This window comes from Bacillus sp. B4EP4a, from assembly GCF_006680105.1.
In the GTDB taxonomy this organism is placed as follows: domain Bacteria; phylum Bacillota; class Bacilli; order Bacillales; family DSM-1321; genus Peribacillus; species Peribacillus simplex_E.
The window spans coordinates 230686-272155 of record NZ_VHIK01000005.1; the positions used below are offsets into that span (position 1 = coordinate 230686).

The window sequence follows — 41470 nt, forward strand, 5'->3', positions numbered from 1 at the left end:
CTTACGTACCCTGTATCGGTTATGACCACAAGTTTCTTATCCTCATGATGAAAGACGTAAAACATCGGCTCTGCCGCATCATGTGAAACGCCAAAAGATTCTATATCAAGACTGCCGAACGTTTTGACCTGTTCCATTTCAAATGTAAATTTTTGATCGGTTGCAATTTCACCGATTGATCGATCCATGGCATTCCATGTTTTTGCATTCGCATATATCGGGAGTTTATGTTTTCTGGCAACCACGCCAAGACCTTTAATATGGTCGCTGTGTTCATGGGTAACAAGGATACCGGATAGCTTCGACATATCACGGCCTATATCCTGAAACAATGCTTCCAGGGCTTTACCGCTTAAGCCGGCATCGACAAGGAATGATTGATCCTCCGTTTCCACGAAAAAGGCATTTCCTGTACTCCCGCTTGCGAGAACACTAAAATGCATTGTCATCTTTACTCACTCCAGTATTTTTTCTTCTGTATTCAATTCAATGACCTCACCATCAAAAGCATTCACGAAGAGATCCGTTTCGTCATCAATGACCACCCACCATGTTGGCACAAGTAAATGTGACACAGATGTCGTCTGCAGCGAATTGTAAAAGCCCAGTTTCACATTCGTGACTTTGCTTTTGGGATCAATATCACCATTATCATACAATGCTCCAATAGCATTTAAAGCAGATACCAATTCTTTTGGTTTATTGAATTTTTTGATTCCCTCTAAATACATCTGTTCATAGGAAACGATTTCACCCTTCTTGTTCAGATATAAAGTGACCTTCCCTTTACTATTATTAAAAAACATCTTTTTATCTGCCACTTGATAGCAGATGATGGTCTGGTTGATTTCATCATAGCTCCAAAAATGATACTCACTTCCATTGAAAATATACTCCTTCAGGAATATATCAAGGTCTGCAGCATGAACTTCCGCTTTCATGCCAACCGGTGTTTTAAATGTACCCACAAGCTTCTTATCATCGATGATTTTTGCTTTTTGGTTTTTCAGGTGCTCAATATCCTTCTTCTCGAAAGTCTTGCTTTGGGCAATCAGGAATTGATCCTTCAACTTTTGTTTCGGAAGTGGGGTTTCTATTGAAATCTCATCTTCTTTCAAAAGTTCTTCCGTTGAGGACTCCGTGAAACTTTCATATTGGGAGTCATTAATCTTTTCCAGGAATTGATAAAGTAGAAAAATATTCAAAATGAAGAAAACCATGATGAAAATCGACTTTGTATTATTCCAATCCACTTTGATCGCCTCCCGTATCTTCTTCAAAGGGCACCATAAACCATTTATCGCCGATACGATAATACCAAGTAGGCTCAAGTGTAACTAGTGTTACAAGTTTGGAATCGAGGGATTTATTCAGTTTATAGCCAATCGAGATGTCCTCCACGCTTTTGAAATCGATATTATCTTTCGATTTCAGCTTATTCAATACTTCTTTACCGCTTGGTAAAATTACTACCGCTCCTTCTGACGGGAGGACTGAGTCAAGTGAAAAGTATGGGCGGTCATAGCTATAAATTTCTTCTTTCCCCCAAATTTGCTCGATTTCTGTCATTCCAGATTCATTGAAGGTCGGATAACCATTTACGAATAAGCGGAATACCACTCGTTGTTCATTCTCCGACATATAGGCAAAGCGGTAATTGTTATTTTCCCAACCTGCATGGTCATTGATGAAATCGATGCTTTTTTGCAAAAGGTCACTGGAACTGCCAAATAGCTTGCTCTTTTGTGCCGGATTGATATAAGAAATTAGGTAATTCTCTTTATTGACCGTCATAAGTCTTGTTCCATCCGTGTATTCCTCACCGACCGAAACGGATTCCTGGCGTACGAACTTCGGATAATTAAATAATGCATTTTTCAAGTTTCCAATATCCAAATCGTCAATATAATATTCAAGTCTGTTGATCTCAACTGGGTTTTCCGGGACGAAGAGCGTCCTTTTGCTGTTTATGATTTCGGCCGTGTATTCAGGGTGCTTATCGTAAGAACCCCTATAAAATGAATCCATGAAATTCCTTAGTTTTTTAGAGTCGACCATACCTTGATAAATCTTCTCTTGATCGTAGGAAACAAAATAAACGGCAGATTTATTACCACTGATATCCTTTTGTTTAATGATGATTCGATCAAACGAAAATTCAGGCACTTCCTTATCCGTTATATTCAATACCGTTTTATAAAGGGCAATGGGAATATCATCGGAAAATTCGATTTCAATCGATCCATCTTCATGGACAAAATCGTCAAATTTCCTTTGCAGCCTTTTTACGGATACCTCTTTTATGCCGCTGAAACGCCATTGCGAAAATTCTTTTTCCATTTCATTTATTTCTACCGGATTGGAAGTCTGGAAATGCTGCCCATTGCCATGGAAAAGGATACTGACTGGTTTAATGACATCACTGACAATCTGGACATCGCTTTTAATCTTTATAAATTCCGACGATTGTTCAAATGGATCATATTCAGGCTCGTACGTCCAAATGCTCCATGTCAAAAAAATGCTTGTCCCAACCAAAATAATCAGTATGATGCTTTTTGCACGTTCAAAATTCATGACCAATCATCCTCTTCTTCCTGTTCGTAAGGAAGTGTAAAGAACACCGTAGTTCCTTTTCCATCCACACTTTCCGCCCATATTTTCCCGCCATGCGCCACGACCATCTCTTTTGCAATCGCTAAACCAAGCCCTGTCCCGCCTAAGTTACGGGCCCTTGCTTTATCCACACGATAGAAGCGGTCGAATATTTTATCAATGACGTTTTTCGGGATACCCACTCCTTGATCTGTAATGCTCACAATGATAAAGCCATCAGATGCCCTGACGCGGAAAGTCACTTGACCCCCTTCAGGTGAGTACTTTAATGAGTTGGAGATTACATTATAGAGAACCTGGGTGATTTTATCTTCATCAATATCCACAAAATAAGCTTCCTTCGGCAAATCACGCTTAAACGTGATGTCATCATTTTTCGTCATTTCAAAACGATCGATAATGTGGTCATAGAATTTATTGAAATTCACCCAGCCCGTTTTAAGCCTGTAATCTTTACTGTCCATTTTCGAAAGCTGTAACAGATCATTAACAAGCCTGATCATTCGCTCCGTTTCATTTTGGGTCACGCTTAAAAAGGATGGAGCGATTTCCTCGTCCTTCCATGCACCTTCAGCCAATGCTTCCAGGTAACTTCTCATCGTCGTTAACGGAGTTCGCAGTTCATGTGATACATTGGCAACAAACTCCCTACGTTCGCTCTCGATTTTTTCCTGCTCTGTTATATCATGCAAAACAGTAATCAAACCATTGACGAATCCCGTTTCCTTTTGAATGACTGAAAAGTTCCCCCTCAAAATGAAAGGCCGATTTTTTTTGCTGTAATCAAGGATAATGGAATCTCGCTCTTCCAGTAAATCCTCAAATTTATATTCTTCTTCAAGACCCAAAACCTCAATGATCGGTTGGTTCATGACGGTTTCACTCGAGACATCCAATAATTGTGCCGCCGGTTCATTAATCAAGTTCACCCGACCTCGCCTGTCCGTTGAAATTACGCCATCCGTCATATTGGAAAGGACAGATGAAAGCTTACGCCGCTCTCCTTCTGTGCTTGATTGCGATTCTTGAAGCTTTTTGGTCAAATTATTGAAAGTGACGGCAAGCTGGCCAATTTCATCATCGCCATATACCCTAACTTTTCTGGAGAAATTCCCTTTCGCCATCACCAGGGCCTGTTTTCTCATATCGGACATTGGCCTTGTGATCGTTCGTGCGAGCAGGATCCCCAAGATGGCCGTAATGACTAGGGCGATGGCCGTACCCGTCATGAAGATACTATTGATCTCATCCATCTGCTCAAAGACATTTTCCATCTCTGCTATTACATAGACGGCGCCAATGACCTCCCCATTTGCTTCAATGGGTGTCGAAAGGACCCAGAGCCGCCTGCCTGTTTTCTGATCCCGAAACACATCATAATCTTCTTTTCCATAAATGAGTGTATTTTTAATAAGGACCTCTGTTGTCTTCTTCCCTACAATATCCTGGTTACTTGGGTCAGAAGTTCCGATCACGCGTCTGCTGCGGGTGTCGATGACACGTACTTCCGAAATATCATTCGATGAATTATCCCGGTCTTTCAATATCGTATCAATCGCTTCTTCGAGGGTCGGATCTTCCTCTCCCCTCTCTTTTTCCATTTCTTCACCAATGCTGTAGGTAAGCAGGTTAACGTGACCTTTTATTGATTTCGTAAAGTTCCCGACAAGATTTTCTTCCAATTCCCCAACAAAATATACCCCGATTATTTGCATAGCTACGAAAATGAGCAATACATAAATCAGAACAAATTTAAAATGAATTGAGCGAAAAAAACCAACCTTTTTCATAGAAACTACTCCTGTTCAGGGTTACGCAGGTAATAACCGACCCCTCTTCTAGTTACAATCCAGCCAGGATGGCTTGGATTGTCTTCAATCTTCTCACGAAGACGTCTGACTGTTACATCGACCGTCCGCACATCACCAAAATAATCATAGCCCCACACGGTTTGTAATAAGTGCTCCCTTGTCATGACCTGACCGATGTGCTTCGCTAAGTAATGAAGCAACTCAAATTCGCGATGCGTTAATTCAATCGTATCGCCGCGCTTGGATACCACATAGGCATCCGGATGGATAGTGAGCGTTCCTATCGTAATTTCCTTCGGTTCATTTTCTTGATCGGGAACAGGAACAGCTTGCTGACGTCTTAGGTTCGCCTTAACGCGGGCAATTATTTCCCGGGTACTAAATGGCTTTGTAACATAGTCGTCTGCACCAAGCTCTAATCCTAAGACCTTATCAATCTCTGAATCTTTTGCCGTTAACATGATGATCGGCGTTTCATACTTCTTCCTTACTTCCCTGCAAACTTCCATGCCATCGCGCTGCGGTAGCATGATATCAAGTAAAATCAAATCGGGTTGCCGTTCTTCTACCATTTTGAGGGCTTCATTGCCATCATAAGCACAAAAAACTTCATAGCCTTCTTTTTTCAGATTGAATTGTAATATATCAGCAATTGGCTTTTCGTCATCCACTACCAGAATCTTTTTATCCATGTACTTATCTCCTTTTTAATAACTGAACTGAATCTATTAAAAACCGTGTCCTTATCCGGGACCTTATTCACTTTTCCTTCTGCTTGCACAACCCGGCAACCTAGTTTTAGCAAAGTTACGTATATATACCCAATAAAAGGGGCTGAACACCGGAATGAAAGCAAATTGTCTCTATTCTACTTTATCATTTTATAGGCATTAAATCACCTTTTTCCTATTATTCTCATCTATGTATGTAGCAAAGAAGTCTTCGAATAATTTTCGAAGACTTCCATCGATTATTGGCTTATATAGTTTAGCGGATTAACGAGAGACCCGTTTTTATATATTTCAAAATGGAGGTGGACACCGGTCGAGTTCCCCGTTGAACCCATCATGCCAATTTTCATGCCTTTTTCAATCTTTTGTCCTGCTTGTACATCTATTGAATCCAAATGGGCATACACTGTCTTATACCCGTTATTATGATTGATCGTTATCTTATTTCCATATCCTCCGGAGTTTCCGGCAGTTTCGATTATCCCATGATCTGCTGCCGTTATCGTCCTGGTGGCTGGCCGGGCAATATCTATACCTTTATGCAGTTTCCCCCAGCGCTGACCCTGCTTACTGGAAATATAGCCCCCATCTGCAGGCCATGAATATGTACCGCTGCCCTGTGAAGGAATGACCTTGGTGCCTTTTCTCGTGATTTCTGTTTTGGCCTTTTCCGTGACTTCTTTTTTTGCGATTGTTTCACTGATTTTCTTTCCGTTTGTTTCGGATACATTATAGGTGAACGCAAGAATCCCCTCATTCCCTATTTGTTCAGTAATGAGCTCGCCCTTTGGAAGTTCGTCATCCTCCTTCACTTTCTTTTCAAAAGGAATCCTCTCTTCCTTAAATACTTCTCTTTCTACCATTACGTTCACATAGGGGATACGTTGGGTCACATAAAGACGCTCGCCCTCTTTAACACCTTTGTTCTCATCCTGTCCCGGATTTAGTTCCAGCAGTTGATCCAGGTCCATATCATGGCTAGTGGCAATGGCTTTAAGATCCTCATCTTCCTTAGCCTCATAGCTCGTCGTTCCTTCCTTTCCTTCTTCTATCATGGAAAGGGTTTCATCGACGCTCTTGATTTCGTCTGGATATACCATTGTCTCTTTAAACTTGACGGGAAGTGAAAATTCGATGTCCAGAATTCTACTTCCTGGCTCTTTTAACGGATCCGCATCTTTTTCACTTTCCTTTTTACCTGATTCATATTCAGCGTATTCCTTTTCATTCACATATAATAAAGTGATTTTCTCCAAAACGTCCTCGGCATCTTCCTTTGACGCAACATAAGCGACAGCCTGATTATCTATGTCGATTTCATAAGCCTCTGCCTTCACATTCAACTGATCTTGAATTTCCTTAACAGCCTGATCCTCTTTTACCTCTTCATCGAATACCTCTTCAGGTACAAACGTCAGCTGTGTCTCCTTATCGAATGTTAAGTCCGGATAATCTTCCTGTGCTTCTTCTACCTTATCGGCTACAATCTTTTCGATTTCCGTTTCGTCCGTCACACTTCCGACGAACTCATCGTTAAGATAAACATGCTGTATGGTTTCAGTTTCCGATATTCCAGCAGCAGTTGCCCGATTTCCTGCAAGCATTAAAATGACGGAAACCATCAACAGGATGATCCCCTTCCCTTTTGAGCTAAACATATATTGTCCTCCTTAACGGCTCAGTCACCAATTAAGAAACTAATCAATTTTATTTTGAGATTTATTAGTCCAATTTAAATATCCACATGCTTATGACTGATTTCTATAATGATTTTTATCACTCATAACTCTACCATATTGAGAAAAAAAACAAGAAACAGACTTCATAATGTAATGGAACTGTATAAATCGTGACAACATGTACCAATAAATATAGGAATGGGGAAAGTTCAATAAACTGCAGAAAAAGGAGTGGGCCTAGGCCCAGTAAGGTTAAAAGCGAGTAATAAGCCGAATTGGTCTAAATTGGTATGTTACAAATCGTTAACAATCTATTAACAAGATTTCATTCAAAATACATCTGGACGCAAAACAAAAAAAACGCCCTAAAGGAAAGGCGTTTATAAAAGGATGGCTCAGGACGGAATCGAACCGCCGACACAAGGATTTTCAGTCCTTTGCTCTACCGACTGAGCTACTGAGCCAAATATTCTATTTTAGAAAAAAATAAAATGGCGGTCCCGACGGGAATCGAACCCGCGATCTCCTGCGTGACAGGCAGGCATGTTAACCGCTACACCACGGGACCAGTAAAGCATTTATATAAAGAAGTGACCCATACGGGATTCGAACCCGTGTTACCGCCGTGAAAGGGCGGTGTCTTAACCGCTTGACCAATGGGCCGGAAAAAATGGTGAGCCATGAAGGATTCGAACCTTCGACCCTCTGATTAAAAGTCAGATGCTCTACCAACTGAGCTAATGGCTCGTACTAAGGAAATGTTTTTTTTCAGGATGTTAACTTAACATCCGTATCTTGTTAATGGCTTGTTCTATTGTGACGACGCTTTTGATAATATCATGGTTTATATAGTTTAGGCAATAGTTTTTTGAAATAAAATTATTTTTTTCTTATATTTTTTCATTTTCCAACAGTTTAATCCATTCATTCGGTATCCCGGACCTCCTGAACGTGACATATAATAGCATGGATGTTAATAACGAAAGAAAAGAGCCGGCAAAAAAGCCAGCTCCTTTTTCAAGAATTACGCTAGACGCCAAGGGCTTCTCACGACATTTGTTTGGTTACGGTCAGGACCGACAGAGAAAGTGGTCAAAGGAATGCCTACCAATTGAGATACGCGCTCTACATAGTGACGAGCGTTCTCTGGAAGCTCATCCAATGATTTGCAACCTGTGATGTCTTCTGACCAGCCTGGTAGTTCTTCATAGACTGGTTTACATTCGCCAATCGCTTTCAAAGTCGCTGGAACTTCATGAATGATCTCGCCTTTGTAATCATAAGCCACACAAATTTTGACAGTATCAAGACCTGATAATACGTCAATCGAGTTCAATGATAAATCAGTAATCCCGCTGACACGGCGAGCATGGCGAACGACAACAGCGTCAAACCAGCCTACACGGCGCGGTCTGCCTGTAGTTGTACCATATTCACGGCCAATTTCCCGGATTTGGTTACCGACTTCATCATGCAATTCTGTAGGGAAAGGACCATCGCCCACACGGCTTGTATATGCTTTACATACTCCAACCACATGGTTGATTTTCGTAGGACCTACACCAGAACCGATTGTAACTCCACCTGCAACCGGGTTAGATGAAGTGACGAATGGGTATGTTCCTTGATCGATATCAAGCATGACACCTTGTGCCCCTTCGAATAATACCCGTTTTCCTTCATCAAGTGCATCATTCAATACAACGGATGTATCACAAACATATTTCTGCACTTGTTGTCCGTACTCATAGTATTCTTCCAAGATATCCTCGATTTTGAAACCTTCCGTTTCGTAGAAACGTTCAAACATACGATTTTTTTCGACAAGATTTTGAGACAATTTTTCCTCGAAAATTTCACGGTCCAAAAGGTCTGCCATGCGGATTCCGTTACGAGCAGCTTTGTCCATATATGCAGGGCCGATTCCTTTTTTAGTCGTTCCAATTTTGTTGGCGCCTTTACGGTCTTCTTCGACTTCATCCAATTTGATATGGTAAGGAAGAATGACATGTGCACGGTTCGAGATACGAAGATTATCCGTACTCACCCCATGGCTATGTAAATAAGCAAGCTCCTCTACAAGAGCTTTAGGATCAACCACCATACCATTCCCAATGACACAAATCTTATCACTATAAAAAATCCCTGACGGAATTAAATGCAGTTTATAGGTAACACCGTTAAATTTTATTGTATGCCCTGCATTATTCCCACCTTGATAACGAGCGATGGCTTCCGCATTCTGGGATAGAAAATCTGTTATTTTACCTTTACCTTCGTCTCCCCATTGTGTACCGACTACTACAACTGATGACATCTGAATAAAGCACCTCCAAAGGTTCACGTAATACCGATCATTTTAACCGGTTCTTATCAAACAAACCTATTTTATCAATAATCCAAACTGGAAGTCAATACAAAATCCGAACAATACACTTTTCAATAAATACTTTGTTCGTAAATATGAGAAAATTCTTTCGGTTTTACATTGGGTTTTGGATTGTCAATCATTATTGTACCCTTTGATTTCTTTTTCTATTATCATAAGGCCCTTTCCTTTTCCAAAAACAGAGAAAGCCCGCCATTGCAAAAATGGCAGGCAGTTCCCTATGCGCCGGGAGACATCGAATCATCATCGAAGCGGCGTTCGAGGTTAACGAATTTATTATATTCTTTTACGAATGCAAGCGAAACCGTGCCTACTGGACCATTACGCTGTTTCGCTATAATGATTTCGATGATATTTTTATTCTCGGATTCTTTATCATAATAATCATCACGGTATAAGAATGCGACGATATCGGCATCTTGCTCGATACTCCCGGATTCCCTGATATCAGACATCATCGGACGCTTATCCTGACGCTGCTCCACTCCCCGCGATAGCTGGGAAAGGGCGATGACGGGCACTTTAAGTTCACGAGCGAGCGCTTTGAGTGAACGTGAAATCTCGGATACCTCTTGCTGACGGTTGTCGCCTGAACGACCATCGCCTTGAATTAACTGCAGGTAATCGATCAATATCATGCCAAGGCCATGTTCCTGCTTCAAACGACGGCATTTTGAACGGATTTCACCAATCCTCACACCAGGCGTATCATCGATATAAATGCCGGCATTCGACAAGCTTCCCATCGCCATCGTCAGTTTACGCCAATCCTCATCAGTTAAGGAACCTGTCCGTAAATTCTGAGCGTTGATATTTCCTTCAGCACAGAGCATACGCATAACGAGCTGCTCTGCACCCATTTCAAGACTGAAAATCGCTACATTCTCCTCCGTTTTGGTCGCAACGTTTTGAGCGATATTCAATGCAAAAGCGGTTTTACCAACCGAAGGACGGGCACCCACTATGATGAGGTCATTACGTTGGAACCCTGCTGTCATTCGATCCAGTTCAGCAAACCCTGTCGGTATTCCTGTGACATCCCCTTTACGGGTAGTCAAAATTTCTATGTTATCGTACGTCGCAACCAATACATCCTTAATATTTTGAAAAGACCCGGAATTCTTACGCTGGGCCACTTCCATGATCGTTTTTTCTGCTTCCCCGAGCAGCTCCTCGACCTCGTCCTCGCGACTGTAGCCTTCCTGAGCGATGTTGGTCGCTGTCCTGATCAAACGACGCAGCAATGACTTCTCCTCGACGATGCGGGCATAATATTCAATATTGGCCGCGGTAGGCACCGATCCGGCCAATTCACTTAAATAAGAAACTCCGCCAACTTCTTCAAGGTTTTTTGTCGCAGCCAATTCCTCTGTCACCGTAATCAAATCGACAGCTTTTCCTTCGTCATTCAATTTAAGCATTACATTAAAGATTTTTTGATGAGAGCTTCTGTAAAAATCCTCCGGAATCAAAACTTCCGATGTAACGGTCAATGAAGAGGGCTCAAGAAAAATGGCTCCTAGCACTGCCTGTTCGGCTTCTATATTTTGAGGGGGAATCCTATCCTGAAATTGTTCTATCATATCTTAAAACCTCCCATTCTAAGAGGATACCTTTTATATGTTTCTAGTAAAAAAGAAAAAAGTGAAAGGACAACATGCCCAATCACATTTTTCGTCTATCTCTATTTTATCAATTTTTCACAGATATGAAACAGCTAAAATTAGTTAATTTCTTTCACATGCACAGTCAGTGTCGCAGTGACTTCAGGATGAAGCTTGACTGGAAGCTTTGTATGCCCTAAAGTGCGGATGCCTTCAGCAAGCTCCATTTTACGTTTATCAACCTTGACACCGTGTTTTTTCTGAAGCTCCGATGCAATTTGTTTAGTCGTGATGGAACCGAATAAACGCCCGCCCTCACCGGCTTTGGCAGATAGTTCAACCGTTAATTTCTCCAGCTGCACTTTCAATTCTTCAGCATGCTGCAGCTCTTCTGCTGCAAGTGATTCTTCTTTATTTTTCTGGGCTTCCAAAGTTTTTACATTTGAATTATTTGCTTCAACAGCCAATCCTTGTTTTAACAGGAAATTATGTGCATAACCATCTGCTACATTTTTAACTTCCCCTTTTTTCCCTTTACCTTTTACGTCTTTCAGAAATATTACTTTCATTCTTTTTGTCCCCCTTCTAAATATTCATCAATAGCTACTTTCAATCGACTTTCAGCTTCATCAATGGAGCAAACCTGTTGAGTGGCGGCATTTGTTAAATGTCCGCCTCCATTCAACATTTCCATGATCACCTGTACATTGATATCACCTAGAGAACGCGCACTTATGCCAACTGTATCATCAGATCGCTTAGCCATTACGAAAGAAGCCGCAACGCCATCCATGGTCAATAGGGTGTCCGCAGCTTGAGCGATGAGCACCTGATTATGAACTTGATCGGTTTTTGCAGAGGCAATGGCAATTCCCTTTTTATAAAAGATGACTTCCTCAATGAGCTTCGAACGTTTGATATAGGTGTCCACGTCTTCTTTTAAGAATTTCTGGACAAGTACCGTATCAGCTCCATGCGCCCTTAGATAAGAGGCTGCATCGAAAGTGCGTGAACCTGTTCTTAAGGTGAAGCTTTTCGTATCGACGATGATACCTGCAAGAAGCGCCGTCGACTCCAGCATATCAATCTTTGAGCGTTTCGGTTGATATTCAAGCAGTTCGGTTACAAGTTCTGCTGTTGAAGATGCATATGGCTCCATATAGACGAGCAATGAATTCTTGATGAACTCCTCACCGCGGCGATGATGGTCGATGACTACAACCTTATCGATCCTATTCAATAACCGCTCTTCAATCACCATGGAAGGTTTATGTGTATCGACCACAACCAGCAAGGTCTCATCCGTAATCATTTCAAATGCATCATCAGGTGTTATGAACCGGGAATACAGCTCTTCTTTATTTTTGATTTCTTCCATTAAACGAAGGACACTGCTATCGAGCTGCTGGGTGTCGATGACAATATAGCCTTCACGTTCATTCATCTGGGCAACTTTCAAGATGCCGATCCCTGAACCGATTGCGTCCATATCCGGGTTTTTATGGCCCATGACAATGACTTTATCGCTATCAAGGACTATATCCTTCAATGCATGAGAAATGACACGTGCACGGACTCTCGTGCGTTTTTCCATCGGATTGGTTTTGCCGCCATAAAATTTCACTTTTCCATTCGCTTGCTTTATCGCTACTTGGTCACCGCCCCGTCCAAGGGCGAGATCCAAGCTGGACTGTGCAAGCGTACCTAGTTCCGGTAAGGATGGCACGGCCGAGCCGACCCCGATGCTCAGGGTCAAGGGTACATTTTGCTTGGCCGTCGTTTCCCTGATTTCATCCAAAATCGAGAATTTGCCCTTCTCAAGCTGATGAAGGATATGCTCATTGAAGACAGCGATGAATCGTTCCGAGGAAACCCGTTTAAAGAAAACGCCATTATCCCTTGCCCATTTATCAAGAAGTGAGGTAACCAAGCTATTAATGCTGCTTTTACGCTGATCATCCATACCCTGTGTCAAATCATCATAATTATCAAGAAGAATGATCGCAATTGCCGTCCGCTCATCTTCATATAATTTCTCAATTTCCACTTGCTCCGTCACATCAAAAAAGTAAAGAAGCCTTTCATCACGCTTATGGACCACCTTGAATTTCCGATCGTGGAGCGTAAGCGTCTCTGTCTCGATCTCTTGCTTGATCAACGGCACTATCGAGTCCGCAACATCGTATAGCGATCTTCCTGCCAAGGAGTCTTCACTAAAACAAGAAGCCAGGAATGGATTGGTCCATTCAATGTAATAATCCTCATTAAAGAGCATGATCCCAATCGGCATTTCCAATAACGCTTCCTCGCCCACCTTCTTTAAACGATAGGATAAAGTCGTTATATACTCTTCTGTCTTTCGTTGCTTTTTTTCTACCATTCTTAATGTTAAATAAAATAAACCAGCAAGAATCAATAGTCCAACAAGTGCAATAACCCAATTATAATAAGCCAGTACGCCCAAAAGTAAAACGACTGCGGCCAGCACCCCATACAATGGGGACTTAATCGAGTATTCTTTCAAATAAGATGGCATAGTTTCAGCTCCTAAAAGCATCTGTTTTACAAAAAAGTCTTCTATTCCTTTTTCTTGATTGTCTCCCTAAAAGGAAAGCCTAAATCTATTATACCTAAAAATCGCACGGCCGTCGTAATAATCGGAATCGGCAGCAGCAAAGAAAAAACCACGATTAAAACAGGTATGGCCTTAGCCCAAGACTTAACATGAGCGATATAGAATATCAGGGAATATCCTTGTAATAAAATGAAGAACTGCAGTATGAAAAATAGGTTCGTTATGGCCATATATACAAAACTGTTCTTGTCCGTATTCACAAAAAGAGCAAAAAGCATCGTAATTAAATAATACCATAAAAGGCTTTTCGGGAGTCGCAGATCTCGAAAATGGGGCCATTTTAACGCCTTATCACTGAATCTCTTCACAATGGGATGCGCCGCAAAGAAAATCAATAAAACCATGATGACTGACATCAAGACGAACAAACTTGGCATCAGCGTGTTCATCATATCGAGTGATTCATACAACCGCTTTTTGACTTGTTCCGTCGGTGCCTGTCCAAAAGAATCCATTATGCCGATAGTATTTTCGAGGGACCCCTCAGCCATGTTCATCGATTCTTCTATGTAATTAACATCCGTTATCAATACTGAAGCTGCATATATTAATAAAATGCCTCCCAGGAAGACAAGGACTGCGCTTATGAACATAGGTGCCATCGGTTTGTCCTTTTTCAAAAAATAGCCGATCGCGATTCCCGTTGCCCCCATGAGCAAGGTCAGCGGAACAGACAATATCGTCCCAATGAGGATCGACAATAACGAGGCTACAAATAAGTAACCAAGGCTCCACGATAACTTTTGTTTGATTGTGACAAGTATGAATGGAATGGGTAAAAAGAATGTAGTGAAAATACCCAATAGTGGGATTTGAATGGTGATGAACAATAAAATGCAATATAGTGCCAGAAGGGCTCCGCCCTCAGCAATCCGTCTCCCGCTATTCATCTTTATTTCACCCCCTGTTATTATTGATGTCTTATCTCCATCTTTATATTGTATCCGTTACGGCCAGGATATTTCAAACATCACATTCTTTTTTAGAATATGATTATTTTTTCTGAGGAAAACGTCCGGATAACTTCCTTTTGAAATAAAAAAACCGCAATTCAGCGGTTTTCAGGCATAAGTGACAACTTATAAAAAAGGCACATTAAGGATAACTCCTCAATGTGCCAATTTATTATTCACCAGATACATATGGTAGTAATGCCATAGTACGTGAGCGTTTAATAGCAATCGTTAATTTACGTTGATATTTAGCGCTTGTACCAGTTACACGACGTGGTAAAATTTTACCGCGTTCTGAGACGAATTTTTTAAGAAGATCTACATCTTTGTAATCAATTTTAGTGATTCCGTTAGATGTGAAATAACAAACCTTTTTACGCTTACCGCGTCCTTTACGTCCACCCATTGCCATGATAAATTTCCCTCCCTGCTTTTTGAATTTTCATTTTAAACGGCTGTTTAAAACGGAAGATCGTCATCTGAAATGTCGATTGTCTTACCGTCATTTGCAAACGGATCATCATCTACACGAGTGTAGTTGTTATTGCTCCGTTGATTCTGATTAGGATTTTGTCCATACGAATTGTTGTCATTTCCGTTATTATTGCCATAACTTCTTTGACCTCCACCGTAAGAACCGCCTTCATTTCTTTCACCCGCTGAACTGCTTCGTGGTTCAAGGAATTGAACACTCTCAGCCAGAATCTCCGTCACATATACGCGTTTGCCGTCTTGTCCTTCATAATTACGTGTTTGGACACGTCCATCCACGCCAGCTAAACTGCCCTTTTTCAAGAAGTTAGCTACATTTTCTGCCGGTTTACGCCAAACTACACAGTTAATGAAATCCGCTTCACGTTCACCCTGCTGATTCGTAAAACCACGGTTCACAGCTAAAGTAAAGGTAGCTACGGGAACTCCATTAGGTGTATATCGTAATTCAGGATCTTTAGTTAAGCGTCCTACCAAAACTACGCGATTCATCATCAGAATCAACCCCTAGGTTTCAATCTTGTTTCTATGAAACAAGATTAGAATTTATATTAAATATCGAATTATACTTCTTCTCTAGTAGCCATGTGGCGAATAATGTCTTCACTGATTTTAGCAAGACGATCGAATTCTTGAATCGCAGCACTTTCAGCGTTAACTTTAAGAAGCATGTAGTAACCATCACGGAAATCATTGATTTCGTATGCAAGACGGCGTTTACCCCATTCTTTTGCTTCTACTTCCGCACCATTATCAGAAAGGATTGTGTTGAAACGTTCAACTAAAGCTTTTTTAGCTTCTTCCTCAATGTTTGGACGGATGATATACATAATTTCGTATTTTCTCATCACTGTCACCTCCTTTTGGTCTAAGCGGCCCAATTGGGCAAGGAGCAATTATTTATAATTACTCACAAGATAAAATTATAGCATAGTTAAAGAGGCTTTGCAACGAACTGATCGACTTATTACAATTAATTGTAATCTAATGATTTAAGTCTCAAAAAAGACCCCACATGGAATGGTAGGGTCTTTGAATCTTAAACGTTAAAACGGAAATGGATAACATCGCCATCGTTAACGATGTATTCTTTTCCTTCCAAACGGACTTTACCCGCTTCTTTTGCAGCACCATGGCTGCCCGCTTCAAGTAAATCGGTATAAGAAACCGTTTCGGCACGAATGAAACCGCGTTCGAAATCCGTGTGAATGACGCCGGCACATTGAGGGGCTTTCATTCCTTTGCGGAATGTCCAAGCACGCACTTCCTGTACACCAGCTGTAAAGTATGTTGCCAATCCAAGCAGATTATAAGAAGCACGGATCAACTGATCAAGACCTGACTCCTCGATTCCAAGTTCAGATAGGAACATTTCCTTTTCTTCACCTTCAAGCTCTGCAATTTCTTCTTCGATTTTGGCACAAATCACGATTACTTCGGCATTTTCATTAGCAGCATATTCACGAACTTGCTGTACATATTCATTATCATCAGCATTCGCCACTTCATCTTCGCTCACGTTCGCCACGTAAAGCGTCGGCTTCGCTGTAAGTAAATGCATGCCCTTCACGATTTTTTGCTGCTCTTCAGTAAACTCGACGGAACGTGCAGGCTTTTCATCTTCCAATGCTTCTTTTAAAGCCACAAGGATTTCATGTTCTGCCACAGCGGCTTTATCTTTTTGCTTGGCCATTTTTCCGACACGGTCGATGCGTTTGGCAACAGATTCCAAATCGGCAAGGATCAATTCAAGGTTGATGACTTCGATATCATCGATTGGATTCACTTTTCCGGAAACATGGGTGATGTTATCGTCTGCAAAACAACGGACGACTTGACAAATTGCATCCACTTGACGGATATGGGAAAGGAATTTATTACCCAATCCTTCTCCTTTACTTGCTCCTTTTACAATCCCGGCGATATCCGTGAACTCAAATGCTGTCGGAACCGTCTTTTTCGGTTTTACCAATTCAGTCAATTTTTGCAGACGGTGATCTGGCACTTCCACAATCCCGACATTGGGGTCGATCGTACAGAAAGGATAGTTGGCAGATTCCGCACCTGCCTGAGTAATTGCATTAAATAAAGTGGATTTACCTACGTTAGGCAAACCGACTATACCAGCTGTTAAAGCCATTTATATTTCACTCCTTCAAGATGATTCGTACATATGGGAAAAGAACTGATCTTCTATAAAGACCATCCAATTACCTAAACCTTTCCCAATTATAGATTTCGCTTCCTAAAAAGACAAGTAAATCATTGAGATGACAGGACTACTTTCACTCAAAAAAAAAGCATGATCATTCCTCATGCTTTTGCAGAACTTTTTTCATTTTCTTCGCGAATTCACGTCGAGGCAGCATCACGCTATGGCCGCACCCTTCACATTTTATCCGGATATCCATACCGAGCCGTATAATTCTCCACTTATTCACTCCACAGGGATGTGGTTTCTTCATTTCCACAATATCCTTAAGTGCAAATTCCTTTTCTTCCATAACCATGAGCCCCCTAATTCCTATGACTCGCTGCCATTGTACGTAGATTTAATCCCACTTGAATCAAGCGCAGCACTTATTTCCTTTTTTAATATCCTACTGATTTCAATGTGATGCATCGGCTTTGTTTCCGCTTTAATCCGAAAGACGATTTCTTCAGGACTGATCTTTTCAATTCCCAAAAATTCAGGTGCTTTGATCAAGGCTTCATATTTGCCTTCCATACTGTTTAATAGATCAATCAGCACCTTCTCAGCAAGCTCGACCGATCCATCATTAGGTATGGTCACATCAACCACAGCCATACTGTTTAAAATGGAGTAATTCGTGACCTGGATGATGCTGCCGTTGGGTATGAAGTGCAATTCCCCTGCACCGCTTTTAATTTTCGTAGTACGAAGCCCGATTTCAATGACTTCCCCTTCAAAATTATTGATTTTAATATAATCCCCAACCGAAAAATGATCTTCAAAAATAACGAAAAATCCTGTAATTATATCCTTGACCAAACTTTGAGCACCAAACCCAACTGCCAAACCAAGAATACCAGCTCCAGCCAGTAAGGCCTTTACATCGAATGAGAAAATTTCAAGAATCATTATCAAGGCAATGAAATTGATAACGTAAGTTAAAATATTTTCCAGCAGCTTAATGAGTGTCGTTTCTCTACGCTCTGAAACACGAATAGGACTTCTTAAGCGAACCGCGAAAAATTTACTTATAACCGTCTTTCCTATTCTAATAATAATACGCGATAACAACAGAACAAGGAAGATTTTAATAATCCCCTCGCCCAACAGCAGCCATATCTTTTCATCCAATATCTCTTTTGTAACGTTATCATAAATGCGATCCATATTTTCCTCCTGCCTAATGCAATTAACTGCAAATCTTTTATATCGTCTATATGATTTTTTCCCATATAGACGTATTCCTCTCCCCTTCATGCATTGAGATAACCATGAAGTAGAGCGATTTTCTCTATTTTATCAATAAATAATGGTTTCTGTACAAAAAAATTATGGGTATATAGGTAAAAGAATTAGAAGTTTTTACCCAAATATTAAAGTAATTATTTACTAGAAAGTATAAATGAAAGCAATTGGTAGAGGATAACGTCGATTCATATCCCCTTCACCTGTTTGCATGTTCTACAAAAAATTCCCTCATCCATGATGTTAAATACCGTATATTTTCCCCTTTTTATCCGTATACTGTAATACCAAATAAAGTAAAGGAGTTGAGCCGATGAATCTGAATTCTAGTCTATTTAATAATAATAAAAATAGATTGAGTCGCATCCTGCATGAAGATACGGATGCATCCAAGCAAATTTCCCAGGAATTAATCAACCTCCTACCAACCGGAAAGCTCCAACCAATCGTCATCGTCTGCATAGGCACGGACCGTTCCACAGGCGATTCACTCGGACCACTTGTCGGCACTCTGCTTAGTGAAAAAGCTGAAAACGGTTCTTCTTCATTCCATGTTTATGGTACTCTGGATGACCCTATACATGCGATGAATTTACAGGAAAAATTAAATGAAATCAAAAAGATGCATGCCAATTCCTTTATCGTCGGAATCGATGCTTGCTTAGGGAAAATGAAAAGCGTCGGCATCGTTCAAATCGGCCAGGGACCAGTAAAGCCAGGAGCTGGGGTCAATAAAGATCTTCCTTCCGTCGGAAATGCCCATATTACAGGAATCGTGAATGTAAGTGGATTCATGGAGTTCATGGTCTTGCAGAACACGCGTCTTAATCTTGTGCTAAAAATGGCCAAAACCATTGCCGAGGGGATTTATGAAGCACAAAATCATTATCCAATAAAACCTTCCATCACTCCTTTCACATGGTCATTCAAGCAAGAAAAAACCCTATGATCGGTTTTTTCTTATCATAAAAAAGAAGGAAGGGGATGGCCCCTTCCTTCTTTTTTTTATACATAATACATGAAAGTAACCAGAATCGCGGTGATCATTATGCCCGGAAGCAGATTTGCCACCCTTATTTTGGTCAGACCGATAATATTCAAACCAATTGCCAAAATCATGACTCCCCCAGTTGCTGTCATTTCCAGTATGAAGGAATCCATTAAAGCAGTTGGGATCATCGTATTGATTTGCCTTGAAAAAATCGCTATGAACCCCTCATAAAGAATGACCGGAAATGCTGAAAAAAGTACACCTATGCCAAGCGTACTGGCGAGGACCAATGCCGTAAATCCATCGATGATCGCTTTTGTTATCAAAACGTCATGATCATTCCGGATACCGCTATCCAGGGCACCGATGATGGCCATCGCCCCAATGCCAAATATGAGCGTAGCCGTTACAAATCCCTGAGATATCGAAATTCCTTCCTTCGCTTTCATCCTGCGTTCAAGCCAATTGCCTAAAGAATTCAGCCTGGCCTCAAGATTCATCCATTCACCGAGGACAGCCCCTCCGACAATACTTAAAATGACAACAAGGAAATTATCACTTTTAAAGCCCATCTGCAAACCTAGGACCATGACGGCCAAACCGATACCGCTCATGACCGTTTCTTTTATCTTTTCAGGTATATGTTGCAAAAACCTTCCTAAAATCGAACCGATTAAAATGCAGGCACCATTCACCAAAGCCCCTAATAATACCATCTCATCCACCTAATTTTCTGCATATGTCGTCACGATCTTTTCATAAGGTGATCTAAGAGGATAGGTTCTCTTGATCGATCAAGTTCAAAATTCTCTCTAAATCTTCTTTTGAAAAGAATTCTATTTCTATTTTTCCTTTTTTCTTGCTTTGTTTTATCGTTACGCTCGTTCCTAGTCTTTCACGCAGACTTGTCTCCCGTTGCTTTATGAAGATATCTTTTTTTTCTTGTTTCTTATGTTTAGTTTCACGTGAAACGGTATCATTCAATTGATGTATATATTGCTCTAGCTGTCTGACATTCATTCCTTCTTTGAGGATTTTATCCGCTACTGGCTTAAGCATCTCTTTTTTCTTTAAACCTAGCAATGCCCGGCCATGCCCCATGGAAATTTCCCCGTCGGAGATATATCTCCTAATCCCTTCAGGCAAAGATAGCAATCTAACATGGTTTGCTATATGGGGACGGCTTTTACCCAGCCGGTTGGCCAACTGCTCCTGGGTGAATTCCATTTTTTCAAGAAGCGTTTGATAAGCGACAGCCTCCTCGATCGGATTCAAATCTTCCCGTTGCAGGTTTTCCAAAATCGCCAGTTCCATCATCTGCTGTTCGCTCAATTTCCTCACAACGACCGGAACTGTCTTTAAACCAGCTTCCTTGGCAGCACGATAACGCCTTTCCCCAGCCACGATTTCATATCCCTTAATGCTTTCCCGGGCAATAATCGGCTGTAATATCCCATGTTCCATGATGGATTGCTTTAATTCCTCTATAGCTTCAAGCCGAAAGCTCTTTCGGGGCTGATAAGGATTTGGCCTTAATTCCCTTAATTTGATTTCTCGCACGATTTCATCTTTACTGATCTCCCCACTGTTGAAAAGTGCGTTAAGTCCTTTGCCAAGTCCTTTAGCCATTTGATACCACTTCCTTTGCCAGTTCTAGATAGACCTCCGCCCCTCGAGACTTTGGATCATATATAATTATCGGTTCTCCATGGCTCGGTGCTTCACTCAAACGGACATTGCGGGGAATGATGGTTTGATAGACTTTATCCTGAAAGTATTTTTTGACTTCTTCTATGACCTGGAGACCTAGATTCGTTCTTGCATCCAACATCGTCAATAGCACACCCTCGATTTTCAAATCATGGTTCAAATGCTTTTGGACGAGGCGGACCGTATTCAATAGTTGACTCAAACCCTCCAATGCATAATATTCACATTGTACCGGAATCAAAACTGCATCGGCGGCCGTTAAGGCATTAAGCGTAAGCAAACCCAATGATGGAGGGCAGTCAATCACAATGTAATCATATTGGCCCTGCACCTCTTCTAACGCCCTTTTTAATCGGACTTCCCTTGAGATGGTTGGAACAAGTTCAATTTCTGCACCTGCTAGTTGAATTGTCGCAGGTATGGCATATAGGTTTTCTACCTTTGTTTCCATGATGACGGTACTGGCCTCGACATCATCAACCAATACATCATAAATACATTGTTCCACATCGGCTTTGTCAATACCTGCACCGCTTGTCGCATTTCCCTGCGGGTCAATATCGACCATTAAGACTTTCTGTCCTATGTATGCAAGACAAGCACTTAGACTGACAGAAGTTGTCGTTTTTCCAACACCGCCCTTTTGATTGGCAATGGCGAGAATCTTACCCACGAATTCACCCGCTTTCAACTATCTTCATCACGCTTATATCTATTGATTTTTACCGTAAATCCATTTATTTCTTTCTATTTTATCATGAATGTTACTGGAAGAAATCGTTTTCTGAAATTCCTCTTAAAATTTGAAATATATCTAAAAGCATTAAAAATCCGGGAAAAGTTGAATGTTTTTTAAGGTGGAAATACCAGTTTTGGCGCGAAAATAAAAAAAGCTTGGTAATCGGAGACTACCAAGCGGGTAAGGATAGGGACTCAAGTTTTTTTCTTGGGTATTTTAATCGTGAACTGATAATACTCCTCGAATTCTTCTTCCTCTGCATCCAAATTTATTCCATTGTCTGTAACCATATTGAGTGATTGGCGTATGGTATTCACGGCAATCCTCATGTCTTTACTAAACGCTTTTCGCTTAGGTTTCGGCTTCTGCACAGTACCCTTCAAGAGCTTGACGACCTGCTCTTCGGTCTGTTTGACGTTTAACCCTTTTTCGATGATTTCCAAAAGCAGTTTAAGCTGCTTTTCAGGACTCTTCAACGGTATCAACGAGCGGGCATGGCGTTCCGTAATTTGCTTTTGAAGAAGTGCATCCTGAACCTCCTGGGGCAGCTTAAGCAGCCGAAGCTTATTCGCCACGGTAGATTGTCCTATTCCCAGTCTTTGTGCCAAAGCTTCTTGTGTTAAACTATGCAGCTCCAATAGTTTTCCATAAGCCAAAGCTTCTTCAATCGGTGTCAGTTCTTCACGCTGAAGGTTTTCTATCAGCGCAACGGAAGCCGTTTCTGTATCGGTGAAATCTTTGATTATAGCGGGTGCCAATTCCCAGCCAAGCTTTTGCATGGCTCGAAAACGACGCTCACCTGCAATGATTTCATACTTTCCCTGACCATAAGCCCTTACTACAATTGGTTGAATGATCCCATGTGTATGGATCGTTTGAGCCAATTCGGCAATTTTATCGTCATTAAAAACGGTCCTTGGTTGAAATCGATTAGGCACAATATCAGAAATGGAAATTTTTCTTATCTCTTCATTATTATTGCTAGGTGTCTCTATCTCTAGTTGCTCTTCTTCCTTTTCGCCAAACCCAAAGAACCGCGAAAAAGGATGCTTCATCTTCCTACACCACCTTTTAAAACTCCCAAATAACATATTCTCTATTTATAGGACAAGTCCTGCATACATTTCCCGACATGGTTATACATATGGCCCTTCGCTGTAAAAAACATGTCGACTGGCGCCATCAAGGTAATAATGAGGAATGGAGGGCCAGTTATTATAACTATCGGCCGGCTTGCCCAAAATTATTTCCCTGAATCAGCCAGCACAGGGCACATGTTTTGACATGTACCGAAAATGCCTTCTTGTTGGCAAATGCAGTATTGAGTGAAAATAATAAGGTCATACATTTATAGTAAAAGAAAATAAGGGCAAGTACCAGCCATATATCTGAATCATCTACGCTTACTATGAAAACTTACTCATCGTACAGGGTTATTCAATAGGCTGCTTATTCGGTGTCCCTGGTTTTCTTGGGTATTTTTTAGGAGTCTTCTTCACTTTTTTTACAGTAATGATGTTTCTTTCACTATTTTCCTCTGGCAATGTGAAAGGATGAATTTCTTCAATTTTTCCGCCTAATGTAAAAATGGCCTTCTTCCCTGTGTCCATTTCATCTTGTGCACTAGCCGCTTTCATGGCAATGAACGTCCCATCCAGTTTAACGAGCGGCAAACATAGTTCACTTAAAACGGACATCCTGGCTACTGCCCTTGCCATGACAATATCATAGGATTCGCGATGCTCCTGTTTTTGGGCGAAGGTTTCCGCCCGGTCATGATAGAAGGAAACTCCCTTTAATTGCAAGGAATCCGCAAGGTGATTCAAAAAAGAAATTCGCTTATTCAAGGAATCCACAATCGAGACGTGGATATCAGGGAAACAAATCTTCAATGGAATACTCGGAAATCCAGCTCCAGCCCCAACATCGCAAATTCGATATGATTTGTTAAAGTCAAAATAGAAGGCTGCACTGATTGAATCATAAAAATGCTTAAGATAAACTTCTTCTTTATCAGTGATGGCTGTTAAGTTCATCTTTTCGTTCCATTCCACCAATAATCGATAATAAGTGTCAAACTGATCAAGCTGTTGAGGAGAAAGCTCGATCCCTTTCTCCAGCAGTGCTTGTTGGAACTGTTCAATATTCATGTCTTTTCAATCCTTTTCGGGTATTTCCATTACTGAGATACTCTGGCAATCTTTCCTTGTTCCAAATAAACAAGCAAAATGGAAACATCAGCGGGATTCACACCGGAAATTCTTGAAGCCTGAGCTACTGATAGCGGGTGGACCTGCTTTAATTTTTGACGTGCTTCCGTTGCAAGTCCAGAAATTGCATCATAATCGATATTCTCTGGAATCTTTTTATTCTCCATTTTTTTCAGGCGATCGACTTGCTGCAAGGATTTTTCGATATATCCTTCATACTTGATCTGGATTTCGACCTGTTCCGTCACTTCATCGCTCAGTTCGACATCACTTGGCGCCAACTTCTGGATATGGGAATAATCCATTTCAGGCCGTTTCAATAAATCGGAGGCCCGGATTCCATCCTTTAACTCACTGCCGCCACTTGCAGTAATGACTTCTTGTACCTCTTTGGTCGGTTTGATGAAGTTTGATTTCAGTCGTTCCTTTTCCATTTCAACCGCTTCTTTTTTCATAAGGAATCGATTGTAGCGTTCTTCTTTGATCATTCCGATATTGAATCCAATTTCCGTTAAGCGTAAATCGGCATTATCATGACGCAATAATAAACGATATTCTGCACGTGAAGTCAGCAATCGGTATGGTTCATTCGTGCCTTTCGTTACAAGGTCATCAATGAGAACACCAATATAGGCATCCGAACGGCTTAATATCAGTTCTTCTTTACCCATTGCATTCAATCCTGCATTAATACCGGCCATCAATCCTTGTCCTGCTGCTTCCTCGTAGCCGGATGTCCCGTTAATTTGGCCAGCAGTATAAAGATTTTTGATTTTCTTCGTTTCAAGTGTAGGCCATAGCTGTGTAGGAACGATAGCATCATATTCAATTGCATATCCAGCGCGCATCATTTCCGCCTTTTCAAGTCCTGGAATTGTTTGCAGGATTTTCACTTGCACATCTTCAGGCAGACTTGTAGATAAACCTTGCACATAAACTTCCTTTGTATTGCGACCTTCAGGCTCCAGGAATATTTGATGCCTTGGTTTATCATTAAAACGGACGACTTTATCTTCAATCGATGGACAATAACGCGGCCCAGTTCCTTTAATCATTCCCGAATACATTGGTGAACGGTGTAGATTCTCATCAATGAGCTGGTGTGTCCCCTCATTCGTGTACGTTAACCAGCATGGCAATTGATCCGTTATGAACTTTGTCGTTTCATAAGAAAATGCACGCGGCATTTCATCGCCAGGCTGAATTTCCGTCTTGCTGTAATCTATGGAAGAGCTATTCACGCGTGGCGGCGTTCCTGTTTTAAAACGGACCAAATCAAATCCTAACTGCTCTAAATGTTCAGAAAGCCTGATGGAAGGCTGCTGATTATTAGGGCCGCTTGAATATTTCAGTTCCCCTAAAATGATTTCACCGCGTAAATATGTTCCAGTCGTGATTACGACAGTCTTCGCACGGTACACCGCGCCTGTTTTAGTGATGACACCCGTGCATACGTTGTTTTCAACAATTAATTCCTCTACCATTCCTTGAATCAATGTTAGATTTTCTTGGTCTTCTATCGTCTTTTTCATTTCTTGTTGATAGAGAAATTTATCTGCCTGCGCCCGCAATGCACGAACAGCCGGACCTTTAGCCGTATTGAGCATCCTCATTTGAATATGGGTCTTGTCGATATTTTTTCCCATTTCTCCGCCTAAAGCGTCAATTTCCCTAACGACTATCCCTTTTGCCGGCCCACCAACGGAGGGATTGCATGGCATGAAGGCGACCATATCCAAGTTAATGGTGATCATCAACGTTTTAGCTCCGACTCTTGCCGCTGCAAGGCCTGCCTCACTTCCAGCATGACCGGCACCAATAACAATAACATCATAGCTACCTGCTTCGTACTGCATATCCTTTTCCTCCTTTTACGCTTATTTTCCTAAACAAAATTGAGAGAACAATTGGTTGATCAAATTATCTTGAACGCTTTCGCCAATGATTTCTCCAAGTAGCTCCCATGCTTTCGTGAAATCGATTTGAACCAAATCAACCGGTGTACCCATTTCAATAGCATCGATTGCATCTTCAATTGACTGTAATGCCTGTCCCAGCAAAGCTATATGCCTGGCATTGGAAACATAAGTCAGGTCTCCCGTTTCTAAAGAACCCTCGAAAAATAAAGAAGCGATGGCTTCCTCCAATTCATCGACCCCTCGATCCTCCAGTAATGAAGTCGTAACAACTTTATGGGATGCCGCCTTTTCCTTGACCTTGGCCATATCGATTTTTTGTGGAAGGTCGGTTTTATTGATGATAACGATGACATCCATACCCTCAACCGCTTGAAATAGTTTCTCATCTTCAGTAGTGAAATCATCTGAATAATTCAATACAAGCAATATTAAATCAGCCTCTTTTAATACTGCACGGGACCGTTCAACTCCAATTCGTTCGACGATATCCTCCGTTTCGCGAATTCCTGCCGTATCGACAAGTTTAAGCGGTACACCGCGAACATTGACATATTCTTCGATTACGTCACGTGTTGTCCCTGGAATATCAGTGACGATCGCTTTATTTTCATGAACTAAGCTGTTAAGCAAAGAAGATTTTCCGACATTAGGGCGCCCTATGATAACGGTCGCAAGCCCGTCCCGAAGTATTTTCCCCTGTTGGGCCGTGTGAAGCAGTTTCTCTATTTCATTCTTCACAAAACTGCCCTTTTCCAAAAATAAACGATGCGTCATTTCTTCGACATCATCATATTCCGGATAATCTATATTTACCTCGACTTGAGCGAGGGTTTGTAAAATTTCCTGACGCAGGTTTTGGATTAATTTCGAAAGACGGCCTTCCATTTGACCTAATGCAACATTCATGGCTTTATCCGTTTTAGCCCGGATTAAATCCATAACGGCCTCAGCTTGAGAGAGATCGATCCTGCCATTCAAAAAAGCCCGTTTCGTAAATTCACCAGGTTCCGCTAAACGAGCACCTTGTGAGAGAATAAGCTGCAATACCCGATTGACCGAAACGATTCCACCGTGACAATTTATTTCAACTACATCTTCTCTTGTAAATGTCTTTGGACCCATCATGACCGAAACCATGACTTCCTCTATGATTTCACCTGTTTTAGGCTGTATAAGGTGGCCATAATGAATCGTATGTGATTTCACTTCAAGCAATCCTTTTCCACCTGGTCCTTTAAAGATCCTATCGGCTATTTCTATGGCCTCATCACCGCTGATTCTAACGATGGCGATTGCCCCTTCCCCTAAGGGAGTAGAGATAGCGGTGATTGTATCGAATTCCATGCTTTCACCTCTTATATAATGATGGTTCTATTTTTTTCTGTTAATAAAATCGTCGAATCCCTAAATTACTACAATACCACAGTATATTCATGAAAAAAAGTAGATACTCCTGCTCTCCAAGAGTTATCCACATGCAATTAATCCATATTCTGTAATATTCATTTTAACTTATCCACATGTGAATAACAAATATCGCCCGCTTCCCTTTCTCCCATTCCCTTTACGAATCAAGAGATTATAAAAAGAATTTTGTCAGTTATTGTTGAATTAATACTTGAAAAAAACATTAAACACACAACGATTTCATGGCCTAAAAAAAGAACCCCTGCTTAAAAGCAGAAGGTTCATTTAAGTGGAGTAATGACCAAGTGGCGATATGGCTCAGTCCCACTTGAAGTTGTTTTTATTTTTGGATAATCCAAGAGGGCATTATGGATGACCTTACGTTCATAGGATGGCATCGGCTCGAGTGAAACAGCTTTACCTGTTTTCATGGCTTTATTTGCCATTCTTTCAGCCAATTGGACTAAAGTGTCATTGCGGCGATTTCGATAATCTTCTGCATCTACAGTAATATTCAAAAACTGCTTCGAATATCGATTTGCAACAAGCTGCGCTAAATACTGAAGAGAATTTAGTGTTTGACCTCTTTTACCAATCAATAATGCAATTTTATCACCTGATAAATGGAATGTTACGTTCTTCCCTTTACGAGTGACATCAATTTGTGCATCGACTCCCATTTCCACGCTGACATTCTTCAAAAACCCAAGTGTCTCTTCAATGGGATCTGTAGGCAATGTCACATGGACAATGGCCTTCCTAGCACCAAATAAACCAAAAAATCCTTTTTTGCCCTCATCTTCTATTTCAATCTCCACGCGATCTTTAGTGCTGTTCAGTTGAGCTAAAGCTAAATTTACTGCTTCTTCGACAGATTGTCCTGTAGCAGTTACCTTTTTCACTTTTTCTTTGCCCCTCCCGCGTTTTCCGCAGCTGCTTTTCTAAGATCCGGACCTTTGATGAAATATGTTTGAACGATACCAAAAAGGTTACCAACTACCCAGTAAAGAGAAAGAGCAGCGGGGAAATTAATAGCAAAAACAACAATCATGATTGGCATGATGTAAAGCATCATCGTCATTTGTGCCGCCATTTGTGGATTGGAGTTCATTCCAGCCATGGACATCTTTTGCTGAATAAAAGTCGTGATACCTGCAACGACCGGTAAAATATAATAAGGATCCGGGGAACCTAAATCAAACCAAAGAAAACTATGTAAAGCAATTTCTTCCGTCCGGCTGATTGCATGGTAAAATCCGATCAAAATCGGCATTTGCACCAATATCGGCAAACATCCCGCCAATGGATTCACATTATATTTTGAAAATAGAGCCATTGTTTCTTGTTGTAGTTTTTGTTGTGTGGCAGCATCTTTTGAGCTGTATTTTGCTTGAAGTTCTTTCATTTCAGGCTGAATGGCCTGCATTGCTTTCGAGCTTTTCACCTGTTTGATCATTAATGGAAGTAATGCTAAGCGAATGATAAGTGTAACACCGATGATTCCCAAACCATAGTTCTCACCAAATGCTTCAGAAAGCCAAATGATCAGGGCTGATAATGGATAGACAATGTATGAATTCCAAAAACCTTCACTCTCTGCAGTAATAGGTTCTTTGATTTCCGTACACCCTGCTAACAACATCATTATCGAGGCTAGTCCAATAATGAGTAATATTCGTTTTTTCAACCGTAATTTCCTCCTAACTGCAATCAATCTTTTTTGAAACAATTGTGAACTGATTATTAGAAGATTTCAAGGAAAAGTAATCCACTTTTTCCACAGTTTACAATCGGAATTTTCTATGTCATTTTTCTCAAGTAACCACATGATCCGAGGAGTGCTTATTCGATATAAGGGGACTTTATTGTTTTTTCTTTTTAAAGTTTAATGATTTAGAACGTTTCAGGACATGGATCAAGCTGCTTTTCACCTGGAAAAAGTCCATCTCCGCCGCTGGTTTTCGAGCAATCACAATATAATCCTTACCCTCTTCTATATCTTCTTTCAATTCCAAAAACGCTTGCCGTATGTATCTTTTGATTTGGTTCCTAACAACGGCGTTCCCGATTTTTTTACTGACTGAAAGGCCGATCCGAAAATAATCCTGACCCGGCTTTTCAAGGACATAGACAACGAATTGCCGATTAGCAGAAGATTCACCTTTTTTAAACACAAGCTGAAATTCGTCCTCTTTCTTAATCCTTAACTTTTTTTTCATTTTTACACCTTCATTACATGAATTGAGTCTCAGTAAATCCCTTATTTTGCGAAAAAAGACCACTGAGACTTTTCAGTGGTCTATGCAGATAATACTTTTCTGCCCTTACGGCGACGTGCAGCGATTACTCTACGTCCGTTTTTCGTGCTCATACGTGCACGGAAACCGTGAACTTTACTATGTTTGCGGTTATTCGGTTGATAAGTTCTTTTCATTATATGACACCTCCCTGAGGAATAACAGTTAAAGACAGTCTTTACAATTATATAGATGGAGGTTTCTACTTGTCAACCTCATCCATAAAAATATTTCATTTTTAATGCTCAATGTCCAGTAGGCCTTTTTTTACTACCTAGCCTATTGTAAATGATTTTGCTCCGAACTGATATAGAAATTTTTGGGGAAAGGGAAATTTCCATCATTTTATCGATGGGCACAAATATGAGATTCGCAATGAATCCTCTCTTGATCGACACAACATTCGACAAATAATATGAATGAACCTGAATCACTTTCTATCTGTCACATGCACGTCTTCCGGCTTGAACAACTTGGTTCAAGTTAAATTAATTCGAGGCTATAATCACGGTCTGTGGATAAAATTCGACATGTTTTTTTCTATCCACAAACCATTTTATAGACTTTTGCACATAACAATGGCCTGTGGAAAAGTTTTTCCCACAAGCTCGGTAAGTTGTGGATAAAGTTTTCTAACCCATTGCAAGACGCCTGAATTTCTGATATTATATTTGTGTTTTCACTCTGAATAACTTTATCAACAGGGAACGTTTATCCACAGACTGTGTATAACTTGTGGATAGTTTATTCGACCTGTGTATATTAATCTGTCCACAGATGGTGGATATTGTCGAAAACCCTTTTTTCTTCTTTATTATATAATTCTTAAAATACCTGTTGATGAATAAACATTCAAATCTGCACTGGCTTACCAGATGTAGTCTGTACAAAAGTTGTACAGCGCAAGATATAGTTTTTAGGCACTTCACATTACACAACACAAAATTCCTTTATACAGCTCACCGAACCATTGCTGTCAAAATTAATATAAAGACGGCAATCGATGAGTTTATTTGTGCCTATACATTTAGATACAATCATTAAAAATTTTTTGCAAAGGAGGGATAAGTTTGGATAACATCGATAGCCTCTGGAACCAGGCGCTCGGAAAAATCGAAAAAAAAATCAGTAAACCAAGCTTTGAAACTTGGCTTAAATCAACCAAGGCTTATTTACTGCAAGGTGATACCTTAACAGTCACCGCTCCCAATGAATTTGCCAGGGATTGGCTTGAAGAACGCTATTCCCATCTTATTTCCGATGTATTGTTTGAACTTACCGGTGAGGAATTGGAAGCAAAATTCATCATTCCCCCCAATCAAGAAGATGATGATTTTACCGTTCCTGTTCAGCCTAAAAAGATAAAAAAACAGGACAAAGAGCATGCTGCATTTCCGCAGCATATGCTGAATGCGAAAAATACCTTCGATACATTTGTCATCGGCTCCGGCAATCGTTTTGCCCATGCCGCGTCTCTCGCTGTCGCAGAAGCTCCGGCCAAAGCCTATAATCCCTTATTCATATACGGGGGCGTAGGTCTTGGAAAAACTCATTTAATGCATGCAATCGGGCATTATGTTCTTGAGCATAATCCGAATGCAAAGGTCGTTTATTTATCGTCTGAAAAGTTCACGAATGAATTCATCAACTCGATCCGGGACAATAAAGCTGGGGAATTCCGTGATAGATACCGAAGCGTGGATGTTTTATTAATTGATGATATTCAATTTCTTGCGGGAAAAGAACAAACTCAAGAAGAGTTTTTCCATACATTCAATGCGTTGCATGAAGAAAGCAAGCAGATTGTCATCTCGAGTGACCGCCCGCCAAAAGAGATACCTACACTCGAGGATCGCCTCCGTTCAAGGTTTGAGTGGGGCTTGATCACGGATATCACACCTCCTGACCTAGAAACGCGGATTGCCATATTGCGTAAAAAGGCAAAAGCTGAGGGCCTTGATATCCCGAATGAAGTCATGCTCTATATTGCCAACCAAATCGATTCCAATATTCGTGAGCTGGAGGGTGCACTTATTCGTGTCGTCGCCTATTCTTCATTGATTAATAAAGATATAAATGCCGATTTGGCAGCTGAAGCATTAAAAGACATCATCCCTAGCTCCAAACCTAAAATAATCACCATCTTGGAAATCCAGAAGACAGTCGGTGAACATTATAGTGTCAAACTTGAGGATTTCAAGGCGAAAAAACGGACAAAATCCGTAGCCTTTCCAAGACAGATTGCCATGTATCTTTCCAGGGAGTTAACGGACTCATCCCTGCCTAAGATAGGTGATGAATTTGGAGGTCGCGATCATACGACCGTTATCCATGCGCATGAAAAAATCTCCAAACTCATGCAAACGGACACACAGCTTCAACGTCAGGTTAAAGAAATCCAGGACCAGTTGAGGGTATAATAGATTCTGGATAATGTGAATAACTGATGACTACTTACACACAGTCTGTCCACATGTGGATAGACTGTTTTTCCTTAGGTTGAGTGGACTTATCCACATATCAACAGGCCCTACTACTATTACTACTATCTTTTTTAATAAAAATTATTAATAAATATGCCTATTCGGCAATAAAAAAATTGGAGGATGAAACATGAGATTTATAATCCAAAGAGATCGATTAGTTCATAGTGTCCAAGAAGTAATGAAAGCAGTCACATCAAGGACGACGATTCCGATTCTAACGGGGATAAAAATAAGCGTTACTAGTGAGGGTGTCACTCTAACAGGAAGTGATTCAGATATCTCCATCCAATCATTCATCCCGGCTGAGGTTGACGGAGATGAGATTGTTGAAGTTAAAACTAGCGGCGGTATTGTCCTGAATGCCCGTTTTTTCAGTGAAATTGTCAAAAAGCTGCCGATGGATACTGTAGAAATTGAAGTGGAGAATAACTTTCAAACGATTATTCGCTCAGGTAAAGCTGAATTTAATCTAAATGGACTGGATCCTGAGGAATATCCACATCTTCCGATCATTGAAGAAGAAAATATTTTCAAACTTCCAACGGACCTTTTAAAGACCCTTATCCGCCAAACTGGCTTTGCAGTGTCCACGTCAGAAACACGCCCCATCTTAACAGGTGTAAACTTGAAGGTACAAGATGACGAATTGACCTGTATTGCAACAGATAGTCATAGGCTTGCAATGAGAACAGCCAAAATAGAAAATAAAATTAACGGGACCTATAGCGTTGTAATCCCAGGTAAAAGCCTGAATGAGTTAAGTAAAATCCTTGATGATACAAACGAACTCATTGAAATCGTCATTACCGAAAACCAAGTACTTTTCAAAGCTGAAAATTTATTATTCTTCTCAAGACTGCTTGAAGGAAATTATCCCGATACATCACGCTTGATTCCATCTGATAGCAAAACGGATGTGATTGTTCACACTAAAGATTTTCTTCAAGCGATCGACAGGGCTTCTTTATTGGCGAGAGAAGGAAGAAATAATGTCGTCAAATTGACAACCCTGGAAGGCCGTATAATCGAAGTCTCTTCCAACACTCCTGAAATTGGTAAAGTAATTGAAGAGGTTCAGGCAGAAGCCATTGAAGGTGAAGACCTGAAAATCTCATTCAGTGCCAAATTTGTAATGGATGCTCTAAAAGCATTGGAAGGTTCCGATATAAAAATTAATTTCACAGGTGCAATGCGTCCGTTTGTCATTCGCCCGCTACATGATGATTCCATGCTGCAATTAATTCTCCCGGTAAGGACTTATTAAGCTAAAATAATATTTCAAAAAAATTAAAGGCTTGTATAGCAGGTCTTTAATTTTTTTATATTTAAATATAGGTTTCCAAAGGGTTTTTAGCGTTTTTTCAATGCTGTCCGGAACGCTGAATCGCTAAAAACAAGAACTGAAAAAGCTATACTTTGTCTTAATGGGATTAATTTAGTAAAATGAAATATTAAAGACTACTTAGAAATGAGTGAGGCATGAAATGGACTCCATAAAAATCAATACCGAATATATTACGCTTGGACAATTCCTGAAATTGGCCGATTTGATTCAAAGCGGCGGAATGGCGAAATGGTTCTTAAGTGAATATGAGGTTTACATTAATGGCGAATTAGACGTGAGAAGGGGCAGAAAATTAAGATCAGGTGATAAAATAGAGATTCCTGGATTTGGCACCTACACAATTACAAGCTAAAACATAAGGGAAGAGCGGAATATGTATATTGAAAATATAAGTTTGAAAAATTACCGCAACTATACCGAATTGAATCTGACTTTTGAGAATAAAGTCAATGTAATCCTCGGCGAAAATGCTCAAGGGAAAACAAATGTCATGGAATCCATTTTTGTTTTAGCAATGGCAAAATCCCATCGGACCTCAAATGATAAAGAACTTATTCGCTGGGATGAAGAGTATGCTAAAATAGAAGGAAGAGTTAGAAAGAGAAATACCTCAATACCACTTGAGCTGACCATTTCAAAAAAAGGGAAAAAGGCGAAGTGCAACCATATTGAACAAAGAAAGTTGAGTCAATATGTCGGAAATATGAATGTGGTCATGTTTGCGCCTGAGGATCTTAACCTTGTAAAGGGAAGTCCTCTAGTCAGACGCCGTTTTATAGATATGGAAATTGGCCAGGTTTCTCCCGTATACCTTCATGATATGAGCCAATATCATAAAATACTTCAACAAAGAAATCATTACTTAAAGCTTCTGCAGACCCGGAAACAAACGGATACGACGATGCTTGACGTGCTGACTGATCAATTTATTCAGTATGCAGCGAAAATTGTCGAAAGAAGATACGAGTTTCTTTTAAAGCTCCAGCAATGGGCAGAGCCGATTCATTCGGGGATCTCCAGAAATCTAGAAGTATTGAAAATCCAATATAAACCGTCGCTTGATGTATCAGAATCTATGGATTTGACGAAAATGATAGAAGTATACACAGAAAAATTTGATAAAATAAAAACAAGGGAAATTGAACGGGGTGTAACATTGGTAGGTCCTCATCGTGACGACCTGGTTTTTTTTGTGAATGACCGCGATGTCCAGACATATGGTTCACAAGGACAACAGCGTACGACTGCCCTGTCTTTGAAGCTTGCCGAAATTGAGCTGATCCATGAAGAAATCGGCGAGTATCCCATTTTATTATTGGATGATGTGTTATCGGAACTTGACGATTTCCGTCAATCCCATTTACTGAATACGATACAAGGGAAAGTGCAGACATTTGTGACGACACCCTCCGTTGATGGAATCGATCATCAAACCCTAAGAGAAGCGTCCACCTTTTATGTGAGTCAAGGAAGTATAAAAAAGGTTAAATGATGAGGTGAATGTATGTATCTCCATATTGGTGAAGACATTCTTGTGAAAACGGATGATGTCATAGCCATTTTAGATAAGAAGCTGCTTCAGGCCTCTCCAATCATGAGTGAATTTTTGGAGAAAAAGTCTGATGTAACTTACCATTTAGCAAAAAACTCGGTTAAATCGATTGTAGTGACGGACAAACAGGTATATTATTCACCGCTTGCGTCGTCCACTTTGAAAAAGCGTTCACTGCAGTCATCGCTCTTAATCGATGATATAGATATTCTTTGAATTGTAGCTAAACGTTATAAATTCTCCTGAAAATTGATAAATGCCAAAAGAAAAGTGTAGGTGATACGAATGACAATGGAACAAAAAGAAGTACAAGCTCAGGCATACGATGAGAATCAGATACAGGTTTTAGAAGGCTTAGAAGCAGTTCGTAAACGTCCGGGGATGTATATCGGCTCTACCTCTGCAAAAGGACTTCACCATCTTGTTTGGGAAATTGTCGATAATAGTATTGATGAAGCGCTAGCTGGTTTCTGTACGGAAATCAAAGTGACGATCGAAGAAGACAATAGCATAACCGTAGTCGATAATGGTCGGGGAATTCCAGTCGGTATCCATGAAAAAATGGGACGGCCAGCAGTTGAAGTGATCATGACGGTCCTTCATGCGGGCGGTAAATTTGGCGGCGGGGGCTACAAGGTTTCCGGTGGTCTGCATGGTGTTGGGGCTTCAGTAGTTAATGCCTTATCCACGGTATTGGAAGTTTATGTTCATCGTGAAGGTAAAATCCATTATCAGCAATTTAACCGCGGTATCCCTAAAGAAGATTTGAAAATTATCGGGGAAACCGATCATACAGGAACGACTGTACACTTCATTCCTGATGGTGAAATCTTCACGGAAACCTTGGAATATGATTTCGATACATTAGCTACACGAATCCGTGAGCTTGCATTCCTGAATAAAGGCTTGAAACTGATCATTGAAGATAAACGTGGGGAAGAAGAGAAAATCAGGGATTTCCACTATGAGGGCGGTATCAAATCTTATGTTGAGCATTTGAACCGTTCAAAAGAGGTATTGCATGAGGAACCGATTTTCATGGAAGGCGAGAGAGATGGAATTTCTGTTGAATTGGCTCTCCAATATAACGACAGCTATATCAGTAATGTCTTTTCTTTTGCCAATAATATTCATACCTATGAAGGCGGTACACATGAATCAGGATTCAAGACTGCTTTAACCCGTGTCATCAATGATTATGCACGGAAAAATGGTCTTTTAAAAGAAGCTGATTCCAACTTCTCAGGTGAAGATGTCCGGGAAGGTTTAACGGCAATCATTTCGATTAAGCATCCTGATCCACAATTTGAAGGTCAGACGAAAACCAAACTCGGAAACTCTGAAGTAAGAACGGTTACTGATTCCATTCTTTCTGAACGACTTGATGCCTTCTTGTACGAAAATCCTGCCGTGGCCCGGAAAATTGTAGATAAAGGGCAAATGGCAGCAAGAGCCCGTATGGCAGCGAAGAAAGCGCGTGAATTGACCCGAAGGAAAAGTGCTTTGGAAGTATCCAATCTTCCAGGGAAATTGGCGGATTGTTCTTCCAAGGACCCGGGTATCAGTGAATTGTACATCGTTGAAGGAAACTCGGCGGGAGGCTCGGCAAAGCAAGGACGGGACCGCCATTTCCAAGCCATTTTGCCGCTAAGGGGTAAAATCCTGAATGTAGAAAAAGCGAGATTGGATAGAATCCTTCATAACGAAGAAATAGGTACGATCATTACAGCACTTGGAACAGGCATTGGTGATGAATTCAATATTGAAAAGGCTAGATACCATAAAATTGTCATCATGACCGATGCGGATGTGGATGGTGCCCATATCAGAACACTGATGTTGACATTCTTCTACCGGTATATGCGAAAAATTATCGAGTACGGATATATATATATTGCTCAGCCGCCGCTTTTCAAAATCCAGCAAGGGAAAAAAGTGGATTATGCTTATAATGACCGCGAGCTTGACGAAATCATAGCAAGTTTGCCAAGTACTCCAAAGCCTAACCTGCAGCGTTATAAAGGGCTAGGGGAAATGAATCCAGAGCAATTGTGGGAAACGACGATGAATCCTGAAACGAGAACGCTGCTTCAAGTCAGTTTGAAAGATGCTGCCGAGGCAGATGAAACTTTCGAGATGTTGATGGGCGATAAGGTAGAACCACGACGTAACTTCATTGAAGAAAATGCAATTTATGTAAAAAATCTCGATATCTGATTTTTTGACAGGATGCTTTTTACATCCTGTTCTTTACATAGTGAACGAACAGTTAAAACTAAATGAGATATAAGCTTTTTATAGGAGGTTGGCTCCATGTCAGAAAATGAAAGATCAGGTGTAAAAGAAATAAATATAAGTACCGAGATGCGGACATCGTTTTTGGATTATGCGATGAGTGTTATCGTGTCTCGGGCTTTGCCTGATGTAAGGGACGGTTTAAAACCGGTACACCGAAGAATTCTTTATGCAATGAATGATCTTGGAATGACTTCGGATAAACCATTTAAAAAATCTGCCCGTATTGTCGGGGAAGTAATCGGTAAATATCACCCGCATGGTGATTCAGCCGTATATGAAACGATGGTACGGATGGCGCAGCCTTTTAACTATCGCTATATGCTTGTCGATGGTCATGGAAATTTCGGTTCAGTCGATGGAGACCAAGCTGCCGCAATGAGGTACACAGAAGCAAGAATGTCAAAGATTTCGATGGAATTGCTTCGCGATTTAAATAAAGATACGGTTAATTTCCAAGATAACTATGATGGTTCAGAAAGAGAACCAGCCGTTATGCCAGCCCGTTTCCCGAACTTGTTAGTGAATGGTTCATCTGGTATAGCAGTAGGAATGGCAACAAATATTCCACCCCATCAATTAGGCGAGGTAATTGACGGCGTATTGGCTTTAAGCAAGAATCCTGAAATTACAATTCCTGAGTTGATGGAATATATCCCTGGTCCGGACTTTCCGACAGCAGGTTTGATTTTAGGGAGAAGTGGAATCAGAAAGGCCTATGAAACCGGAAAAGGGTCAATCATTCAACGTGCGAAAGTCGAGATTGAAGAGAAACCCAATGGTAAACAGGTAATCCTTGTTAAGGAAATCCCTTATCAAGTGAATAAAGCAAGATTGATTGAAAAAATTGCAGAACTTGCTCGAGATAAGAAAATCGAAGGCATTACCGACTTACGGGATGAATCGGATCGCAACGGCATGCGTATTGTCATGGAGCTTCGAAAGGATGTTAATGCAAATGTCCTTTTGAACAACCTGTATAAGCATACCGCCATGCAGACAACCTTTGGAATCAATCTGCTTGCTTTGGTGGACGGTCAGCCTAAAGTATTGAATTTAAAACAATGCCTGCACTACTACTTAGAGCATCAGCAGGTAGTCATACGGCGCAGGACGGAATTTGAATTACGGAAAGCGGAAGCGCGTGCCCATATTTTAGAAGGTTTGCGCATTGCACTTGATAATTTGGATGCGGTCATTTCGTTAATCCGTAGTTCCCAAACTACTGAAATTGCCCGTGAAGGGTTAATGACACAATTTTCACTTTCTGAAAAACAAGCGCAAGCTATCCTGGATATGCGTTTACAACGCTTGACAGGTCTGGAACGTGAAAAAATTGAAGATGAATATCAGGCATTAATGGCCATAATTGCAGAGTATAAAGCCATTCTTGCTGATGAGGAAAAGGTTCTTGAAATCATTCGTGAGGAGCTTCTTGAAATTAAAGAGCGTTTTGATGATAAACGGAGAACTGAAATCACATTAGCCGGCTTTGAAAGCCTGGAAGATGAAGATTTAATCCCAGAGGAAAATATAATCGTGACACTTACGCATAACGGTTATATTAAACGCTTGCCTGCAACCACATATCGCAGCCAAAAACGCGGGGGGCGCGGAATACAGGGTATGGGAACGAATACAGATGACTTTGTCGGTCACTTGTTAACCACATCGACTCATGACACTCTATTATTCTTCACCAACAAAGGTAAAGTCTATCGTTCCAAAGGATATGAAATACCTGAATATGGTAGAACGGCAAAAGGATTGCCGCTTATCAACTTGTTGGAAGTCGATAAAGGCGAGTGGGTCAACGCAATCATACCTGTGAAGGAATTTGCTGACGATTGGTATTTATTCTTCACGACCAGACATGGGGTATCAAAGCGTACACCTTTGTCTTCTTTTGCAAATATCCGTAATAATGGTTTAATTGCCCTAGGTTTACGTGAAGATGATGAATTGATTTCTGTCCGTCTTACGAATGGAGAGAAACAGATCATAATTGGAACGAAGTCCGGGATGATGATTCGTTTCCCTGAGACGGATGTACGGACAATGGGACGTACTGCAGCGGGAGTTAAAGGGATTTCCTTAGGGACGAATGATGAAGTTGTCGGAATGGAAATTCTTGAAGATGATGAAGAAGTCCTGATCGTTACGAAAAACGGCTATGGAAAACGGACCTCTGCGGAAGAATACCGTATTCAAAGCCGTGGAGGCAAAGGAATAAAAACATGTAATGTCACTGAGAAAAATGGTGAACTTATAGCCGTGAAAACAGTTACGGGTGTAGATGAAGATTTGATGCTGATTACAGCAGCTGGTGTATTGATCCGAATGGAAGTCGAAGGCATTTCTAAAACGGGCCGTAATACACAGGGTGTTAAGCTCATCCGACTCGAATCCGCTGATAATGAATATGTTTCGACGGTAGCCATCGTAGGAAGAGAAGAAGAAGAAGAAAAAGACATGGATATAGAAACGGTCACGACTCCAGATTCTGATTCTGAACCTACTGTAATTGAAGAAAATGAAGAAACTGAAAAAGATACGGAAGAATAATCTTTCTACCTAAAAAAGACCCGGGCAATTGAGCTGGGTCTTTTTTTTGGGCTTAAAATGAATTTCAAACTGATTTCAAGAGTGTTCGAATTTGAGTAAAAAGACTTATCATGTTTAGGGGATTAAAAATGAAAATGCCAATAAATTGAATTTATTTAGGTGTTTAATCATAAAAAAATCTAGTTTCTACCATGTTTTTCAAGTGGAATGATACTCACCAATATTACCGAGGTGAAACGTTTTGCTTGTGAAAACTCGCTATTTAATCGAAGGCTGCATCCTGTCAAAAGAGATTAGAGGTCTTTCGAACAGACCCATAATGTATGAAAAAACAATAATGACCCGGCAATTAATCGAAGCTTTGCAAGCCTTTTTAATAACAGAGGTAAGCTTTGAAAAAACTTTGATTGATGGAAAGAGATTTCTGCCGAAAGAAGTAATGGATCCAGAATGGGATGAGATGGAAGAGTCATTGGATTTTACGGATTTTTATCTTAAGTCGGTACAAACATATAAACGATTATTTAAAAATTGGCAAGCGGGCAGTAAAGCCGAGGTGGCCATGATTCGTTTTATCATGATTTCCCTTATGGACAAGGATTTAGAGGAACTAGGAAACATTTTGAAGCTGCACCACTATTGCAATAAAGAAGACTATGTATATCATCATGCTATTTCCATTGGATTAATAGGGGGATATTATTGCATATAAAATGAAATGCAATAGGGCTGATGTCTGGCAGGTTGCAATTGGCGGATGTCTGGCAGAGTGCGGGATGGCAAGGCTGCCACCAAGGTTATTAAGTAAAACGGCAAGCCTGACAGCAGAATAATGAGGAGATACATTCTCATCCTATTTTCAGCTACAAGATGATTAAAGATAGTTCCATCATTAAGGATAGTGTGAAGATAGCCGTTCTTGAGCATCCTGGAAGGTTAGATGGAACGGGTTATCCCAAAAGATTGAAAACAAAGCCCATGAACTTATTCTCAAAAATCATTGCAGTTGCAGATGTATTTCACGCCATGACTTCCGAGAGGACTTATAGAAAGAAACAGTCACCGTTTAAGGTATTAGGAATGATTTTACATGATGACTTTGGTAAATTTGATATTAGGGTAGTTAAAACCTTGTTATCAAGCTTCGCTAATTTTTTCATAGGAAGCAGGGTCAAACTGAACAATGGATTCATTGCTGAAATCATTTTTATTGATGCCGGCTCGGAAACAAGACCGGTCATAAAGGTGATGGATAGTGAGCAAATTATCAATTCAGGGATTAATCGGGAATTATATATATAAGAAATATTATAATGTTTAAAGAAAAGTTTACTCTTAAAAGGTAAGCTTTTTCAGCTTGACCAGGAGAGCAGTCATAGTATTTGAAATCTATGAATTCATGTATATTATTTATTTTAAAATAACTATTGCTTTTATTCCTGATACTAGATATAATAACTAAGTCGACAGCGAAAGAATAAAGTTGTTGACAAAATATAATATAGTTGATATATTATTAAAGTCGTTTCCAAACGAACGACGCAAATTGCTCTTTGAAAACTGAACAAAACAAAGCGCCAACGTTAAATTTTAAGTGAGCACACA

At 40.5% G+C, this 41470-nt stretch carries 38 protein-coding genes and 4 tRNA genes (1 of these 42 cut by a window edge); 10 read left to right on the forward strand and 32 right to left on the reverse strand.

Features of this window, described 5'->3' with window-relative positions; all coding sequences use genetic code 11:
* The 21 genes from FNK51_RS03030 to FNK51_RS03130 all read right to left on the reverse strand — a co-directional run.
* Window positions 1-449, reverse strand: partial view of an MBL fold metallo-hydrolase gene (locus FNK51_RS03030; protein WP_141992398.1) — the 5' portion only. 346 nt of this gene lie to the left of the window's left edge; the window shows 449 of its 795 coding nt (coding positions 1-449); its start codon is at window positions 447-449; the stop codon falls past the left edge of the window.
* Window positions 450-455: 6 nt separating this feature from the next.
* Window positions 456-1253: a two-component system regulatory protein YycI gene (locus FNK51_RS03035; RefSeq protein ID WP_141992399.1), complete on the reverse strand. Its 798-nt coding sequence runs from the start codon at window positions 1251-1253 to the stop codon at window positions 456-458.
* The gene (locus FNK51_RS03040; RefSeq protein ID WP_141992400.1) at window positions 1240-2577 is read right to left on the reverse strand and encodes a YycH family regulatory protein; all 1338 of its coding nucleotides are present in this window, start codon (window positions 2575-2577) and stop codon (window positions 1240-1242) included. Before FNK51_RS03040 ends, FNK51_RS03035 begins: the two co-directional genes overlap by 14 nt.
* Entirely contained in the window at window positions 2574-4406 is a 1833-nt protein-coding gene (walK, locus tag FNK51_RS03045; RefSeq protein ID WP_141992401.1) for a cell wall metabolism sensor histidine kinase WalK, read from the reverse strand. The genes FNK51_RS03040 and walK overlap by 4 nt, the downstream gene beginning before the upstream one ends.
* A gap of 5 nt (window positions 4407-4411) precedes the next feature.
* Window positions 4412-5119: a response regulator YycF gene (gene yycF, locus FNK51_RS03050; protein ID WP_034316131.1), complete on the reverse strand. Its 708-nt coding sequence runs from the start codon at window positions 5117-5119 to the stop codon at window positions 4412-4414.
* A 278-nt stretch (window positions 5120-5397) separates the two neighbouring features.
* Window positions 5398-6816: a peptidoglycan DD-metalloendopeptidase family protein gene (locus FNK51_RS03055; protein WP_141992402.1), complete on the reverse strand. Its 1419-nt coding sequence runs from the start codon at window positions 6814-6816 to the stop codon at window positions 5398-5400.
* A gap of 412 nt (window positions 6817-7228) precedes the next feature.
* Window positions 7229-7301, reverse strand: a tRNA-Phe gene (locus FNK51_RS03060).
* Between the two features lie 28 nt (window positions 7302-7329).
* Window positions 7330-7405: transfer RNA gene (locus tag FNK51_RS03065), tRNA-Asp, on the reverse strand.
* A 23-nt stretch (window positions 7406-7428) separates the two neighbouring features.
* Window positions 7429-7500, reverse strand: a tRNA-Glu gene (locus FNK51_RS03070).
* An 8-nt stretch (window positions 7501-7508) separates the two neighbouring features.
* Window positions 7509-7584, reverse strand: a tRNA-Lys gene (locus FNK51_RS03075).
* 277 nt (window positions 7585-7861) lie between these two features.
* A complete protein-coding gene (locus tag FNK51_RS03080) occupies window positions 7862-9154 on the reverse strand; it encodes an adenylosuccinate synthase (protein ID WP_076368493.1) in 1293 nt (430 codons plus the stop codon).
* A gap of 290 nt (window positions 9155-9444) precedes the next feature.
* Complete coding sequence (dnaB, locus tag FNK51_RS03085; RefSeq protein WP_034316139.1) at window positions 9445-10809, reverse strand: replicative DNA helicase; 1365 nt, start codon at window positions 10807-10809, stop codon at window positions 9445-9447.
* Window positions 10810-10949: 140 nt separating this feature from the next.
* Entirely contained in the window at window positions 10950-11399 is a 450-nt protein-coding gene (gene rplI / locus FNK51_RS03090; protein ID WP_098370316.1) for a 50S ribosomal protein L9, read from the reverse strand.
* On the reverse strand, window positions 11396-13366 hold the full coding sequence (locus tag FNK51_RS03095; RefSeq protein WP_141992403.1) for a DHH family phosphoesterase: 1971 nt from the start codon (window positions 13364-13366) through the stop codon (window positions 11396-11398). Before FNK51_RS03095 ends, rplI begins: the two co-directional genes overlap by 4 nt.
* 41 nt (window positions 13367-13407) lie before the next feature.
* Window positions 13408-14355: a YybS family protein gene (locus tag FNK51_RS03100; RefSeq protein ID WP_141992404.1), complete on the reverse strand. Its 948-nt coding sequence runs from the start codon at window positions 14353-14355 to the stop codon at window positions 13408-13410.
* A 235-nt stretch (window positions 14356-14590) separates the two neighbouring features.
* The gene (rpsR, locus tag FNK51_RS03105; RefSeq protein ID WP_034316147.1) at window positions 14591-14830 is read right to left on the reverse strand and encodes a 30S ribosomal protein S18; all 240 of its coding nucleotides are present in this window, start codon (window positions 14828-14830) and stop codon (window positions 14591-14593) included.
* A 47-nt stretch (window positions 14831-14877) separates the two neighbouring features.
* Window positions 14878-15405 (reverse strand): single-stranded DNA-binding protein, encoded by a 528-nt coding sequence (ssb, locus tag FNK51_RS03110; RefSeq protein ID WP_076368498.1) that lies wholly within the window; start codon window positions 15403-15405, stop codon window positions 14878-14880.
* A 68-nt stretch (window positions 15406-15473) separates the two neighbouring features.
* The gene (gene rpsF / locus FNK51_RS03115; RefSeq protein ID WP_034316153.1) at window positions 15474-15758 is read right to left on the reverse strand and encodes a 30S ribosomal protein S6; all 285 of its coding nucleotides are present in this window, start codon (window positions 15756-15758) and stop codon (window positions 15474-15476) included.
* 191 nt (window positions 15759-15949) lie between these two features.
* A complete protein-coding gene (ychF, locus tag FNK51_RS03120; RefSeq protein WP_141992405.1) occupies window positions 15950-17050 on the reverse strand; it encodes a redox-regulated ATPase YchF in 1101 nt (366 codons plus the stop codon).
* 166 nt (window positions 17051-17216) lie between these two features.
* A complete protein-coding gene (locus tag FNK51_RS03125) occupies window positions 17217-17414 on the reverse strand; it encodes a DUF951 domain-containing protein (protein WP_034316158.1) in 198 nt (65 codons plus the stop codon).
* A 20-nt stretch (window positions 17415-17434) separates the two neighbouring features.
* Complete coding sequence (locus FNK51_RS03130; protein WP_141992406.1) at window positions 17435-18271, reverse strand: mechanosensitive ion channel family protein; 837 nt, start codon at window positions 18269-18271, stop codon at window positions 17435-17437.
* A gap of 391 nt (window positions 18272-18662) precedes the next feature.
* Between FNK51_RS03130 and yyaC the strand changes: the two genes are divergently transcribed.
* Window positions 18663-19298 carry a spore protease YyaC gene (gene yyaC / locus FNK51_RS03135; RefSeq protein WP_098370321.1) on the forward strand — a complete coding sequence of 212 codons (636 nt, stop codon included), beginning with the start codon at window positions 18663-18665 and terminating at the stop codon, window positions 19296-19298.
* A gap of 56 nt (window positions 19299-19354) precedes the next feature.
* Here the strand turns inward: yyaC and FNK51_RS03140 are convergent, their stop codons facing one another.
* From FNK51_RS03140 to rpmH, 11 genes are all read right to left on the reverse strand, one after another.
* Window positions 19355-20056: a DUF554 domain-containing protein gene (locus FNK51_RS03140; protein ID WP_076368504.1), complete on the reverse strand. Its 702-nt coding sequence runs from the start codon at window positions 20054-20056 to the stop codon at window positions 19355-19357.
* A gap of 52 nt (window positions 20057-20108) precedes the next feature.
* A complete protein-coding gene (locus tag FNK51_RS03145; RefSeq protein ID WP_098370322.1) occupies window positions 20109-20969 on the reverse strand; it encodes a ParB/RepB/Spo0J family partition protein in 861 nt (286 codons plus the stop codon).
* Window positions 20962-21723: a ParA family protein gene (locus FNK51_RS03150; protein WP_076368556.1), complete on the reverse strand. Its 762-nt coding sequence runs from the start codon at window positions 21721-21723 to the stop codon at window positions 20962-20964. Before FNK51_RS03150 ends, FNK51_RS03145 begins: the two co-directional genes overlap by 8 nt.
* A gap of 260 nt (window positions 21724-21983) precedes the next feature.
* Window positions 21984-22844, reverse strand: coding sequence for a nucleoid occlusion protein (gene noc / locus FNK51_RS03155; RefSeq protein ID WP_098370323.1), 861 nt, complete (start codon window positions 22842-22844; stop codon window positions 21984-21986).
* 378 nt (window positions 22845-23222) lie between these two features.
* Window positions 23223-23939, reverse strand: a complete 717-nt coding sequence (rsmG, locus tag FNK51_RS03160; protein WP_141992407.1) for a 16S rRNA (guanine(527)-N(7))-methyltransferase RsmG — start codon at window positions 23937-23939, stop codon at window positions 23223-23225.
* Window positions 23940-23968: 29 nt separating this feature from the next.
* Window positions 23969-25855, reverse strand: coding sequence for a tRNA uridine-5-carboxymethylaminomethyl(34) synthesis enzyme MnmG (gene mnmG / locus FNK51_RS03165; protein ID WP_098370325.1), 1887 nt, complete (start codon window positions 25853-25855; stop codon window positions 23969-23971).
* A 21-nt stretch (window positions 25856-25876) separates the two neighbouring features.
* The gene (gene mnmE, locus FNK51_RS03170; RefSeq protein WP_141992408.1) at window positions 25877-27262 is read right to left on the reverse strand and encodes a tRNA uridine-5-carboxymethylaminomethyl(34) synthesis GTPase MnmE; all 1386 of its coding nucleotides are present in this window, start codon (window positions 27260-27262) and stop codon (window positions 25877-25879) included.
* Window positions 27263-27606: 344 nt separating this feature from the next.
* Window positions 27607-28227 (reverse strand): RNA-binding cell elongation regulator Jag/EloR, encoded by a 621-nt coding sequence (jag, locus tag FNK51_RS03175; RefSeq protein ID WP_141992409.1) that lies wholly within the window; start codon window positions 28225-28227, stop codon window positions 27607-27609.
* The gene (gene spoIIIJ, locus FNK51_RS03180; RefSeq protein ID WP_076368511.1) at window positions 28224-29012 is read right to left on the reverse strand and encodes a YidC family membrane integrase SpoIIIJ; all 789 of its coding nucleotides are present in this window, start codon (window positions 29010-29012) and stop codon (window positions 28224-28226) included. Before spoIIIJ ends, jag begins: the two co-directional genes overlap by 4 nt.
* Window positions 29013-29187: 175 nt before the next feature.
* On the reverse strand, window positions 29188-29544 hold the full coding sequence (gene rnpA / locus FNK51_RS03185; protein WP_076368512.1) for a ribonuclease P protein component: 357 nt from the start codon (window positions 29542-29544) through the stop codon (window positions 29188-29190).
* An 80-nt stretch (window positions 29545-29624) separates the two neighbouring features.
* On the reverse strand, window positions 29625-29759 hold the full coding sequence (rpmH, locus tag FNK51_RS03190; RefSeq protein WP_034316183.1) for a 50S ribosomal protein L34: 135 nt from the start codon (window positions 29757-29759) through the stop codon (window positions 29625-29627).
* A 933-nt stretch (window positions 29760-30692) separates the two neighbouring features.
* Here rpmH and dnaA point away from each other — a divergent pair.
* The 9 genes from dnaA to FNK51_RS03235 all read left to right on the forward strand — a co-directional run bounded on the left by dnaA (window position 30693) and on the right by FNK51_RS03235 (window position 41167).
* Window positions 30693-32042 carry a chromosomal replication initiator protein DnaA gene (gene dnaA / locus FNK51_RS03195; RefSeq protein WP_057914144.1) on the forward strand — a complete coding sequence of 450 codons (1350 nt, stop codon included), beginning with the start codon at window positions 30693-30695 and terminating at the stop codon, window positions 32040-32042.
* Between the two features lie 193 nt (window positions 32043-32235).
* Entirely contained in the window at window positions 32236-33372 is a 1137-nt protein-coding gene (dnaN, locus tag FNK51_RS03200) for a DNA polymerase III subunit beta (protein WP_098370329.1), read from the forward strand.
* A 220-nt stretch (window positions 33373-33592) separates the two neighbouring features.
* Entirely contained in the window at window positions 33593-33805 is a 213-nt protein-coding gene (gene yaaA, locus FNK51_RS03205; RefSeq protein WP_034316192.1) for a S4 domain-containing protein YaaA, read from the forward strand.
* A 21-nt stretch (window positions 33806-33826) separates the two neighbouring features.
* The gene (recF, locus tag FNK51_RS03210; protein WP_048687943.1) at window positions 33827-34945 is read left to right on the forward strand and encodes a DNA replication/repair protein RecF; all 1119 of its coding nucleotides are present in this window, start codon (window positions 33827-33829) and stop codon (window positions 34943-34945) included.
* Between the two features lie 12 nt (window positions 34946-34957).
* Window positions 34958-35221, forward strand: a complete 264-nt coding sequence (gene remB, locus FNK51_RS03215) for an extracellular matrix regulator RemB (RefSeq protein WP_098370330.1) — start codon at window positions 34958-34960, stop codon at window positions 35219-35221.
* Between the two features lie 75 nt (window positions 35222-35296).
* Window positions 35297-37222, forward strand: a complete 1926-nt coding sequence (gyrB, locus tag FNK51_RS03220; protein ID WP_098370355.1) for a DNA topoisomerase (ATP-hydrolyzing) subunit B — start codon at window positions 35297-35299, stop codon at window positions 37220-37222.
* 96 nt (window positions 37223-37318) lie between these two features.
* Window positions 37319-39865: a DNA gyrase subunit A gene (gene gyrA, locus FNK51_RS03225; RefSeq protein ID WP_141992410.1), complete on the forward strand. Its 2547-nt coding sequence runs from the start codon at window positions 37319-37321 to the stop codon at window positions 39863-39865.
* Window positions 39866-40106: 241 nt separating this feature from the next.
* Window positions 40107-40577 carry a hypothetical protein gene (locus FNK51_RS03230; RefSeq protein ID WP_141992411.1) on the forward strand — a complete coding sequence of 157 codons (471 nt, stop codon included), beginning with the start codon at window positions 40107-40109 and terminating at the stop codon, window positions 40575-40577.
* A 128-nt stretch (window positions 40578-40705) separates the two neighbouring features.
* A complete protein-coding gene (locus FNK51_RS03235) occupies window positions 40706-41167 on the forward strand; it encodes an HD-GYP domain-containing protein (RefSeq protein WP_286178558.1) in 462 nt (153 codons plus the stop codon).
* Window positions 41168-41470 lie beyond the last annotated feature (303 nt).

Coding starts and splice junctions, on each gene's coding strand:
- rnpA (WP_076368512.1), bottom strand. CDS start 29,544: ATGAAAAAAAAGTTAAGGATTAAGAAAGAGGACGAATTTCAGCTTGTG.
- FNK51_RS03125 (WP_034316158.1), bottom strand. CDS start 17,414: ATGGAAGAAAAGGAATTTGCACTTAAGGATATTGTGGAAATGAAGAAA.
- dnaB (WP_034316139.1), bottom strand. CDS start 10,809: ATGATAGAACAATTTCAGGATAGGATTCCCCCTCAAAATATAGAAGCC.
- walK (WP_141992401.1), bottom strand. CDS start 4,406: ATGAAAAAGGTTGGTTTTTTTCGCTCAATTCATTTTAAATTTGTTCTG.
- FNK51_RS03145 (WP_098370322.1), bottom strand. CDS start 20,969: ATGGCTAAAGGACTTGGCAAAGGACTTAACGCACTTTTCAACAGTGGG.
- mnmE (WP_141992408.1), bottom strand. CDS start 27,262: ATGGAATTCGATACAATCACCGCTATCTCTACTCCCTTAGGGGAAGGG.
- rpmH (WP_034316183.1), bottom strand. CDS start 29,759: ATGAAAAGAACTTATCAACCGAATAACCGCAAACATAGTAAAGTTCAC.
- rsmG (WP_141992407.1), bottom strand. CDS start 23,939: ATGAATATTGAACAGTTCCAACAAGCACTGCTGGAGAAAGGGATCGAG.
- ychF (WP_141992405.1), bottom strand. CDS start 17,050: ATGGCTTTAACAGCTGGTATAGTCGGTTTGCCTAACGTAGGTAAATCC.
- yycF (WP_034316131.1), bottom strand. CDS start 5,119: ATGGATAAAAAGATTCTGGTAGTGGATGACGAAAAGCCAATTGCTGAT.
- FNK51_RS03095 (WP_141992403.1), bottom strand. CDS start 13,366: ATGCCATCTTATTTGAAAGAATACTCGATTAAGTCCCCATTGTATGGG.
- dnaN (WP_098370329.1), top strand. CDS start 32,236: ATGAGATTTATAATCCAAAGAGATCGATTAGTTCATAGTGTCCAAGAA.
- noc (WP_098370323.1), bottom strand. CDS start 22,844: ATGAAGCATCCTTTTTCGCGGTTCTTTGGGTTTGGCGAAAAGGAAGAA.
- FNK51_RS03055 (WP_141992402.1), bottom strand. CDS start 6,816: ATGTTTAGCTCAAAAGGGAAGGGGATCATCCTGTTGATGGTTTCCGTC.
- recF (WP_048687943.1), top strand. CDS start 33,827: ATGTATATTGAAAATATAAGTTTGAAAAATTACCGCAACTATACCGAA.
- yaaA (WP_034316192.1), top strand. CDS start 33,593: ATGGACTCCATAAAAATCAATACCGAATATATTACGCTTGGACAATTC.
- rpsF (WP_034316153.1), bottom strand. CDS start 15,758: ATGAGAAAATACGAAATTATGTATATCATCCGTCCAAACATTGAGGAA.
- FNK51_RS03040 (WP_141992400.1), bottom strand. CDS start 2,577: ATGAATTTTGAACGTGCAAAAAGCATCATACTGATTATTTTGGTTGGG.
- gyrB (WP_098370355.1), top strand. CDS start 35,297: ATGGAACAAAAAGAAGTACAAGCTCAGGCATACGATGAGAATCAGATA.
- yyaC (WP_098370321.1), top strand. CDS start 18,663: ATGAATCTGAATTCTAGTCTATTTAATAATAATAAAAATAGATTGAGT.
- FNK51_RS03100 (WP_141992404.1), bottom strand. CDS start 14,355: ATGAATAGCGGGAGACGGATTGCTGAGGGCGGAGCCCTTCTGGCACTA.
- ssb (WP_076368498.1), bottom strand. CDS start 15,405: ATGATGAATCGCGTAGTTTTGGTAGGACGCTTAACTAAAGATCCTGAA.
- rplI (WP_098370316.1), bottom strand. CDS start 11,399: ATGAAAGTAATATTTCTGAAAGACGTAAAAGGTAAAGGGAAAAAAGGG.
- mnmG (WP_098370325.1), bottom strand. CDS start 25,855: ATGCAGTACGAAGCAGGTAGCTATGATGTTATTGTTATTGGTGCCGGT.
- remB (WP_098370330.1), top strand. CDS start 34,958: ATGTATCTCCATATTGGTGAAGACATTCTTGTGAAAACGGATGATGTC.
- FNK51_RS03130 (WP_141992406.1), bottom strand. CDS start 18,271: ATGGATCGCATTTATGATAACGTTACAAAAGAGATATTGGATGAAAAG.
- FNK51_RS03080 (WP_076368493.1), bottom strand. CDS start 9,154: ATGTCATCAGTTGTAGTAGTCGGTACACAATGGGGAGACGAAGGTAAA.
- rpsR (WP_034316147.1), bottom strand. CDS start 14,830: ATGGCAATGGGTGGACGTAAAGGACGCGGTAAGCGTAAAAAGGTTTGT.
- gyrA (WP_141992410.1), top strand. CDS start 37,319: ATGTCAGAAAATGAAAGATCAGGTGTAAAAGAAATAAATATAAGTACC.
- FNK51_RS03140 (WP_076368504.1), bottom strand. CDS start 20,056: ATGGTATTATTAGGGGCTTTGGTGAATGGTGCCTGCATTTTAATCGGT.